We start from the raw sequence: 56,092 nt of genomic DNA, 5'->3' as shown, positions 1-56,092 counted from the left end.
TAATAAGTCAAATGTGTAAGCATCGCTTCCTGAAATACGGGGCAAGACTTTTTGTAAAATCTGAAAATCAAACGCCTGATCAAATGTAAACACCCCGCTTTTTACTGCGTAAATTAAATAAAAGCATATTTCGTCGCGTACGCGGTAACCTATTTGCAAATCTACTTCTGTAAGCATCTCGTTGATGGTTAGCAGTTCGTTTGTTACTTCATGAATGAGCTCAGCGTGTTCAACATACGCATCTTTTAAGTGAACATATTGACTTTGAATTTGTACATTCCGAATGCTGTTCCGCGATGGATTTCTATCATTTAAAAAATCAAAAGAATCTAGTTGAATCTTATTTAACTCAATGGTGTTGGTACGATCTAATAACTTTTGGCTAAACCCGTGAGTTGTTTCATCCATATTAATGGTACCGATAATGAGAAGGTTGGATGGCAAATAAATATCTCGGAACATCTTATGTCCAGGAAATAACGGAGCCGTTTTGATTTTCTCTTTTGACCAGTTCCTGCTTTCCATCACGCTTAAGATATCGCTAAAGTAATGTTCAACTCGAGCTAAGTTCATTTCATCCAATATGGCAACATATGTGTAAGCTGGATGCTGAATGGCTTGCTGCATAATCGCCAGAAACGAGCCTCTGCGAAAATCTCCTCTTAAATCAATATATCCTAATAAATCTGAACTATCGTGCCAATCGGGTCGAACTGGGATGAGCACTTGCCTTCCATTTTCAACCGTGGCACCAATACTGTCTGCTAAGAGCTGGGCAAGCTTTGTTTTTCCAGTCCCACTCATTCCTGATAAAACAATAAAAGGCTTGGTCTTTAAAGCAAAGTAGGCGTTAGCTATATCTTGTCGTTCATATGTAAATCCAGATTTCCTAATATATTCATGAATATGAACAATGGCGTCTTTGTCTCCGACCATCTCTTTGCTCATTCCGTATGTTTTTATATACTGTTCATGCATACTCAGCAGTAAATGCAAGTCGTCTTGAAGCTGACCATTGCTAGGTAAATCTGCTATATTGTAAGGAAGGTAAAGAGCTACTCTATCCTCAAAGCTTTTCGCTTCCCTGCTTGTACCAATGACAATATGATTATCTTTAAATACGCGAGCATGCTCAGGAGTAAAGAAGCGAATGTCTTTCAGATCAGGTCCTGCTTCTGAATCTCCTTTCATCATGACTAAGTAAATGCGCTGACCGTCTTCGCTGAATACATACGCCACCACCACATCACTCTCTATATTTTTATTGGCAAGGGTCACGTAAGGAAATGTTTCACCGTGGTGTCCCGATATACGCATTTCTTCTCGATTTATATGCTCCAACCGATAAAGAGAAATCGGAAGCCTGCGTGTAAGCATATTTTCGATTTCGTGTTTTACAAGTACATCTCCACCGACTTGTTTATAATATTCCGCTACATACAGCAGCCGTTCGCGCAAACTCATCGAATTCTCTCCTTTCTGCCGTCACTGCAGTTTGTAAAAATAAAAAGCATCGTCAGTTGACCACGCAAAATTTTCATTTCTTTTATTATAGACGCTTTCTTCGTATAGTAAGCTTTTTATAACATTCGAAACTGCTAGATTATTCTTTTCTCTACATATATGTTTATGTTCATTCTAATAAAACATGACAGAAAAGAAAAGCGTCAGGGATTTAATGAATGAAGAGGTAATGATACGAGCAGAAAAATAGGCATTTTCTGTGCACAGTGATAAAACACCATTATGCTCTATGATTTTTAACGTCTGCTGCTTTTGGCTGAGTAAAGAAAAAAATAAAAATAATAAGTGGCAGCGCGATAAGAAAAACACTCGTCTCTGAAGGTCTTACTGTAGGTATATCCGTTAATGACATTTTAATCAGTCCTTTGTAAATTTTTCAACTAAGTCAGGGTTTACATGAAAATGTTTTGATACCGTACGATGAAAAAACTGAGAGGATTGATTTAGTTCACTTAATGCAGGTTCTGTTTTAGGGACACCAAAAATAGGCCCGCTTACGTTAATGGTAAACCTCCCAGAAGAAATAAAGGCGCCCGACACATTAATCTGGTTATTAAGCAGCAAAGCCGCAAGAAACACATCAATCATATCAATAATGATACTAATTCCCACATCTCCGTCTTTTCCTTCTATGCGACTAGTTCCTGTAATAGGTCCGCCTACTGAAATACGAAAAGCTCCGGGTGTCACAAATACTCCTATAATTGTTATTTGGCCAGTTAATAATAATATGGCTGTTACTACATCCAGATTTCGTTGAATGGCAAAGATAAGTTCTCTTTCTTTATCAAAGCCGCTTTTCCATTCCACATTCTCCACACCCTTAGCACATACTATTCTAAACACGTGTAAATGTTATTCTATTTCTTCTTTTTCCTTTCTCACTCGCGCTCCGAAGAGTCCAAAACAGATTTCACCGCGTCTTCAATTTCTTTATACCCTGTACATCTGCATATATTGGAGGCTAACCACTCCTTTATAATATCGTCACTGCCCGAAGGATAGTGTTTGGAAAGCAAATGAGCATTCATGATAAAACCCGACGTACAATAACCGCACTGAAAAGCAAAGTGTTCGATAAAAGCTTTTTGCATAGGTGAACTCTTGAGTCCTTCTATAGTCATTATTTCTTTCTCTTCTGCTTCCGCTGCTAACATGAGGCAAGATTTCATTGGCCGCTGATCTATTCCTACTGTACAAGCTCCGCAGTCTCCGTTTAAACAGCCTGGTTTCGCTCCGGTAAGGCCCAGCTTTTCTCTTAATACGTAAAGAAGTGTATCTGCCGTTCGAATATTAATCATTTTTTCTTCCCCATTAACCTTTAGCATAAGGTTTAGTCTATACCGTTCATCTCTTAGCACATTACGTTCCTCCCAGCTCTGTAAAGATATCAAACAATAAATTTTCAATCACAAATTTGCGATATCGAGCCGATCCCTCTCCATCGTTTAAAATCGGAGCGGGTATATATTTAAGAGCAGTTTGAATTCGTTCTTCTAATGAAGTTTCTTTATGATTTAGCGCTTCTTCTATTTCAGTTGAGCGAAAAGGAAACGAACACACTCCGCTGAAAGCTACTCGAATGGTTCCTTCTGTTTTTAGAGCTGCTATCGTAACCAATGGATATCCTGTATCCCACTGCTGGCGCTCTTTTATGCTCATATACGGGATGTCAGCATACTTTGTTTCCACAAATATCTGAACAAGCAGCTCTCCTTTTTTCACCTGCAGACGCCGGTGAAAAAGATCATGAATTGAATAGACGTTCACCCCATTGGGACCTGCCACTGCGAGTTGACTATCCGCTAAAAGCAGCGGCAATACGGCCTCTCGATAAAAGATATGTCCGCAAATATTTCCTCCTAGCGTTATTTTATTTCGAGCCGTGTGGTCAGCCACTTCGCTTGCAGACTTACTTAATAAAGGAAACAAGTTTTTCTCTTCCAGTTCAGTTAACGTTACCCCTGCACCAAAAATCATCCAATCTTCATTAGCTTCTGCTTTTTGAAATTCCGGTATGTTTTTTATATCAATGACAGCATGGGTAACAAACAAGCCCAATCTGCCCAATGTCAGAATTTCGGTACCTCCAGCATAGTAGCGCGGCTGTTTGCCTTGATTCTCTAACTCTTGAAACAAGGCAACGGCCTCTGAAACGGTTTCAGGTTTATAATATTCAAAGTCAAACGAAAGCATCTGCATTCCCTTCTTTCATTCTCCAAATCAATTCTGGAATAAGAGGAAGTTGATTTAATTCTATTTCTGCTGCCACCGTTAAGCTGTTTCCTAAAGAAGCCGGCATACCAAGCAGCCCGTGTTCTCCGACTCCTCTAGCTCCGTACGCCGCATCTAATTGAGGCGTATGAACAAAGTCTACTACGTACTCCGGGTGCTCTCCGTAGCGAAGAGGACGATATTTCCGAAGCTGGGGGTTTAAAATACGGCCGTTTGAATCAAACCAAAATGTTTCTCTACCTGCAAACGATAGTCCCATACTCATTGCACCCATGACTTGCCCTCTTGCCATTTTCTCGTTTAACACGGTTCCTATATCAATAACAGAGATAGCTTTTACAATACGATATCTATACGTTCTAGGGTTATATTCAACTTCCACCCCTTCAGCGGCAACCGTCCATTCTGGTCCCGGACGCCCCGCTCCTGTTTCTTTATCCAAGTAAGTCATACCTCTTAAAATATAATTTCCCCTCCCTATGATTTGCCCTCCAATTGCATTTCCATTCGGATATTTATAGCCATACACAATTTCTTTAAAATCCAAAGAGGTCTCAGGCTCATCCCGTAAAAAAACTTTTTCGTGTCTTATTTCGATATCTTCCTCAGAAGCTCGAAATATACGAGAAGCTATCTTTTTTAATTGGTTAATCACATCTTCAGCAGCTTCTAAAACCGCTCTTCCTGCCATAAAAGTTCCTCTGCTAGCCACCGTTTTCCAATGTTCAGGAGTCGTTTGAGTATCTACTTCCATTCGTACATGAATACGTTCCACGCGCATCCGCAATTTTTCAGCCAGTATTTGCGCCAGCACTGTTTTCGTTCCCGTGCCTAGTTCAATAACGCCAGACATTAAATTCACGCTTCCATCCGGATTGAATGTTAAAATAACACCTGAACCAGCGTTCGTTTCAATAGTCGAGGTTTTCCAAACGCAGCTAATACCTTTGGCAGAAATAAGGCCGTTTTCATGAACTATTCTCTGCCCTTCCTCCCATTTCATCAGCTGCTTCAACCGACGAATACATTCCGGTAAGTTACCAACGCTGCTAGAAGTTAAACGGACTTGTGTAGGCGTAGTATCACCGGGTAAAATAGCGTTTTTTTCTCTAAACTCCAAAGGATCTATACCTGCTTTTTTAGCAAGGATGTCCATCGTGCGCTCAAATGCAAATAATAGTTCAGAGTGGCTAAATCCTCGAAAAGGGGACGCGTAAGGATGATTTGTATACACACATAATGAATCACAGAAAATATGTTCAAGACGATAAGGTCCCGTACAGTCAGCTGCTGCTGCTTTACTTAAGTCCGTTCCTTTATCCGCATAAGCACCGCTGTCAAATAAATAAAGAATTTCAGCAGCCTGCAAGATTCCCTCTTTAGAACACCCTAGTTTGATTTTGGCATCTAGACCTACGTGAGCAGGCGAAGTAAGCATATCCTCTTCTCTTGTGTTCAATATTTTAACCGGTCTTCCACCAACAGCTTTTGAAGCTAGGTAAGCAAGCAGCTCCAGCTGGACAGCCGCTTTTCCTCCATACCCTCCTCCTACTAGTGGTGTTTCAACAATCACCTTTCCCGCTTCAATTTCAAAGTACTCACTGATTAATTTTTTCACCATAAAAGGAGCTTGAGAAGAAGTAATAATTTTAACTAATCCATTCGGAAGGATTTCAGCAGCGGCACTTCTTGTTTCCATCGCCGCGTGATCTGAAGGAGACAAAGAAAACGTTTCTTCAACTATTAACTCACTTTTTTGCCAACCTTCTTCCATATTGCCTTTTCGTATTTTGACTCTGTTAGCTACGTTGGTCCCTGGCTCTGGATACACCGTCTTATCATGCTTGTAGTTGTGCATATTTTCATGCACTAAAGGAGAATCAGGCTCAACTGCCGCGCTAGGAGAATGAACGACAGGTAACGGCTCATATTGAATATGAACAGAACTCGCCGCACGCTCAGCGAGTGCGGGACTTTCTGCTACTACAAGGACTACGGCTTCTCCATGATACCGCACTTTTTCAAACGCAAGCGGTCGCCGGTCACGAACTCCTTCTCCAGTTAACGGCAAATGCTCGCCCGTCACAATAGCGTGAACACCGGGAGTAGCAATCGCCGCTTGAATGTCTATAGCTTGAATCCTTGCATGAGCGTAAGGACTGATTACTATTTTGGCATGTAGGGAACCTTTAAAATTGTAATCATTTGTATATCGAGCTGTACCCGTTACTTTTTCTAACGCATCTTTTCGAATCACGCTTTTCCCAATGACCTCCACTTTTTTCACCTCCATCAATCAAACAGCTGACGTTTCGCTTTGTATATCTTTTTAATGCGTTCATATGCTTGTTTTGTATCAACATCAATAAAAAGGGAAGCGTCGGTACATTCATAAAACATTCCATTTCCACTTCCGTTTTGCCTTATAATTTTTCTTGCCCCTTGATCTCCTTGCAGCTTATCCAAGCTTGAAAACATTTGTTTTGAAAATAAAACCGGCGCTCTGGCAATTCCTTGATAAAAAGATGAAATAAACGGAACGGAGGAATGGTTCTCAAACACAGAAACAAATGTATTAATCAGCATGATACTTACAAGAGGCTGGTCTGCTAGCAGCACAATAATAGCATCAGCACTTAATTCTTTGGCTTTTTTTAAACCGCATTTCAAAGACGCAGACTGACTTTTTAAGGCGCTACTACAAGAAGTATGACTCCACTTCTGCTGATATGCTTCTGAAAAAAGAATAGGGTCAATCCACTTAAGATAATCCCCTTCCTTTGTTACTACTATCGTATGATTTACTTTGGAACAAACCGCTGTTCGTAAAGCTTTACTACCTAAATATCCACTCCCTAAAGGAAGCAGCAGCTTATTGCTGCCCATCCTTTTACTAGCCCCCGCGGCAAGATAAACAGCAACAATATTTAAACCGGACATTTTTATCCCTTTTGTTCATTATACATTCGGAGGGTTTGAATTAATTCAGCAAGAATACTAACGGCAATTTCCTGCGGTCCTACCGCTCCTATAGAAAGCCCTACCGGGGAATGAATGCGTGAAGAAATATCATTATTCAATAATCGAAATGTTCGCTTTTTAGGTCCTAACACTCCTATATATTTCAAAGGTTTTGATTTTAATAGGGCCAAAATTTCTTGATCCCGATAAAAATTATGCGTCATGATCACAACAAAATCATCGCTCTGAACGCACAATTGTCTATCTATTTCCTCTGGAAATCCAATATGTATTTCCTCTGCTAGCGGAAAATGCTCCTTATTACATAAAGCCGGCCTCCAATCGCATAAAGTAACAAAAAACCCCGTATTGGCAGCAAGTTCTACTAAGTATTTTGCATCAGTACCTGCTCCCCAGATAACTAAACGAGGCTTTGGTTTATATAGATGAGCGTAGGTGAGTAGAGAGCGGTCCGAAAGTTGAATACCGCTCTTTACCCTATTCCAATCACCTGTTACAGAAGATGCTTCTTCGCTATTTGCACCAAATATTTCACCTGTCTTTTCTACGTAAAAAGAGGTTGTTTGAATAAAGTTTTTTTCTAATTTTTTAATATGTAAAACAGGATGTCGGTTATCTAAATGACGTTTTACCCGCAAGAGATTTCGCTTCATCCTCGCATTTACGGGCTCTAGGAGAATATAGAGGATTCCATTGCAGCCTGCCCCTTGTCCCCACCCTGCATCACCTTCTTCTTTTAAATTATACGTAACGGTTAATGCGTGCTCTGTGTAGAACAACTCTTTTATGCGCTCAGCAAGATCTGCTTCTACACATCCAGCGCTTAACATCCCGATATTCTCCCCGTTTTCTTGAAACAGCATGGACGTTCCCTCTTTTAAGTAAGAAGATCCTTCTACGTGAATAATCGTTGCCAGCACGCTTTTTACTGTTGATGTTTCTACAGCATGTAAAATATCGTACATTTTTATTATTCCCTCCTTTTCCTGCCAAGGTTTTAAAATCTTTTCACGTTTTATACCAAACTACAATACGCTACAGTAGACCGCTTCTACTCTTTGGATAAACCATTGTATTATTCATATTTTCAAAGAAGCTACAATAAGCTTTTAAAGACTTAGAAGAACTGTCGCTTTTTAGAAAGGAGAATAGTATGCTATTTGACTCAACAAAAATCAACCTAGGAAAATTGAACGTTCGCAGCGCTGAGCAAGCAAGTAATATTTCTATTGGAAATACGTTAAAAGTGACAAGATATGTCACAGCAAAAAAAAATCAGGCCTTCGGACAGCAGTACGCTGATCAATGTTTTTCAGCAGGATCTGCTCAAAAAACTACAGATAATGATTATGTGGATGCATTTGCAACAAAAGATGATAAATAAGGAGGAAACCATATGATTTTTTCGCCTATGGTCATTAACTTACAAGCTTTCAAAGTGAACGTTTTGGATAATTCATCCGTTTTAAGCATAGGGCCCAATCAGCAGCTTGATGTATTTGTATCTTATAAACGTAATCAAGGACTCGGAGAATCAAACGGAGATTTTTCTCCGAACGTAACTCCGTTCTCATGGATTATAGACTCGGATGTAAACGATTCAAATTCAGTTAAAAACAGCGTAATTTAAATTTTTTCATCTCCTCTACCTCTATCGCACATGATTAGCAGCATATCTTCATCTATTCGTCTATCAGTATTCAACCGGAAGCCTAATAAATATAACCTTCATCCAAACTGGCTATATTTATTAGGCTCTTTCTATGAAATGGGCACTTTTTGAAAAGATGATGGGCTATCAATTTGGTCCCGATCATCGACACAGCTTCTCGTTCCTATAAAGCCGCTATCATCACCAAAATTTTGCCCAAACCCCTGTGTTTTTTTATCTGAATTATTCCAGTCTGCTAGTAAATTCTGTCCGATATTTACTGCAGACGCATTTTCAAAGGAATTTATCTTTAGCATTAAAATATTAATATTTATAGATGCACCTGCCATTTAAACCACCCCCTTTTCAAACTATATTCAAATTCCATCTTTTTATGATGTGTGGTAAGGAGGAAACCATATGGACTTTGATAAACTTATGCAGTGGATGGAATTTGCTAAAAAATATCAAACAAATGACTTTTGGAACGGTGTCTTTGATCAGACTGCTTTTAACGACTTTATGAAAGAAAATATGGATATGAATGCTCCGGATTCGTATCAGGCTCCTCAAGCTCCTAAAAGTAATTTTCCGCTTGTCGATATTTATGTTACTCCTCACGAAATCATTGTTATTGCTGACTTGCCTGGTTACCTAAAAGAAAACTTGCACGTTTCTGTTTCAGGCAGCCGACTTCTATTAAAAGGCTCACCCCACCCTCTCATCACAGGGCAGCCGGTTGTACAAGAACGACCTTCTGGAGACTTTAACCGAATTGTTGAATTACCAGAGCCCACGGATGCGCAGCATCTTCGTGCAAAATTTGAAAATGGACTGCTTATTCTTTCTTATCACAGGCAGTTTTTTCAAGAAGAACGTATTCATATTGAATAAGGCTTAGTAGTTTTACGAATGAATTTTAATGCTTCACATAAGCATTTATAAACGCGAAAAATTTAATGTTAATTTCCAAACTGGAACACTATGTATTTATCTAACTGTGAGTACGACGGAAATAAGTCCAAGATGAGGAGAAGCGAAATGTCTATGAAAGGATTTTTCACACCCAAGCAGACTAACCAACATCTTCACACTGAGCTAGCGGACTTCAAACATCAAATCAAGCGCATTAACACGCTTGAAGTTCACATGAACCGTTTTTTAAAACTAGAACCGCAAGTTGGTTCTCTCATAATGCTCAAAAAAAAGCTAGAGGCTCAGCCGGCGCTTTCCAACAATTCTTCATCTTCACAAAGAAGTGCTCAAAAAAATACAGACCAAACATATCTAAAAGACATACAAGAGACTGCTGATCAGCTTCATTTCTTAAAAGAAAAAGTAGCGCAATTGGAACAAGTTATCTCCACACAAAACCCTCGCGATAAACAGAAAGAAGCTGTGCCTTATACGGATATAGCTCACTTAGTAGAACAATCGGTAGAGAAACAACTGGCCCCTTACATCGAAAGGATGACCGAACTAGATAAAAGAGTTTCAGCATTGGAGCGCAGCATGTCGCTTTTAACTGAAGTCCAGGTGGACATGCTAAAACGAACAGCTTCCCTTCAAGAAGAAGTAAAAGCGATTCGTCAAAGAACCGCACTCTTAGAAGATGCTCCTCCTACTATTCATATTGATAAATTTTTTCTTGATAAATATGAACAAAACAATAATATTGGTCAAGTTGGCATTAAGGAGCTCAGCGGCGCTTTAAATATCGGGGCTACATACGGAAGTGGAGTTATACCAAAAGATTTCACGGACCAAATCCAAAAAGATATGGAAGAGTTAAAAAACGCCAAATCAGATATTTCTTCTGGTAAGACGAAGTCAGCACAAGAGGATAAAGAACAGTGTTCTTCCGCCTTCGAAAAGGAAGAACCGTATACAGAAGTTCCTATTTTTGACGAAGATGATTCAAAGGAAGAGTCAATCTAAAAAAGACTTAAAATTATGTCTAGTTATGACTAGAATTTTTGCAAACTATTCTTTACACTATAGGTAATAACTTCAAAAAAGGAGATATGCTGATGCCAAAGCTTTTATGGAGAATAGGTGCTGTCATGTTGCTAATGTGTGGAGGCTTTATCTTTTTATTTATTGCTGCTTCGCAAACGATGGTTCAGCAATACAAACCTTTTTTTAGACGCGAGAGTGCATAGCTCTCGCGTTTTTCTCATTGAGTAGTATCCTATTTATGGTAATATATATATATCAAAAAGATATAGGCGGGAAAATAAATGAAGGAAAACCAAACAAGATATGCAATTTTAGGACTGCTTACTACTGAATGCAGAACTGGTTATGAAATTAAGCAGTTAATGGATCGAAGTTTGAATCATTTTTGGAAAATTAGCTATGGTCAAATTTATCCCGCTTTACAAAAGCTTGTGAATGAAGAACTAGCAACGGTCAATTTCATTTCTCAAACGGACAAACCAGATAAAAAAGAGTATGTAATAACGAATAAAGGAAAAGAAGCCCTGCAAGATTGGCTACGTGAACCTATTCAGCAGCTGCCCTCAGAAAGAAATGAACTTCTGCTAAAACTATTTTTTAGTGGTCGACAAGAAAAACAGCTCACAATTTTGCAGTTAAAAAACGCTGAGCAGAAATTAACTGAACGCTATCACATGTATTGCGGGATCGAAGACAGCATTTCCAACAGCCCTTCTCCCGACCGAACTTATTGGCTTATTACCCTAGACTACGGTAAACGCACAACGTGTGCTTCGATAGAATGGTGCAGAGATACGATTAATAAATTATACGGTGAGGAGGGGCATCAGCTATGATTCATTCCACTCGTGTAATGGCTAAGCCCGGTCAGGATTTGGTCGTCTTTGTTATAGGAATGCGCATTAATAAATGGACAGCCGTACACAAATGGTTTCCTGTATTTAAAGCAATGCCTCCAATGATTCGCGAATTGTATACAAATAAAAATCTTGGCTTTTTATCGTTGCAAGGATCCTTTAACTTAAAAACCATCACGCTGATTCAATATTGGGAATCAGTCGATCAATTGACCTCCTATGCCAAAGGTCCTCAGCACTTAAAAGCTTGGCACTCTTTTTATAAACAGGCTTCAAAAACAAATGCAGTTGGCATTTATCATGAAACGTACGTCATACCTGCAGGAAATTATGAATCAGTGTATGTAAACATGCCTTCGTTCGGCTTAGCCAAAGCGCTTGGATCTGAAACAATAACAAAGAATACTCAAACTGCTAAAAAACGTTTGACCGTTAAAAAGCCGCTTTAAATAAAAGCGGCTTTTGCTACATTTGTTATACATATATCTTCAGCATTTGATTGGCGCCTTTTTGAAATTCATACGAAACGTCTGCTATTTCTGTCCCTTTCACTAGAGGCGCAATCTCTTCTAATAGCTGGGGCAAATATTTAGAAAGCTTGCCGCTTAGATCCGTTAAAGGAAACAAGCGCACTTCTTCTTTTGTAACGCGTATCAGTTCTTTTAAAGCGCCTAAATGAAACGCATAATCTAATCGGTCGCTGTACAATAAATAAAAAGTTTGCACAAAGCGTGAAATCAAATTCATTCTTTGGAAACGGCAGATTAGGAAGCGCTCCGTACTGATAGGCTTCGGGATTCTTTTTCATATGAGCAATACAATCTTTTAATGCTCTTTTTCGATGTTCAGTTAAGTGATCAATAGACGAAAAATACTTCCACACATACTGCTCCTGTACGTGCTGCATTTGATTCATCGTATGAATTAAATCCAGGCTCCCTTTATTTTCAAGCTCTTCTGCCGTAAATTTATAGGCAATATCACAGCTAGTAGCTGCCGTACCTTGTTGCAAGGCATGAGCAGTAAAAGAACAGGCACCGCTAGCACAATCTAACACTTTTTTTCCTTTTAAATTCTTCTCATTCAAATTAAACATAGCTCTATACTCTTCAAACGTTCTGCCAATAAAAACAACTCGGTCAATTCCTAACTTTTTCTCAGCTAAACTCAACTCTACTCAGCTCCTATTTTTTACTTAGATTTTCATTTTATATAAAATTCAGTTAAATCCCAATAACTTATGTAGTAATTTTATATACATATGCTTTCTCGATACTTCTCTTTACATGTTCAGATCCCATATTATGTGAAATAATTAAATAATCCGCGCATCTCACATAATAATACAATTTAACAGTTACACTAATCGTACACACTGTGAAAGGCGGTTGTATGACATTGATTCTTCGACTGTTAAAATGGGTTCCGAATCTCTTTACGATTGGAAATTTGCTAAGCGGCGTATTTTCCATAGCCTTTAATATGAACAGCTACGAACGCTTAGCTGCTCTTTTTATTTTTTTAGCCGCTTTTTTCGATTTATTTGATGGCAAAATTGCAAGAAAGCTAAAAGTTAACAGTGAATTTGGTGTAGAGCTAGATTCTTTAGCTGATATCATAAGCTTTGGTGTGGCGCCTGCAATCCTATTTCATACTCTTTCTCCCCACTCTTGGCTAACCGTGTTAGCCTTTATGATTTATCCAAGCATGGGTGCATTAAGATTAGCAAAATTTAGTGCAAATCCAACCGTAGGTTATTTTATCGGCCTGCCTATTCCTTTTCCAGCTCTAATTATCGCACTGCTTGGCATGTTTTATTACGTAAACCCTTACCTTATGATTATTTTAGCTATTTTGATGGTTAGCCCTATTCGGGTAATGAAAATTTAAATGCAATAAAAGACAGACAAAATGCCTGTCTTTTATAGTGCTGTCCATTCTTCAAACAGCATTTTATGCTTGAATTTCAGCTCATGTTCTCTTTTTTCAAGCTGAGCCTGTAAAGAAAGCCATTCGCTATTATCAGGTGCTGAGTATAATTTTTCTTCAAGGGAAAGTAAGGAATCCAGCACGTCTTCAAGCTGAGCAGCAACTTCTCTTTGCTGTTTTATATTCATTTTTTTCAACAGTAATCTTTCATTTTTCTTCATGTTTTTCACCTCTTTCTTTTCTTTACCCACTGATGAGTGTTTTAGTACTATAGAAAAGACCTCTTAATAGCTTATTTTATTTCTTGATAATTATTTAGAACATAGTTTAATAAGATATAATTATAATTATAATTAGTAATACTTTTATAAACCGTGATATACTTGAAAAAAGAAAGGATGATGAATAGAGAATTATGCTGCAAAAATTTGGTTTTTCTCAGTATGAAAGTCAAGTATATGAAGCGCTGCTTGCGAATGATGGTCCACTGGATGCTAGTTCGATTGTCACGTATTCACATGTTCCAAAAGCAAAGATTTATGAAGTACTTAATCGTTTAATTGATAAAGGTATTGCAGTGAATACATTGTCCGGGAAAAAGAAACTTTATTCAGCGGTTGCTCTTCAAACCGTCATTCAAAAGCTTACTGCTGATTTTGAAAATGACATCGATGAATTAAAAGCATATAAAATTAAAAAAACGTTTACGGATGACCATATTTGGAGTTTAAAAGATAAATCTTCTATTTCTGCTCACATTGAACAATTGATTCATGAAGCGGAATCTTCTATTATTTTATCGGCATGGAATAACGAGTTGGAACATTACCGTTCATTGCTAGAAGAGAAAGAGAAAAAAGGCGTGAACGTCGAGGTCCTAACCATAGGAAACTTACAGACTTCCCTCAAACATTTACATACACTAAACCCAATAGATGATCATAAAAAGCTTGAGCCGTCACAGTTGATTATTGTTGACGATGCTTACCTTTTATTTGCGGGCATTGAACACGACACATGGAAAGCAATTAAAACTATGTCGCAGCCGCTTGTAAAAGTTTTCGCTGATTTCTTTTATCATGACGTCGCACTTACCCATATTACAAAGAAATATCAAGAGCAGCTTCTTCAGGATGCTGAGATCATGGAGCTGCTTACTCGATTGCGCTATTAAAAAGGTTACTAATGAATTAGTAACCTTTTTAAAATTACCTATTGAAATCCCGTCTAAAAAAGGTTACTATTCTAGTTGTAACTTTTTGAAGAGGGGGTTTTTTGATGAATAAAAAAGTTTACATACTTGCGATTGCTTCCTTTGTTGTTGGAACGGTCGAATTAATTCTGGGAGGTATCTTGGACTTAATTGCCGATGCATTTCAAGTATCATTAGCAAAAGCAGGTTATTTAATCTCTATTTATTCATTTGTTTATGCTTTGTCTGCGCCAATTTTACTAAATGTGACGGCCAAGATAGAGCGTAAAAAAGTATATATGTGGACATTATTTATTTTCTTATTGAGCAATGTATTTTCAGCCTACAGTTCGGGCTATTATATGTTACTGATTGGACGTATTCTTGCTGCTGCGAGCGGTTCTTTTATCATTGTGTTATCTACCACAATGGCTTCTAGAATGGTAAAGCCTGAATATCAAGGCAGAGCAATTGGTATCGTATTTATGGGAATCAGCGGCTCACTTGTTTTAGGCATTCCTCTTGGTATTTTGATTGGAAATGCGCTTGGCTGGCGTCAAGTATTTGTCATGATTGCGATTTTGACTGCCATTATTATGATTACCGTTTGGTTTACAATGGAACGTCTAGCTCCCGCTCCAATTGTACCGTTAAAGACTCAGATAAAGGCTTTACGCAATAAAAAAATGCTAGCTATTCACCTAGCAACATTATTTGTACTTGCGGGCCACTTAACGCTTTATGCGTACTTCACGCCATTTTTACAAGAAACGCTAGGACTAAATACAACGATGGTGACCATTATTTATGGAATTTTTGGCCTTGCTGCAGTAGCAGGAGGAGGGCTTGGAGGAGCTGTTTCTGATAGATGGAACCCTTCTTCGTCTGTTATCACCATGATCGCTCTCTTTTTTGTTAGCATGATTGCTATGCCTTTTGGCGTTCATTTGCCATTTGTTGTATTCTTGCTTCTTATGATTATCTGGAGTGCACTCAGCTGGGCAGTCTCACCGGCTCAAAGCAATTTAATTATTCACAGTGCACGCGACACCTCGGACATTTTAATCAGCACCAATGCGGCGATTTCACACGTAGGAATTGCGATTGGCTCTTATGTTGGAGGAATTGTAGTTAATCAATACTCTGTTATTTATAACGGCTGGGTCGGCTCTATTTTTGTATTACTTGGTCTTTTATGCTCTCTTTATGCCGTGACACGAACAGAAAGCGCAGCAGATACGCTTCATAGTAAATAAGCTTTTACAAAAAAGCGTACACACACAGTGTACGCTTTTTTGTAATTATGGTTGGTCCCAATACAGTTTAGTTTCAAATTGCGCTTCGGACATGACAACAAAACCATGCTTTCTTAACAAAGCAGTCGTTACCCCTTCACCAGCAATTCTAGCACCTGAAAATGCTCCGTTATATATATGTTCACTTCCACATGAAGGACTGTTTTCTTTTAGCACAATAACTGTAGCTTTTATCTCTTTTGCGATGCTCAGTGCTTTATACGCTCCGTCTATGTATAAATCTGTTACGTCTTTTCCAGATAGTTCAACAACCCGTGCGCTTCCATTTATTACGTCCATTCCTGTTCCTTTTATGATTTCTGCCGGTTCTCTAGGCGTATGAAACCCACCTAACAATTCCGGACATACCATCATCGCTTCTTTATTTTCAATGAGCGCTTCAACTTCCTTAACTAAGGCACTGCTTCCATTATATCTGCACGCTTGACCTGCCAAACAGGAACTAACCAAAATCATAGAATTCTCCCTCCCCAAAAAAACACTTCTCATTCATCATACAAAGAATGTATGATGAATGGAAGTGTTTACCTTCTATATTCTATTCGAGATCGCTCTTTGACTCTCACTATTTATTTCCTTCATTCCTTACGTTTGAATTTGTTTTTCGGTAGGTTTTGATGAACTTATTACCGTTTATCAAACCACCAATTAGTAAAATAGCGGCCGTTAAATAAAACCACACCATTAGAATAATAATACTTCCAAGCTGACCATAGATTTGCGAATAGCTTCCAAACTGGACATAGTACCCAAATCCGGTAGACGCAACTTGCCACCCCAATGTGGAGAAGACAGCCCCTGGCAGCACATCTTTCCACGTTACTTTTGCACTTGGCATCAGTTTATAAAAAAGAATAAAAAAGCCCAATAAAAACAATGTCCCGATTCCCCATCTAATTGTCGTCCAGCTTTGAAACCAAATATCAGGAACATGGACTTTTGTTAATACTAAATGTCGAATGACTTCTTCAATAATTGGTACAAACAATGAGATAGCCACCACAACCATAAAACCAAAAGTCAAAATTAAATCATTGATTAAACCGCGCAAAAACGTTTGTTTTCTTTGTATATGATACGCATCATTTAAGGATCGAACCAAAGATTGTATAGCCATAGATGCGAGCCAAAAAGTAGCCAATAAACTAAATGATAAAACTTTTTTCCCGCTATTGTTAACTGTTTCAATTGACCGCTCAATTACATCGTATGCGCTTTTAGGCGTAAATGGTTCAATAAATACCAGCAAATTGTTTGTATCAATTGGAAAGAAACTCAGCAGAGAAAAAAGAAAGATAATAAACGGTACAAAAGACAACAAAAAATAGTAGGCTGTTTGAGCAGCCTGATCAAAGAAACGCTCCGTAAAAAAACGAGCGGCAACGGTCTTAGAGGTTTGAATCATAACAGCGTTCTCCTTTACTTTCGCTTCACTATGTAGTAAAATTCATATTCATTTTTTATGTTCAACATGTATTGGATAAGTTTAGGCTTATAAAGCTTTCCTATTCCATTATCCGCCGATAACAAAGAATTTAACCTGTAAAACCATATAGTCGGTTCATAAAAGAAGATATTATTACAATTACATCTGCCATTACCACCAGACTAATAGATCTTCTTTTTCTTTCACAAAACCGTAAATTCTTTGGGACTGTTTTCCCTTTTTTCTTACTTCTTAAACTTTTTTTACGCTATGTTAAAAAAGTAAAAAATAAGAGCGCCAATCAGCATCAGCATGATCATTGAAACAAAAATAACCAAAGCGTGAGAAGATTGATACGTTTGGCTGTTAATTTTTTTGCGGGTTGAAAAATAATGATAGGTTGAGAAAAGAAGTAAACCTGCACTTGCAGCTAAAGAAAAAATGATAACAGCAATAATAAGTGTATCGGCTGCTTCACTTAATTTTTTTTCGGAATTGAAATGCAGACCACCCGCCACAAATCCAATGCCAAGCGTAGCAATAGACGTTCGGATCCAGGCTAAATACGTTCGTTCATTTGCTAGATGCTGTTGAATATAAATGGATTCATTTTCTTTTTTAGTCATGTACATACCACCGTCCTTTTATATGTCTTATACTATGAATAAATGCTCAAAACGAAAATAAATTGAGGACGCTTCACGCTACATTATACCTGAAAAGAACGACTCATTACCATTTTCAAGTGGCCAAAAAATCCTAACGTAAAACTGTCCCCCTTTCTATTTTTATTTTGTGTTAATAGTTCACTAAGTGAATCATTTTATTTTTAAATATTTCTGATATATGGTATAATTTAAACTGATAAAAAGATGCTGGATGTATACTAGAAGAGCAGGCCGGATGGTTTCGCTCTTTTGTTGTTTTCACCCCATGCGGCACAACGAAAGAAGGAAATAGAATGGAATTATGGAAACGAAACTTGTACATTTGCTGGTTCGGTTCTTTTTGCACCACAGCCGGGATGAGTTTAGTTATTCCGTTTTTACCGCTTTATATTGAAAAGCTGGGAGTTCACGATACAAGCTCCATCAGCAGATGGGCCGGTATTGCGTTTGGAGCTACTTTTTTAATGGCTGCTATCGTTTCTCCTTTATGGGGGAGTTTGGCTGATAAATATGGGCGAAAGCTTATGCTCCTTCGCGCAAGCTTGGGTATGGCAATTGTTATGACCTCCATTGGTTTTGTTCAAAATGTCTATCAGCTTGTCGGACTGCGTTTCTTAATGGGTGCCGTTTCCGGCTTCATCTCTGCAGCTATTACGTTAGTAGCGACTCAAACACCTAAAGAGCACAGCGGTAAAGCATTAGGTACGTTGTCTACAGGAGCTGTATCAGGATCTTTATTAGGACCGTTAGTAGGTGGCTACTTAGGAGATACAATTGGGTTACGCCACGTCTTTTTCGTGACGGGTGCATTTATGTTTTTGTCTTTTTTAATTGTAAACTTAATTCAAGAAGACAAAAAAGAGACGGCAAAAACGACTAAAGAATCTAACATTGGGTTACTGTCTCTCAAAAATTCTAAGGCTGTCATGGGCGTATTTGTTACAACTTTTCTACTGCAGCTTGCGGTTATGGCTATTCAGCCAATCGTTACACTGTATGTAAAACAACTGTCTAACCATACCGATCACCTTGCTCTTATTTCAGGCTTTGTCGTGGCAGCAACAGGAATTTCAAATATTTTAGCTGCATCAAGGCTTGGGAAAGTCAGCGATCGCGTCGGTCCTCAAAATGTACTTCAAATATGCTTGCTTATCGTAGCAGTTATTTGCGGCTTGCAGGCCTTTGTGTATAGTACTTGGCAGCTATTCTTACTGCGTTTTTTACTCGGTTTTGCAATGGGAGGATTATTACCTTCAATTAATTCTTATTTAAAGAAAATTGTGCCCGACTCGATTACAGGTAAAATGTTTGGCTATAATCAAACCGCGCAATACTTCGGGAATTTAGCCGGTCCAGTCATTGGAGGACAAATTGCCGGAGCAAAAGGAATTCCTTATGTATTCTTAACAACCAGTGTTCTTCTACTATTGAATGCTGGGTGGGTGTATTATCAGCGTCATCACAGACAACAGCTAGACGGTAAAACTGCATAAAAAAAACCTTCCGTTGAAACGGAAGGTTTTTTTATTACCATAAGGGTTCTTCTTCGCTGCTTACTTCATAAGAAAGTGGCATCATAATAATCGCTGCTATCAAGAAAATAAGCTCCGCGACAACAATGGATGGAAAGGAAAAGTCTAATAGTGAGAGAATAAGCCATATAATAAGGGGTGCAAATGAGTAGATTGATAATCGCTTTTGGGATTTTGCAGAGATATACTGTTGTTTGTCACAGTGTGGGCATTCTAAAACGTTTCTAAATGTTAACAGTTGTTTAAAGGTTGTCCTCCAGTTCCATTTATGATTACAATTTTGACAGGTGGCCATGGGCATCACGCTCCTAAAAAGATTTATGTACATATAAAGTATACGTACAAGTTGGTAAAAAGTTTCATTTTTATGATTAAAAACGTTTTTACTATTATAACATAAAACAAAATAAAAGGCTTTTTGCAGGAAAAAGCCTTTTATTTCAACGTTTATTTAGATACAGCTTCATCCGTTTGAGAAGTTGTTTTTACTTTTACAACCATGATAACAAAAGCTAGCAATCCAAGAATCGCTGCTACAAGAAAAGGCGCTTGAGGCGCTACGGTATTGCCGATAACCCCTGATAATAAAGGAGCAAACGCTGCACCTAACCACCTTAAGAAATTATATCCCCCAGATGTGATTCCTCGTTCATAAGGAGATACTTCCATTACATGACTTGTAAATAATGCATTATTAAGTCCTGATACAAGGCCTGCTGCCATAATTAAAACAATACGCAACCATGTTGCATCAAATACAAATAAACAAATTAATATAAGTGAAAAAACAATTAAGCTAACATGTAACACTTGTTTTGGCTGATGTCTTTTTTCTAACTGATGAGCTAAAACCGCTGAGCCATAAGCCAAACATAATCCCCATCCAAAGAAAACAAAACCAATTTGAAGAGCTCCGATAGATAGGATAAGCGGCGTATAAGCTAACACTGTAAAAAATCCATAGTAATAAAGCATGCCTGAGACAGCGCCTTGAGTAAATTGTTTTAATTTATAGAGCTTCACCATATCTTTAAAGCCTGCTGCTTTACGAGGCTTTGTGCTTGTAGGCTGTTTAACAATCGTTAACACTAAAATGAAGGCAATAAAGATTAAAGCACTTGTACCGAAAAACGGCCATCTCCAAGAAGCATTTCCTAATACCCCTCCTACAAGCGGTCCCCCAGCCATTCCTAAACCAATCGCGGCTTCATATAATCCTACTGCTTTTTTCACTTCACCTGATAATGCAATAAGCAGCGTCATAGCTGTTGCAAAGAAAAAAGAATTACCAAGTCCCCAACCTGCTCGGAAAATAGAAAGCTGAGGAATATTATTAGAAAATCCGCATAGCGCTGCAAAAATCGTTACAATGATAAGTCCTGTTACCATCGAGCGCTTGTCCCCTACACGTGATGCCAAGATACCTGCTGGAATCATCATGATAGCCATCATTAATAAATAGGAAGTAAATAACATTTCCACTTGCCAATGAGAAGCTCCAATTTGCTTAGCAATCTCCGGTAAAATTGGATCTACTACCCCAATTCCCATAAATGCTAAAAAAGTAGCTATTACCGTAATAATTTGACCTAATCGGTTATTTGAATGCTGTCCTTCCACTCTTTCATCTCTCCTTTTGTTTTTTCATGTATTGCTATAGCAGATTCTCGCATTTCCTTTAGCTCGGTTTTAAATGCCTGCATTTTAACGACTTTAAATTCAATCATCTTGATTTGGTTTTCCAGCAGATCTTCTATTTGAGTTATCTCTTTCGCTAATAACCCTTGCTGCTCGCTTCTTTCTTCAATCATTCTTTTCAACCACATAAACTGCTGCAGTTCCTGCAAAGAAAAACCGAGAACTTCTTTTGCTTTTGCTACTTTTCTTAGTTCTTTTACCTCTTCTTCCGAATAAATTCGGTCATTTCCTTTTGTACGCTGTGGGGGCAAAATGAGTCCAATCTCTTCATAATACCGAAGAGCACGCTTAGTTAAACCGGTCATTTTCGTTACGTCATCGATTAGATACATGTTTTTCTCTTCACCTCTCTCATTAACGTTAACGTTAATGTCAATATAATCAATACATTTTATGTAAATTTTAAAAATGCGTGCAAAAAAAACCTATTGAAAAATCAATAGGTTACATCAATATTTCATACAGCTGCTGTGCTGTTTCTCCCGTTACTTTACCATATACCCCTCTTTTTTTAGAAGTAAGTTCCGCACTGTCAGAAGTGAATCTTACATTGTATACCGCGCCTTCATAAGTCAGCTGTACATCCGGGTCAAGAGCTAAGCTATAATCAGCTTTTTTCCATTGAATTTGTTGCATAATTGATTCCATAGCTAAAGCATCTTCTGAACTTAATGTTTTATCGCCTACTTTTATAAGTTTTCCCTCCCTTTTCTTATTAAATTTTAATTCAGAATGAGAAAACGAAAATTCAAGTTGATTTTTATCATGTTTGATGAGATCTCCCGGTAGTTCTACATACCGGACAACTTCCTCTTTGTGTAAAAACACAAGCACTTGATCAGTAGCAGATATTTTTTTTATCACCTCTTCACTGACTGGTGCGTTTACAAGCTTTTCTACATCGGCTTTATTTATCTTATTTGTAAATACATATCCCTTTTCCCATTTAAAATCACTTAACTTTGATACATCCACTGAGCTTACACCTTTTTTTGCAAATGACTCCTGAATATTCTCCGCCATTTCTCTGTCGTTGATGACTTGAGTATTAGAACTACATCCTACCAAACAACAGAAAATAATGCCTATTGCTATAAGAGACTTCACTTTTCCCTTCCTCCTCTCTACCATTTTTAAATAATTCCAACTTTTCACTATTTTAACATATAATTTTCATTTCGTAGAAAAACAAAAAAGAATACGCTTACATAACTTCACGCATATAAATTAGATTTATTTATAAGTTTTTTCTGAATATTTTAAGAAAGTTTTAATATTTTATTTAGTTCGTTTTTAAATTTTATCTTTAGACTAAAAAATAAGTTAAAAATAAAGGATGCAGGAGGAAAACAATGACTTGTCTATCTGAAGTTTTAAAGTTTAATGAAAAATTTGTAACAAACAATCAATTTGAGGCTTTTCAAACATCCAAATTTCCTAACAAAAAGATAGTGATCTTAACTTGCATGGATACACGCTTGTTAGAATTACTTCCTAAAGCCATGGGGCTACGAAATGGAGATGCAAAAATTGTAAAAAATGCCGGAGCTGTTATCTCTCATCCTTTTGGCAGCATCATGAGAAGTATCTTAGTTGCGGTCTATGCGCTTCAAGCTGATGAAGTATGTGTCATCGGTCATCATGAATGTGGAATGACGGGCATGAAAGCTGAAGCTATTTTAGCCTCTGCTGAGCAAAGAGGGATTAGCTCAGAACAGATTCGAAACCTTAAATATGCGGGTATTGATTTAGAAGGATGGCTAACTGGGTTTGAGTGTGTAGAAGATAGTGTAGAAAACAGTGTAGATATGATTCGAAATCATCCTTTACTACCGAAAGACGTACTTGTTTCTGGAATGGTTATTCATCCTTCAACAGGAAAGCTTGACGTTGTTGTAAACGGCTATTCCCAAGACCAAACTGAAACCGTAAGCTCATGAAGGAGGTTTTTATTGAATGCTAAAAGATAACCGCTTTCAAGGCTATTCAGCACGGCATCTGCAAAAAGATATTATCGCTGGTTTAGTTGTTGGGGTCGTTGCTATTCCTTTAGCAATGGCCTTTGCTATTGCTTCTGGCGTAAGACCTGAATACGGTATTTATACAACAATTATCGCAGGAATTATGGTTTCGATATTAGGCGGATCGAAATTTCAAATTGCAGGTCCCACAGGCGCATTTGTTCCGGTGCTACTTGGAGTTGTTGTGCAGTTTGGTTATGAGAACCTTATTATTGCGGGCTTTATGGCTGGAATTATGATTACACTTCTCGGAATATTTAAGTTAGGAAAATTTATAAAGTTTATTCCGCGACCTGTGACAATTGGGTTTACAGCAGGAATTGCGATTATTATTTTCTCAGGGCAGATCGCTAACTTTTTAGGGTTAAAAGAGATTGCAAAGCATGAAGAATTTCATTTAAACATGGTTGAAATCCTACGAAAGGTTGAAACAATTAACATTTACAGCATCATCATAGCCGCTATTTGTTTGGCTATTGTGATTACAACACCAAAGTTTTTACCTAAAATTCCAGGTGCTTTGCTGGGGCTTCTCGTCTCTACACTTGTAGCCGTTACACTGTTCCCAGGCAAAGTTGCAACAATTGGCTCTACTTACGGTGCTATTCCAAGTAAACTGCCATCTTTTAGCTTCCCTGATCTAACATGGGATAACATTGTGATGCTATTTCCGGCTGCCTGTGTAATTACCATGCTTGGAGGTATTGAATCCCTATTATCGGCTGTTGTTGCTGATAATATGGCCAAAACCAAGCATAATAGCAATAAGGAACTTGTGGGTCAAGGAATTGCTAATATTGCTACGTCGCTGTTTGGCGGAATCCCAGCGACTGGTGCTATCGCCAGAACGGCTACCAATATCAAAAACGGGGCAGCATCTCCGCTATCAGGAGTCATACACGGGTTAGTTGTTTTACTAGTTCTGGTGATGCTCGCTCCTTATGCATCAAACATTCCGCTTGCAAGTATGGCACCTATTTTAATGTTTGTCGCTTGGAATATGAGTGAGCGTAAAGAATTTATTCATATTTTAAAAACAAAGTCAGCTGATTCGTTTGTACTTGTGGCTACGTTTTTATTAACGGTTTCAATCGATTTAACAACAGGTGTAGGCGTGGGTCTATTTTTAGCTATTATCATGTTCGTAAAACGAATGAGCGGATCGCTGAAGATTTCAAAGGTTTTAGCGGACACGTCTGAAAACGCTAACAACTCTGAATTGATGGAATATACGCTGCAAGGATCACTATTTTTTGGTTCTGCTGAAGTATTGGAAGATTCCTTTGATAACATTGCTGAAGCGAAACCGAAAATTTTATTGCTTCGAATGAGCCAAGTGTCCTTTATCGATACATCCGGAGAAGCTTTACTATCAAAGGTGGTCGAACGTTTGAAAGATTCGCATAGCCAAGTCGTTATTTCTGGTTTACAGCAGCAGCCGAAAGAACTGTTAAAATCAACCGGTCTATATGATAAGATCGGTGAAAAAAATATATTTTCTTCCGAACCTCCTGTAAGTAAAATTAAAGCTCGTCATAGAATCGTTACTACGTAATAAAAAGAGGCTGAGATAAAAGAATGTTAGTTAAAGAACGAGGCTGTGACAAAAGTATTTTAGACGAAATGAAAAACGAACCATTGATCAATATGTTTGATTAGTGGTTCGTTTTTTTGTTAGGGTGAACGTAGGTTTCATTTGTTTAGATCTTTCTAGCAGTTGATTGGGGGGCAAGGCGAAGACTCCTGCGGGAAAAGCGGAACAGATGAGACCCCGCAGGAGCGTAAGCGACGAGGAGGCTCATCGGCCGCCCGCGGAAAGCGAAGTCTTGCACAGAACTCAACTGCGGTGTCACAAGCGGTTCAGCTAATGTATCCCATTTGTTCGTCTTTAGATTGGATTAATTTCGTTATGTCTCCACCTCTTTCTATTTAAATATTGAACCGATACCCTGCTCCCCATACCGTTTCTAGGTATTGAGGATCTGCTGGGTTTTCTTCTAATTTTTCTCTTAGTTTTCGAATATGAACCGTTACGGTTGAAATATCTCCTGAAGAATCAAAGCCCCAAATTTTTTCGAATAAATGTTCTTTACTTAATACTTGATTTGGATGAGAAACGATAAATTTCAGCAAATCGAATTCCTTCGCTGTAAAAAATACTTCTGTATCATTGACAAACACTCTTCTAGCAAGGGTATCAATCGCTAAGCCATGAATACGAATCATGCGTTTTTCTTGCTTGTCAGAGAGTCTTTCATATCTCGCTAAATGCGCTTTGACTCTTGCAACTAGCTCCCCTGGACTGAATGGCTTGGTAATATAATCATCTGCACCTAGCCCAAGCCCTCTAATTTTATCAATTTCTTCCTTTTTAGCTGATACTAAAATAATTGGAATATCTTTTGCAGCTCGAATTTGCTTACACACTTCAAACCCACTCACTTTAGGGAGCATAATATCCAAAATAATCAGATCAAAATGTTCATTTAACGCTTTTTCTAACCCTTTATCACCACTATATTGAACGTCTATTTCAAAATCATTAATTTCCAGGTAATCTCTTTGCAATTCAGCAATACTTACTTCATCTTCAATTAATAATATCTTCTTCATGTGTATCACCATTTTCATTCATTTTTTGCAAAGAAAAGAAAATACTTGTTCCTTCGCCAAGTTTACTTAGTGCCCAGATGTCTCCCCCGTGGCGTTCCACAATTTGTTTTGCAATTGCCAGCCCAAGTCCGCTTCCTCCGGTGTTGCTATTACGGGACTGTTCAGCTCGATAAAACCGGTCAAAAATATGTGCTAGTGCTTCCGGTGAAATCCCTGCGCCATTATCTTTCACTTCAATAATAAGTTCGCTCTCGGTAGCGGAAAGAACGATATCAATTCTTTTTCTTTCTTTATCCATAAATTTAATACTGTTGGTTGTTAAGTTTATTAGAACTCTTCGCAGCTGCTCAGCATCTGCCTTTGCATACAGTGTGATTAGAGAATCATTGGAAAATAAGACATCAATATCATGTTCGCTCATTTCAAACTGAAGCTCTTGCACATAACTTTCCATAAAAGCAGAAATGTTAAGTTTTTTAAACACAAATGGAATTTCGTGCAAATCCAATTTAGAAAACAAAAACAGCTCGTCGATTAAGGCGTTCATGTCTTTTGCTTTCGTTGAAATCGTTAACAAATATTTGGAAAGCTTATCGGGCGTGTTAGCTACTCCATCTTGAATTCCTTCTACATATCCTACAATGGAAGTAATAGGAGTTCGTAAATCGTGTGAAATACTTGAAAGCAGCTGCTTGCGATTATCTTCATATTGAATCTGCAGCTCAACAGAAGACTTCAGTTTTTGCCTCATTTCTTCAAAAGCTTGCGTTAATTCACCTATTTCATCTTTTGAATTAGCAGAGATCTCAAAGTGAAGATCACCTTGTTTTATTTTTTCAGCTGCTTCTTTTAATTCACGAATGGGTTTAATAATACTTCTTGAAACAAGATAGTTTAAAAATCCAATAATAACGATTACTAAGATTAATAGTAGAAAGATTAAAAAGGGAAAAATCCGATTAATAATGCCTACATAAGGGCTGATTTTCCGCAAAACATAAATGCTTCCTTTTTCTTGATTTGAAAAAGGGAAATCAAGGTTGATATATGTAAAGTACTGCTTGCCTATCCGCAGCATATCCTGCTGATATGAATGATTTCCTTTACTTTTTTGATGCTTTGGCAAGTATTTACGAAGGTTTTCTCCTTTAATAGATTCTGAAGCGTATACCACCTCTGTATTCATTTGAATTACAATATCAATATTTTCGAATTCATATTTTTTAACCGTCTCCGGCCGCAGCAGCTGCTCCGGTTTTTTTTCACTCAATAACTTTAAATCTAAGAACGCATTTTCTTCTTCTGGCGTTAACAATTTATACTCATAGGAATGACTGTAGAGCTTTCTTACAAAATCGGCATCGCCTGTAATGGAGAAGAAAATAAGAAAGCCTGATAAAAAAAGCAAAATAATAAACACAAACACAATGCTGATATACGTTAAAATAAAACGCAGCTTAATTGACATCACTTACCCCATGCCCCTTTGGCTTTAACAGAACTATTTGATAGACTAGTAAAGGTGAATAACAAATAGATCGTTAGACATTATACATCTAGCAAAAAATAAAACAACAAAACAAATGTATATACTCACTTTACCGTGATAGAGTGAGAATGAACACCACCTTTTTTACCATTTTATGAATTAATGGAAAATTATGATCTATTTTTCATAATATTCTTAGGTTGAAAGTCATGCTATATGTCTTAATTTTTTAAAAAAGGAGACTTTTTAATGAAAGTGATTAAAGCTACTTCCTCTCACATTCCTTCTATTGCCCGCTTATACGTAGACAGCTGGCGCATTACATATGAAGGGCTAGTACCCGCTGCTTATTTAAAAGACTTGTCTTATGAACAAAGTACAGAAAAATGGTCCCTTTTTCTTAGTGAGCCTTCTCATTTCATCTTGCTCGCTATCGATGAACGAGGAGAAATTGCCGGTTTTTCAGCAGGTAAGCCTTATTTATCAAGTGCTGAAATATACGCGCTGTATGTTTGCAAGAAAGCCCAAAACCAAGGAATTGGTCATCTTCTTTTCTCTCACTCAGTAAAAGAATTTGCTAATCAGCAATATACGTCTATGATTATTTGGGCTATGAAGAAAAATGAGCGAGCCGTTCAGTTTTATAAAAAATTAGGCGGCCAAAAAATCTTGAATCGCACAAGTCAATTTGGAGAAACTAAAGTTGAAGACGAAGCTTACGGTTGGGAACGTCTTCCTTCTATATAAATAAACGAGCACGCTAATGTGCTCGTTTATTTGATAGGAACTCCTGCCACAGGAGATAACAGTCCATTAATTTATACTTATCAACAATTCAGACATTAGACAATTGCTATACAATCATACTCATAACCTTTTAGAGTGGATACGCTGTCCTAGCTTATGATGGTTACAAAAAGCAGAACGATTAACACGCTCTGCTTTTAAGTTCGAGAAGATAATTTTATTGTGCCGTTGTCTTTTTATCCGTTGAATGAGCTTTGCTGCAAAGCTCATTCCAATGCCAAAAACAATTCCCTTGACTCACTATAAAACAATCCAGCCATTTCTCAAAATTCATATGTAATAAATGTGCATCTTGAAAAGATGCGTTCCGCTTTTTTACTAGTATATATGCAGGATGTGCTGATTTTTTGGAGTCAATGATAATCTCTTCCTCTCCGACAAACCCAATTGTCATATAGAGACCCTGACTTTTATAAGCTGTTTCTCTTACATCTTCCAATCGATAAAAATTCCCTCTTATTTTTTTGTCAGCATCAATGAACAAGTTACATCCATTTGTTAGCTGTAAAAACTGCTTGTAATCTTCAGGAAGTACTACGTGCATTTCTTCTTCGAACAAATTTAGCTGTTTTTTACTTACTCCATCAAAGAAAGTACAAGTTGTTCTGTATACTTCTCCTTCATTTTTACACACTTCTATAACATTATTGTTTTCCCACAGCCGCTTCCGAAGTGAATTTATTATTTTTTCAATCATACTCTTCCTCCAAGCGTTGGATTTAAAACGGTTACACTACACTAATTAAACAATAATGTGCTAATTCCTTCTTTCCTACTAAATTATACGATAAACTTTAGAAATTCATGTTCAAATAACATAGAAAAAGCAGCGAATATCGCTGCTTTACAAGTTATACAGGTGCTTTTTCTTCCTGTTCAGGATGGTGATCGTAATCAATAAGTGCTTTTGGAAGGCCCGTATATTTAGCCCAATAATAAATCACAATGGATACGACCGCTATAATGATTAAGTCTACAGGCGTATCAATCAAACCCTTTCCTCCACCGAACGAGCCAATATAAGAAATAAAGAGCATAATAATATAATAAGCGACTAACCACCAAGTAGATTTAATCTGCTGACGAAGACTTACTTCTTTTTTAGGTACATATTTAGCAAAGATTAAATAAATAACAAACATGACCAACTGAGAAGTTAACAGCCATGAAATAGTCTTCCAGCCTGACCAGTATACAATAAAAGAAGCAAAAATGAAGGATAATGGACCAATTATACCCATTCCTCTCAATTTAAAAGGCTTTTCCAAATCTTTTGCGTTTACCATAAATGCGGCTGATGAAATGGGTGCAATCGCATAAGAAAGAATAAGCGCAACAGAACATACGTTTACGAGTGCATTCCACGAAGGAAACGGCAGTGTCCAGAAAATTGAAAGTCCTAATGAAAGCCATAGAGATGATCGCGGAATACCTGTTTTTTTATCCACATGAGCAAACGTTTTAAATAACGTACCGTTACGAGACCAAGCATAGATAAGTCTAGATGTCGTATTCATAAAAATATTACCGTTACCACCTGGTGATAAAATCGCATCTAAAATAACAAGTGTTGCTAGCCATCCAAGACCAAGAACAACAGCTATGTCTTTAAATGGCAGTGAGAATTTATCTTGAATGCCAGACCAACCGCCTTTAATCATGTCAGACGGAATAGCTCCGATAAATAATACTTGTAGAGCAGTATAAATAAGAGCTGCTAGAATAATACAAATCACAAGAGCAATTGGAATATTACGCTGTGGATTTTTCACTTCTCCAGCTACCGATACAATCGGATGAAGACCTAGGTAAGCAAACATAACCCCGCCTGTGGCAATGGCGGCCTGGATCCCATCAAATCCCCCTGGAGCAAACTCTCCCATCGTAAAATTTCCTGACTTAAAATAAAATGCCAGCGTTACAATTACTGTAAGCGGTACAAAATATTTAAAAATAGAAATGATAATATTGGATTTCGCAAATGCTTTTACACTCCAGTAATTGAGTAAAAAGAATAAGCAAAGTAAAACGAATTGTAAAATCCATCCAGATACAGTTGGTGAATCAGATCCAGCTTTCGTTAAACCTGGAAACCAGTAGGCCACGTATTGTCTCACCGCCGTTACTTCAATAGCGATTAAACTAGTGTAAGCTACAATGGTGATAAACGAAATCATATAGCCTACAAGGTGACCGTGTGAGTAGACAGGATATCGAATAATTCCTCCTGTACGAGGCAAGGCAGCCCCTAACTCAGCGTATACAAGGCCTATTAATAAAATAATAACTCCACCAATAATCCAAGAAAAACTTCCTGCAGGACCTGCTTGTGTAGCGACGTTACTAACGGCAAACAGCCAAGCGGATCCAAAAATAGCCCCTAACCCAATCAATGTTAAATCTAATAGGGATATCGTCTTTTTAAACGGACCTTTATTTCCCATATTTTTCCTCCTTTAGGCGAATCATTACTTTTGTTGTTTTTTTTGACAAAATTCATATATATTCGATAATATGCGTCAAAATTTTTATTACTATACCCATTCATAATTACTTTGAACCGCTTTTCTTTATTTCCGAAGAGTAATTATCTGAATTTTTTTAAAATTACCCTTATGTTCAAGACACATTAAAACTTTTTCTTCTCTTCTTTAATAGGTAAAATACTCAATAAATGAAAGGAGTTAGATGAATGACTTTACCAGAGAATTTGCCTGTTGATTTTACAGGTTACAACCATTTAACTTTCCTTCCGCTTGGGCGTAAGAATAAATCGATTCGATCCGTGGGAAGCAAATATACGAAAGGGTCGCTTGGACGGTTAAACGACTACTTTGAGCGAGCAATGAATGAGTTATCTAAAGAGGATATAACCCTTTTTCAAACGTTCTTATATGAAAGTCGTAGAGGCGGTTTTCCCGTCGCAATTGATAAAAATGAAGACGTTTATCCCCACTTTTGGAAACCAACTTCATTTCTATGGAAAGAATATAATAAGAATAGCGGCATTCCTATTCATCATGATGAGTTTTTATTCTCAAGATTTTACGGTTTTGACTAAAATTGAGTTAGAAAATTATCTCGGAAGCATCATGAAAGATTACATGTTTTGCGCTAAAATACATGATTCTTCAAGAGAAGAATGGATTCAGCATGTTAATAAGTGTTTCTTCAAACGTCCGCTCATCTCCCTTTATCATCGAAATGCAGGTGTCATTGAAGCGATTGAACAATCAAAAAAATCACCTTTGCTTTTTATTATGAAAAACCCTGAGCAAATTGCTTTTTGGCGCAACCGGATTGAAATTATTATGAGACCTTTTCGTTCTCTTTCTTTCATCGCCTTTGAAAGAGGATTTTCAGATACGGAAGATGCGGTAGTAAATGTTCACGGAGAAAACGAGATCATGCACGTAACCTCAGAAAACAGAGGTCTCGCCGTAACCTATGACGTCGCAAACGATGCCGTTTCGCTCGATAATGAGTATAATGTAGTGCTAGCAGCCAAACGCTTAGCCACAACTCAGCGGCAATTTGAAGAAATTATAGATGAAAATGAAGAAGTGATTCAAAAACTACTTGTCTTTTTAAAATGGAAAAGTCTTTTAGAGCATCATGAAGTACACATTAAAGAAATCCAAGGTAAATTGTGCAAACTAACCAATTATCAGCTTAATCAAAGACCAGTTTTAGAGGAAAAGAATCCCTTTCTTTCAATCATTCAAAACGTATTGCAAGTAAGAATACCGAATGCAAATCTCGAAGTTGGTTCCATTCAATGATTTTCGCAATGGGATTTTCCAGACGTCACTCTGCTGCAGGAAACAGATGAATTTACATGTTATATGTGTCCAAGTAAAATAGAAACGAAGCTGACAGAAATAAGCGCTAAGATAGGAAATGAACTTCATAAACAGCGTCAGAACCTGCTTTCGACTCCGCTAAAAATTGGTCAAATAACTTTTGATTCAAACCAAATGTTACGGTTATTAACGCTTATAGATACCTTAAAAGACAGAGAAACTCAGCAAAGTTACGTACAAATTTTAGAAGGCGTTTCGACTAACAGTATTCGCCAAAAAGAGCTCGATAAAGTATCTGCATTTGGATTATTAAATTCCATAAAGCGCAAGCGCATCGTAACCTATTTACAAGAATTGCAAAACTATCAGCTGTTAAAAAAAGAGAAAAAAGGATTCAGCCTCACCCCAAAAGGTGAAGCCATCCGGCATCTATTTGAAGAAGAATCACGGAGAATATGAGATTATATCTCGCGTGATTCTTCTTTTTTGATTTTTGAAGACTACTTTCTCTATTAAATGCTTATCATAATTGAAAATCTCAAATCATATAATCATTACTAGATTAGCAAAGTCCTTTATACCTATTATATGCAATAGCTTGATGCTGACATAGAGAGGAGATTTCGCCATTGAGATCTAGTAATCGCGCCAATTTTGTAGTGTTAACATATAAGATGGTTATTGTTATTTTATTAATTGTTTTAATGACATCATCCATCATTGTTCTAGTAAGTTACTCAGCAATCAAAGAACAGTTCAATTCTTCCATTATCTATCAAACGTTATCGAAGCATAAAGCAGAAAGCCTTTATTATTTGATGAGCCAAGAAAACCACCATTTTTCAACAGCTTTTGATAAAAATTACTCGCCTCCAGGTCTTTCTTCTACACTGCTCGAGTTATCAACAAGTATTCGAGCAGAAGATGCCAGAAGCTTGTTTGGTTCCGAACTTCCTGGATTCAGTATTTACGACTCCAATATCATTATTGCCGGTGAAGGCACAAATTTCACAAACTTCCCACGAGAATCTGCGCCACCGTTAGATGAAACACTAAAAGAAAGAAATTCTACTGCAAAAGTTCAGCAGCCTAAAGAAAAAAATAATACAACGACTCCCAATAATACAACCGGCGGGAAAAAGGTATTTTATATTTATCATACGCACAGCTGGGAATCTTACTTGCCTTTGTTAGGACTTGAAGGCGATCCAGATGCTAATAAAGCAGTGGATAGCAAAACGAATATTAATATTGTCGCAAATATGCTAGGAAAAGATTTAGAGGCCCAAGGAATTGGAACAGAAGTAGATCAAACGAATATTGGACAAAAATTAAAAGAAAAAGGTTGGAACACCAATCAATCGTATGCCATGTCTCGCACAGTAATTGAAACGGCAATGACTGAGAATAGAGATTTAACTTACTTTATCGATTTGCACCGAGATTCGCTTCGAAAAGATAATACAACCATTAAGATTAACAATAAATCGTACGCAAAAGTTGTGTTTGTTTTAGGGAAAGCAAATCAAAACTTTGAACAAAACTTAAAAATGGCAAAAGCGCTTCATGAAGGACTTGAAAAGAAATATCCTGGCTTAAGCCGCGGAGTTATTGGCAAGAACAAATCCTCCGGTAACGGTGTATATAATCAAGATGTTTCGAAAAATGCTATTTTAATCGAAGTGGGCGGAGTTGATAATAACCTTGATGAACTAACCAACACAACAAAAGCACTGTCTGATGTCATTAGCCAATTTTACTGGCAAGCTGAAAAAGTAGATGTCCCTGCTCAATAAAAGAAGCCCTCTTCATTGAGGGCTTTTTAAAATTCAATTCCTTTTACAGCAGGAATTCCTTCATCGTAATAATGTTTATGAGGCTTCATTTCCGTCACAAGATCTGCTGCTTCCATCACTTCTTTTTTTGCAGAACGTCCGGTAATGACCAAGTGCATATGCACAGGGCGCTTTTGAATAAGATCAATCACTTCATGTAGCGGTAGCACATCATCAATAGGAAATTTTTCTATAGCCAGCGCGTTATTTAACTCATCTAAAATAACTACGTCATATTCGTTCGAGAAGACTTTTTCCTTCGTTAGCGCCCAGGCTTTTTGCAAAGCATCACGATGTTCAGGCGGTGTTTTTGTCCACGTAAAGCCGACTCCTGTTTGAATCATTTCAATTCCCATTTTATCAAACATCAGCTTTTCGCCATATGTACGTTGAGGAGATTTAATAAATTGAATCATTAATACTTTTTGTCCGCGTCCCGTAGCGCGCAGAGCAAGACCTAAAGCAGCGGTTGTTTTTCCTTTTCCGTCTCCGGTATAAATTAACGTAAGACCACGTTTGTCTTTCAATCTAAAAACCTCTTTTTCTTCGAATTTCAGTTTACAGCCATGTTGTTTTTTCTGTAAACGGTGTTCTAGCCGGCTCTTTCATTTTTGTAAGAGACTCTTCATTTGGATAGCCTAGAAATACATTTCCTACCACGACTTTACCCGCCGGCTTGCCGATAAACTCATACAGTCGCTCGTCTCGAACAAGACCAACGCCTCTTGTTCTCCAAACGAATCCAAGTCCTAATTCTTTAGCTGCTAGCCACATGGAATGAATTGCGCATGAAACCGCATATTTGTTATCTTCCGTGGCTTCTTCGTCTCCTTCCACTGTGTCAGCTGTTACGACAATATATACAGGCGTATTTTTCACTGCTTTTAACGAACTTTCTACTAAATGAGGCTTTGTAGGAAAGCGCTCCTTTAAATAAGATTCAGCCAGTTCTTCATACTTCTTTTTTGCTTCTCCTTGAATCACATAGAAGCTCCAAGGCTCTCTCATTCGGTCATTTGGAGCCCACGTGGCTGCTTCAAGGAGCTGTTCAATCTTTTCTTGTTCCACTTCACGTGCTTCATGATCTCGTACCGCTCTTCGTTCTTTTAACTGTGAGATAATTGTCATGTTGTCTCCTCCTTTTAACATTAAAGCAGAATATTTTCCGCTCTTTCTTCGAACCATTTTATTTTTTCCCTAATTGTTACGACATCACCTACAAGCACGATAGCTGGATGAGCAATCTCTGCTTTTTGTGCTATTTCTTCAATTGTTGCAAGAGTCCCAGTTACGGTGCGCTGATATTTTGTCGTTCCCCATTGAACAAGTGCCACTGGCGTATGTTTATCTCTTCCATGGTCCATCAATTGCTTGCATATGTGAGGGAGATTTCCAACGCCCATATAAAAAGCAATTGTATCTATTCCTTGAGCGAGCGCTGACCAGTTTAAATAATCTTTTCCTTTTTCTTCTCTTCCATGACCCGTTACAATCGCAAAAGAAGTGGCATGGTCTCTGTGGGTAACAGGAATTCCTGCATAGGCCGGAGCTGCAATTCCTGACGTGATACCAGGCACTACTTCATAAGGAATTCCTTGATTAGCAAGTACTTCAGCTTCCTCTGCTCCGCGGCCAAATACAAAAGGATCGCCTCCTTTTAAGCGCGTCACTACTTTTCCTTGAAGTGCTTTTTCAACAAGCAGCTCGTGAATACGATCTTGGATGACTCCGTGCTTGCCTGGTAATTTCCCGCAAAAAATAAGCTCTGCGTCTTTTTTAGCATAATTTAACAACTGTTCGTTGGCCAAGCGGTCATATAAAATGACATCCGCTTCTTGAATACACTCCATTCCATATACGGTTATTAGCTTAGGATCTCCTGGTCCAGCTCCTACTAAATATACTTTTCCAACTGTCACACTGCATCTCTTCTTTCTTTTTTTACCGCTTTACACTGTTCCACCCAGTTTTCTACCATTTTTGTAGAGGAGCCGAAATGAAAGTGCGTATAGCCGGCAATTAAATTATGATTCATATAACCTTCTTCTTTCATTCCTCGCATCCCTTTTGTATCATAAGCAGGCGGATACTCTTTGTCTGAATGAAAAGTTGAATAATGAAACTCATGGCCTTTAGCTTGTATATCACCTTTAAATAAAAAATTCCCTGGCTTTCCCGTCACTTCTCGGTATCCTAAAGCAGCTAATTTTGCCTGCATCCTTACTTGTCCGGGAATAAGTCCTACCATTTCGTAACATTTATCGTCTGTTGTGACAATACCATCTGTTAAAAACATAAAGCCTCCGCACTCAGCGAGCGTAGGCAACCCTTTTTGGATAGCTGCTCGAACAGAGTTTTTAACGTCGATTTGCTGAGCCAGCGTTTCAGCAAATTCTTCTGGAAATCCGCCTCCTATATAAAGACCATCGGCATCTTGTGGAACCCTTTCTCCTTTTAAAGGTGAAAATTCTACAAGCTCCGCTCCATAAGCTTTTAACAATTCGAAATTTTCTTCATAATAAAAGTTAAAAGCTGCATCTCTCGCCACAGCAATTTTCACTTGAGGTACGGACGTTTTTGTAAAGATAGGATCATTAATTTCTATTTTAGGAGCTAAAGCTAGTTCATATACTTTTTCGATATCAATTGTATCACGAACTAGCTGCCCTAACTGTTCAAAAAACGGTGTTAATTCTCCTCGTTCAATCGATGGAATGAGCCCGAGATGACGTTCAGGAATGGTGAGCTCATCGTTTCTTTTCAAGTAGCCTACTACCGGGATGTGACATTCCTGCTCAATTGCTGCCTTAACAAGTTTATAGTGCCCTTCACTTCCAACTCGATTAGCAATCACACCGACGATATTCGCTTCGGGTAAAAATTGCTGAAACCCTTTTACAATCGCTGCTGCACTTCTAGCCATACTAGCACAGTTGACAACTAAAAGGACAGGGCTATTTGTGATTAAGCTAATTTCAGCCGTTGATCCTTCGTTCGTTAATGGATTTTTCCCATCGAAAAATCCCATAACTCCTTCCATGATTGAAATATCAGCATCTTGACTAGCACGAGCGACAATTTCTCTAACCATGTCGTGTTCAAGTATCCAACTGTCGATATTTCGGGACGTTCGTTCTGTAACAGCCGTATGATACGTTGGATCAATATAATCGGGTCCGCATTTAAACCCTTGAACTCTATAACCGGCTTGTCTTAATGCTGACATCAGTCCGATTGTAAGCGTTGTTTTTCCTACGCCACTTCCGGTACCGGCAATGACGAGTCTTCTGTTTGACATGTTGTTCTCTCCTTTAGTCATATGGAATAATGGCCACTGAAATGGTTACATTCCCCGACTTTTTCTTCACAAGCTCAAGCGCAGCAGCACCGCTGTATAACAAAGCAGCAGGTTCACTAACACCATATGCACCTGTATATTTAAAAACAGTATCCGAAGGCTGTTGAATGCTTATGCTATTTAGCTCTTGCGGTGAATAATAGACAAACTCCCAGCCATACTTAGACGCCACTTCTAACAGTCCTTCTTCATCTTTCTTTAACTCTATTGTACATAATGCTTTTACACTTTTCATTGAAAACTGAAGTTCAGCAAGCGTTTTTTCAATAACACTTTCAATTTCGGCTGCGCTTGTCCCGCGGTTACATCCCATCCCAATCGCCAATACTTTTGGCCGGTAAAGAACACCGTTTTCTAAGATCGCTTCTTCCTCTTTTTTTAAATCGCGATGCGTTACGACCAAAGCTGCATTTGGCGATGCTTCAAGAGCTGTGTGAATCGATGAGTACGTTTTAATGTTAGCTGGAACAGGGTGTTCATAATGCCACCAGCTCTTTTCACCTGATTCTTGAACCACTGCTATTTCCTCTTCATTCACCACGGAAGCGCTGACAGGCGTTAGCTTTTCTGCTGATTCCCATACCCAACCAAAACGCTTCCCAAATAAATCAACTGGAATCGTTTTTTGAACATCGGATGCTGTTGTAATAACAGGGTGAGCCCCGAGAGCTGCCGCAACTTCACGCGTAAGCTCATTTGCTCCCCCAATATGACCTGAAAGCACACTGATGACATTTTCGCCTTTATCATCAATGACAACAACCGCTGGGTCTGTTTTCTTATCTTTTAAAATAGGTGCAATCATACGCACAACTGCTCCCAGTGAGATAATAATAATAAGTCCTTTATACGATTCAAAAAGAGAAGGCAAAAGCATCCGTACACTTCCTGAAAATAGCTGAATGTTCTGCTCTTGTTCATCTCCTTTTTCAAACTTGCTCATGTAATACACATCAGACTGCTGAAAGATGCGGCTAAGATTTCTTGCAATTTCTACCCCGTGCTTAGTAATTGCAACGACGGCATAATCCCCGCGCTGTGTAATTAGGGCCTTTTTTCCTTCTTCAAGTTGAATCATTCTGATTTCACTCCCCTGCGAAAGCCATGGGTAAATGTTTTATCATAAAGTTTTGAACGATAATCTTTGTCATGAATGTGGGGGTCAAGGGCCCAGCCTGCCAAAATCATAGCCTGCTTACGAATGCCGTTTGTTCGCATAGCGTCATCTAGGTCTTTTACCGTCGTGCGAACAATTTTTTCATCTGGCCACGTTGCTTTATACACTACTACGATCGGCGTATCCTCACTCCAACCTGCGTTTATAAATTCTTTCATTACTTTTTTTGTTAGCGTCGCGCTTAAAAATAACGCAATTGTACATTTATGTTTTGCTAAATCAGTTAATTTTTCAAACTCAGGTACCGGCGTTCTTCCTTCAGCCCGAGTTAAAATAACCGTTTGAGTCAAATCTGGAATGGTTAATTCTGCTTCAGCTGCCGCAGCTGAAGCAAATACGGAGCTGACGCCCGGAACGATTTCAATATCAACACCTTCTCTTTTTAAAAGCACCATTTGTTCCATAATGGCTCCGTACATGGACGGATCACCGGTATGTACCCTTACGACCATTTTCCCTTCACGCATGCGCTCAAGCATAGTACCGACCATTTCTTCTAAATGCATACCCGCTGTTTTTAACACTTCAGCTCCTGGTTTAGACCTAGCAACTAACTCTTGACTTACTAGTGAGTCAGCGTATAAGACAACATCTGCCTGCTGAAGTAATTTTAAGCCTTTTACTGTAATTAAATCTGGATCTCCTGGTCCAGCTCCTATTATGTATAACTTCATTTTCGCACCACCATTAGCGTTAAGTATTGTAAATCGGCTCCTTCTAGTTCTGAAGCTTTCCAAATAATTTCTTCATCTGACGTTACTTTTGTCACCACCGAAGCTTTTTCAAGCAGGTCAAGTTCTTTTAACAGACCGACCATAAAATCGATGACTTTGGCTACTTTAATAAAAATGACGCAGTCGTTTTCCACTAATACTTTTTTCATTGTTTCATAATCTTCACGGGCAGGAACAATCGCTACGTGTTCATCACCGTCTGCTAAAGGAATACCTAAGCGAGATGCCGCTCCATTAATAGATGAAATACCAGGAATCACTTGAATCGGAGCTTCCGGATGTCGTTCTTGCATCAGACGCATCATGTGAATAAACGTGCTGTAAAGCATAGGGTCGCCCTCTGTCACAAATGCTACATCTTTTCCTTCCTCAAGCTTTTCCCATACTCGCTCCACCGTTTCGGTCCATTTTTTCTCTAAGATAGCAAGATCTTTTGTCATGGGAAACACAAGGCCGAGCATGTCTTTTTCATTTGCACTGAAATAGACGTCAATAATTTTTTGGGCATAGCTTTTGCTTCCTTTTTGCTTTTTCGGATACGCAATAACGGGTGATTCTTTTAATTTACGAAATGCTTTTACCGTGATTAGTTCTGGATCTCCTGGTCCAACTCCAAGTCCGTACAATGTTCCAATCATGTTCATTCTCCTTTTTGGGCTGTAATAATATAAATAGGGTTTAAAGCGTCAAAGCGTGTTAGATGTAAAATTGGCTTGCTTCTTGAAATTTGCGCAAGGGTAACAGCAGTCTCAAATCCTCTCTCTTTAAAAGCTTTCATCGCTTCTGCTAAATTTTCAATTGTCACGGCGTTTAATACGATGCGTCCTCCTGAATTTAAGCGGCTGCAGCACACGTCCAAAATGGTTTCCATACCTCCTGCTGTACCTCCGATAAACACTGCATCAGGATCAGCAAACTCATTTAGTCCTTCTGGTGCTTTTCCGTGCACAGTATGGGCATCAACTCGAAATTTCGCTAGATTTTCCCTGCAATTTTCCAAGTCTGCTTCATTTTTTTCCACGGCAAAAATTTGGCCTTCACGCGCAATTTTAGCAGCTTCAATCGCGACTGAACCCGTGCATGTTCCGATATCCCATACGACACTGTCTCTTTTTAGCTGCAGGGCGCTAATGCTAAGTGTACGAACTTCTTTTTTGGTGATAAGTCCCTTATCCGGCTTGCGTTGAATAAATTTATCGTCCTCTATTCCAAGAGGCCAGACTGGACTTTTTTCTACCTGCTTTAATATTACGACATTAAGAGGAGAGAAGAGTTGGTTTGCCGCCTCTTCCAATGAAAGCAGCTGACAGCGCTCCATTTCTCCTCCTAAATTCTCTGCTACAAACATCTTGTATTCTGTCATGCCAAATGACAATAAGTAGTTTGCCAGAGCACTAGGGGAATTTTGCTCATCGGTTAAAATCGCGACTGTTTTATAACCGTCAATGCGCTGGGCCAGTCCCTTTATGCTTCTGCCATGAACACTTGTAAAATAAGCGTCTTGCCATCGCTCTTTTAAACGTGCAAATGCAAGCTGAATAGAACTTAAATAAGGGTATATTTCAACGTCTAGCTTCGTAGAAAGGTAGCTTCCAATTCCATAAAATAACGGGTCGCCTGATGCTAACACAACCGCATTTCTTTCTTCGTTTTTTAAACGTTCAACAAGGGAAGAAAGACCTCCTTCAATAGCTACTTTTTCTCCTTCAAAATCTTGAAAAAAGTCCAGGTGACGCTTCCCTCCAATTAACACATCGCTTTCGTAAATCCACTGCTCATACATAGGAAGCAAACTTAATTTTCCATCGTCACCAATTCCAATAATCTTAATTGCCATGTTGCACCGCCTGTCCTAAAAAATCTCCTTTTAATGTGTAAAGAGACGTATCGACATCGATTCCGTCCCCTACTTCCTTTAATGCTGATAAACAGCAGTACTCGCACAATTTCTCAAAAAACTGATGATGACCGCTTTGCATCATTAAATCCCCCACTTGAGAAGCTGTGTTTGCGCCTTTTATTTCTTCTACCAGTTCAGCAGAAGCGCCTGACTCAGAAGCTGCTTTTGCTAAAAAATTAAAATCAATAGGTGCACTTTTGGAATGAACCATCATAACGCCTTGAGCAACTTTTGAAAACTTCCCCATCATGCCTACAAGCGACACTTTTTTCATTCCTTGCTTTTTACATTGTTTTAAAGTGAACCCAACAAAATCTCCCATCTCTATAAATGCTTCTTCTGGAAGTTCAGGGAACTGTTTCATTCCATACTTTTCGCTTCGGCCCCCTGTAGTAATGACAACGTGCTCACAGTTGCTGGCTTTAGCAACGCTAATCGCCTGCACGATACTTGCTTTATAAGCAGCTGTTGAGAACGGAACGACAATACCTCTTGTCCCCAGTATCGAAATGCCGCCTAAAATACCTAGACGCGAATTTAATGTCTTTTTCGCCATTTCCTCTCCCTGAGGAACAGAAATGACAATCTTAACACCCTTTTGGATGTTATATTCAGCTAGAAGCTGTTCAGCCGTTTCTTTCAGCATCTTTCGTGGAACAGGGTTAATGGCTGCTTCACCCACAGGAACGGGCAGGCCGGGCTTTGTCACACGCCCTACCCCCACTCCTCCATCAATGATAATGTTTACACCATTACACCAGGAAACTTCAGAAATAATCAGCGCTCCGTGCGTGGCATCGGGATCATCTCCAGCATCTTTAATGATGCTTGCTACGGCACTGCTTGTGCGATACTCGCATTCTTCAAGATGAAAAGTAGCAAACCGACCGACAGGTAAATAAATTGTTGACTCATCTTGCACTTCTCCTGAAATTAGCGTAAGCAGCGCTGCTCTCGTAGCTGCCGTTGCACAAGCACCCGTCGTATAGCCTTCTCTGAGTTTCTTAGGTTCTTTTGGTACTTCCTTCATGTGTTACACCTGATCTGCAAGAATTGAAATTGCATTTAATGCAGCAACCGTTACCGTACTACCGCCTTTTCGGCCGATGTTTGTAATAAACGGTATGTCAAGTTTGGCAAGCTCTTCTTTAGATTCAGCTGCTGAAACAAATCCTACCGGCAGACCGATAACAAGTCCGGGCTTCGCTTCTCCTTCTTTAACCAAGCGAATTAATTCAAGTAAAGCTGTCGGTGCGTTTCCAATTGCAAAAATTCCACCGTCTGCTTCTTTAATTGCTTTTCGCATAGAGATGATCGCACGCGTTGTATTTAAGCGCTTTGCTTCTTCCATTACATCCGGATCTGAGATATAAACTTTGATTTCACCGCCGTGTTTTTCAATTCGCTGCTTGTTTGTTCCTACTTGCACCATTTGTACATCTGCTACCACTTGCTTGCCGCTGCGAATTGCTTTAATTCCTGCTTGAATCGCATCCGGGTGAAACAGCATGCTGCGTCCAAGCTCAAAGTCTGCAGACGCATGAATAACACGCTGAACAATTGGGTACTGTTCATCTGTGAACGGATGAGGTCCAAGCTCTTCCGTAATCATTTCAAAACTTTTCCCTTCAATTTGCTGAGGCTGAACAGTTAACGGTTTAAATTCTGTACGAAAATCCATCTCAATCAACTCCTAGTTTGGTTTACTAAAGCATGAACCACTTCTTCAAACGTAGAATACACGGTCCCATACTCAATTTTTGGGCGCCCAATCATAATAATATCTAAGCCTAACTCTTTGGCTGCTTCTACTTTTTCATCCACAGATCCAACTTTTCCGCTTTCTTTTGTGACCATGACCGTCACTCCGTATTGCTTATACAGCGCTCTGTCAAACTCTTTTGTAAACGGCCCTTGAATGGCAATAATATTTTTTTGCGGCAGTCCTAATTGCTGGCACTTTTCCATATTATCCAGCCTTGGAAGCATACGAGCAACGAGCCGTACATCTGAAAGAGGAAGCAGCTTTTCTGTAAAAACCTGAAGCGTCTTGCTGCCTGTGGTCAGCAAAATAACTCCTTTTTTCTCAGCTGCTACTTCAGCTGCTTCTTCATACGTAGAAACCATCGTCATATTGTCATAGGTAAAAGCCTGCGAAGCCCGTTCATAGCGTATGTAAGGAATCGCTGTTTCAGCAGCTGCCCCGATAGCATTTTTAGACGCTTCTTCGGCAAAAGGATGACTTGCATCAACAATAGCTTTTATACCGTGTTCGTTTATAAAAGCGGTCATATCTTCTTTTGTGAGGCGCCCAATCTTCACTTTCACTTCTGCCCGCTGTAATTCAATTGCTGCATTGTCAGTTACAACTGTTGCCGTAACATCGTAACCTGCTTTTTTCACTTGAACGGCTAATGCACGTGCATCGCTAGTTCCAGCTAACAATAAAATCATTTTAGCTCGCCGACCTTATCTTCGTGGTGGTGGTCATGATGGTGTCCGTGATCATGGTCATGGTCGTGATGATGATGGTGATCAATATGTTCCATAATGCCAAGGCGATATTGACATGTATCGCAGTTCATTTTCACTTCACCTTCTAACCCTTCTTCAGCGCGTTCTTTTAAAATTGTCTGCAGTTTTGGATGAAAACCAAAATAGCCGGCTAGCTTGAACTCAATGTCTTCATGCTGCAATTTATACTGCTTAACCATTTCTTCCAAACGTTTAATTAAGACGCCTGTAAATAAGAAATATGGAAGAATAACCACTTTTTTAGCGCCCAATTTCAAGCATCGCTCCACCCCTTCGTCAATCAATGGAGCGGTCACACCCATAAAAGAAGTTTCGACGATTTTGTAGTTGGTTTTTTCCCAGAGAAGGCGCGTAATTTTATATAAATCACTGTTTGCATCAGGATCGCTTCCCCCTCGCCCTAAGACAATAACAGCCGTGTCTTCAGCTGGTGTTTCTAAGTTTTCTCCTGATTCTTGTAATCTCGTTTTTAAAATTTCAAGGGTTTCTTCATGAACGCCAATAGGACGTCCGTACACGAAGTTTACGTGTGGATATTTTTCCTTGGCTTCATCTATAGCCGCCGGAATATGTATTTTTGAGTGGCCAGCTGGCAAAAGCATAATTGGAATTACAACTACATCTTTTGCTCCTTTTGCCACACACGTGTCAATGCCTTGACTTACATTCGGACGTTCAAATTCTAGAAAACACGTTTCTACTAAAATAGATGCATCCCAATCATGCTTCATAGTAGAGATAAACTCGCGAATTTGATCGTTCCCTTCAGGATCTCTGCTTCCATGACCTACAAATAAAACTGATTTCATATAATGCCCTCCCATTTCTTAATCTCCACACGGAGCTGGTTCTACTTTTATTTTTGGTGTTATATCTTGATAGTCGAATCCATAAACGTTCTTCACGCGCTTAAAGAATTTATGAAATCGCTCATTAGGATGACCTTTTTCTTTATATTCATGGATAATGTTTTCTACTGTCTCAACAATTTCATCAGGCGCTATTCCTTCCGCTACAATTTGACCTGAATGCGCGTTGCGTCCAACCGTTTTAGCTCCTAAAAATAAGTCAAACGCACCCTTTCTGTAGACAATGCCGATATCTTCTTGAACAGCACCATAACAAGCCATACCGCACCCATTGATACCAAGCTTCAGCTCTTTTGGCATATCCATTCCGCCGAGGCGTTTTTGCAATTCTTCCGTATGTGGAATGGCGTCGCTTTTTTCTCCATCGCAAAAATCACACGCTTTAATTGTGAGCACGTCTCCGACCGGAGATAATAAAAAGGAAGCTGCTTGGAGTTTTTCAATGATCATATCCGGCTGGACTGTTGGAATTTGCAGTTTGATCTGATGGTCAGGTGTATACTCCATCGTACCTTTTTTACCAACAACTTCTGCTAGTGTTGTCATTTGAACAGGCGTGAACTTCTTATTTGCAAGTCCTGGACTAACTGCCACTTCAAAAATAGACTCGATTGGCTGGTGTACGACCGCAGAAGTAGATTCACCTAAAATTGCCTGAAGCGCTTCTTCTGCAAGGGCGCGTGAAGTTGCTGTTTCTTCTCTTTTGTTCTGAACAGCTTCAATAGCTGAAGCTGTTTGCTTTACAGTCTCCTCTTGGTCAAGAGCCCATGGCTCCGCTTCTTTTCGAAGTCTCTGATGCGGTCTTAGCGGCTGCTCTGTTTGGTTGAGGGTATATTTCCGCTGATACCCGCGCGGTGTAATCATTAAATCGTCGTAAAAAAACGTAGACGAATTTCCGACAACAACGGTAGTCAACATTCCAATTTCATGATTTAACATGTCTTTTAAATTGGTCATTACGACTTCTTCACGATCGCGATAAGCACTTTTCACAAGGCCAACAGGCGTATCAGGAGAACGGTATTTTAATAGAATTCTCTGCGCTTCAACAATTTGTCTTGTTCGCCTTCCGCTTTTCGGATTATAAAAAGCGACTACAAAATCTGCTTGCGCAGCTGCTTCAACTCGTTTTTCAATTAATTCCCAAGGCGTAAGGTGATCACTTAAACTAATCGTACAGGCATCGTGCATCACGGGCGCGCCAAGGAGAGATGCGCATGAGTTAATCGCCGAAATGCCAGGAATTACTTCCAGCTCTACGCCCGTTTCTTTTTTCCAGCCCTTTTCAATCAACACCTCATACACAAGGCCGGCCATTCCATATACTCCTGCATCTCCGCTTGAAATGACCGCTACTGTTTTCCCAGCTTCAGCTTGCTTTACAGCTTCTTGTGCACGGCTTACTTCTTCGGTCATTCCTGTACTAATAATTTGCTGATTCGTTAACAGTCCTTGAATTAATTCCACGTAGGTTTTATAACCGATGATCATATCACTTTCTTGAATGGCTTCTCTTGCTCTCTGTGTAATATGTTCAAAGCTTCCTGGGCCAAATCCAATAACTAACAGTTTACCTTTCATGCTAACTCCTCCTTTATGCGTTACTTTTTACTTTGTCAATTCCTTCTATGGAGTCACTGGTTTCTGGAGAAATGAAACCATTTTGATCGTATTCATAAATAAGCGATTCCTTTATGCTGCAGCCACCTGCTAAATGCTCTTCAACAATCCGGTGAGCCACGTTTTCCGTGACCTGCTTGTACCAATCTCCCGAAGGATACACAATAGCTACAGGAGCATCTTTGCATCTTCCGTTACAGCGCGTACGCGTTGTATGAACCGCTTCATCTAAGTTCAGTTCCGTCACTTTACTTCGAATAGCTTGCGTGGCTTCTTCTCCACCTTTTCTCATACAGCTGCTTCCATTACAAATCAACACGTGATGCTTTGTTCCATTTAAGTTCCACGTCGTCACACTCATTCGCTCCTTTACTAAAAAAGCGCCTCTATCAATGATAGAGGCGCAGAAAAATTCAAACTAAGTTTTTGCACTTCCACCTATATCCCATAGGGTAAGCTTCGCATTAGAAAAAGGCTGGTTTCCTGACTTCGATTCATCACTTGATTGCGCCTTCCCAAATACAGTGGCAAATGCAATCAGCTCCACTTTACAGTGGCGGGTACCGCGCTGGCTTCACACCAGACTTCCCATTTAACGCAACGCGAACATTACGCACCTTTTTTTGCATGATATGTAGTTTTATACTACGAGAAAAACCCGCTTCGCTAATATGCGAGCGGGCAAAACGTCAGAATGAAAGTGTACACGAATGCAACTTTAAGCCAACGTTTCCCTTCCCGCTCCCCGGAGAAATAGAAACTTCACAATAAAGACAGGTCTCCTGACTTGTGTATCATTCTACTTGAGAACCTTCCCGTGGTTTATTCACAGTGGTTATACTCGTTCGTCCACACTTACAGTTGCGGGGACAGTACTGGTCTTACACCAGTTTCCCTATTAAGCCTTCTTGGCATCTTTACTGTTGCTGTTTGATATATATGAACCTTTTAAACTATCAGAATAATAGAAGTAACTACCATATCATAGCGTACATTTTTTTTTATTTCAACTCTATTCTTTTTGTAAAACATAAGTGCCTATAAAAAAACAAGAGCCTAAAATCAGCTCTTGTCTTTCTACTATATAGCTACCAATGTTAAGTGAGGATCATTATAATATACGACTTCTGAAAGAACTTTACAGCCATTTGTTTTAGCAAAAGCTTCCCTCGCCTGCTTTTCAGTTTCAAATTCAAACATTTTCATTTCTTTTCCCGCATACACCGTCAGTACCCACATGAAAAGATTCGCCTCCGATTATTGTAGTGATCGCTATATCCACATTATGACGAAACCATTTCCTTTTGAAAACCCATTCTACAAAACTTGTCACAAGAAACTTTTAAAAATTTAAAAACATTTTAACTCCTCAGAATGAACAAAATGTACAAAAGGTATAAGCATTACCATACCTTTTTGAAAAGGCTTTCTTACACATCCGATGCAGCATCAGTAAAAATACGGATAACATCTCCTAAAAAAGAAGCCGGCTGTCCGGCTTCTTTTTCAGGAAAGAACAAATATAACAATTCCGCCCTGAACTCTTTTGCATAAAAATGCATTAGCTAACTATTCATTTCTTAAAGCAGAACCATGTTTGACTGTACATAGTTATAAAGAAGCTTATACGTATGATTCAATGAATCTTGATGCGTTCTCTCAAACGCATGAGAAGAATCAATTCCTGGACCAATTAAGCCGTGTACGATGTCGTGTCCGGCGCGAATAGCAGCAGAAGCATCTGATCCGTAAAACGGATAAATATCTAATTTGTACTCAATATCATGCTGATTGGCTAGCTCCACCAAATGCTTTCTCAAACCGTAATGATAAGGGCCGCTTGAATCTTTTACACAAATAGACACGGTGTATTCATCGGTAGATTGCCCATCTCCCATAGCACCCATATCAACCGCTAAGTATTCTACCGTTTGAGGCGTAATGTTGGAGTTTCCTCCATACCCAATTTCTTCATTATTTGAAATGAGAAAGTGCGTGGTATATGGCAGTTCTATTTGTTCTTCTTGAATCGTTTTAATAAGCTGAAGCAATAAAGCTACGCTTGCTTTATCATCAAGATGACGAGATTTAATAAAACCGCTTTTTGTTATTTCTACACGAGGATCAAAGGAAACAAAATCGCCGACTTCAATTCCGAGGCTGCGAATATCCTCTGCGCTATGTACTTTTTCATCCAGTCGAATTTCTATATTTTCTTGATTTCGCTCCGCTTTTCCTGCATCTTTATACACATGAACAGATGTTTGATGCATAAGGATGGTTCCTGTAAATACTTCTCCTGCTGACGTTTCGATTTCACAATATTCCCCTTCAATGGAATTGTAGCGAAACCCTCCAATCAAATCGATTTTCAGACGCCCACTCGGTTTAATTTCTTTTACCATGGCACCTAGTGTATCGACGTGAGCCGTCAGCATGCGGTGATGATTAGTATCTTTACCGGGAATAGTAGCGACTAAGCCTCCTTTTCGATTGCGATACGTTTGAACATTTAACTCTTTTACATAGTCTTCGACAAACGAAATAACCTTTTCCGTATTTCCAGAAGGACTGGGAATCGAAACAAGCTTTTTAATTAACTGAACAGTTTCCGTCATTATGACACTTCCTTTGTCTCTCATTTCTTTTATTTTACCATATGTTTCAAAAAAGATAACAAGCGGCTCCAAACAAAAAAAGCCGGGCAGATTCCCGGCTTTTTTTGCATTAAGCTATATTTGATTTCTTTAATTCATTTGTGTAATTTAATGATTTTTGCTTATCAAATTCGCCTTCAGACTTCGACATTACAATCGCGGCTAAAGCATTTCCTACTACGTTAACTGTTGTACGCATCATATCAAGAATGCGGTCGATTCCTGCAATAAATGCCATGCCTTCGAGTGGAAAGCCCATGGATTCAAGTGTAGCAAGTACAACTACAAATGATGCCCCCGGCACGCCAGCCATTCCTTTTGACGTTAACATCAGGACAAGAAGGAGCTGAATTTGATCCATAATGGAAAGGTCGATGCCGTACATTTGAGCAATAAACAGCGATGCCAGCGCCTGATAAATGGTTGAACCATCTAAGTTAAACGTGTAGCCTGTTGGAATTACAAATGATGTAACCGATTTAGAACAACCGAAGTCCTCCATCTTTTTGATAAGAGATGGTAAAACGGCTTCTGAACTTGCCGTTGTAAAAGCAAGAAGCAACTCGTCTTTTAACACTTTTATCAGTGTAAACATACTTGTTCCAGCCATTTTAGCGATGATTCCAAGAACTACAAGCACAAAGAAAATCATGGTGAAGTAAACGGCGAACACTAATTTCCCTAATGGAATTAGTGATCCGACACCAAACTTTATAATATTAACGCCAATAAGCGCAAATACACCTACTGGAGCAAATTTCATCACCAAATTAGTTACCCAAAACATCGCATCCAAGACGCCTTCAAAAAAGGCTAAAACAGGTTTTCCCCTCTCTCCAATCGAAGCTACGCCTACACCAAACAATACGGAAAATAAAATAATTGGTAAAAGATCGCCTTCTGCTACCGATTGAAAGACATTTGTCGGAACAATATGAAGAAGCTCCTGAGCAATTCCTGTACTTTCAGACGTTTTTGCCGTTGCCTCATATTGAGAAATATCGCTTTTTTCAATATGTCCCATATCAACCCCTGCACCAGGGTGAAATAAGTTAGCGGCAATAATCCCCACTACAATAGCAATGGTTGTAACAATCTCAAAATAAAGAATTGTTTTTCCGCCAAGCTTACCTAATTTTTTGATATCGCCTACTCCTGCGACCGCTACGATTAATGCTGAGATCACAATTGGTACGACAATCATCTTAATTAAATGAATAAATATGTCTCCAACTGGCTGTAAAATAGAAATGGCCGTATTGCTTCCGTAAAAGATAGCACCTACAGCTACGCCTAAAATCAGTCCAATTAGAATCTGAGTTGCTAGACCTAACCTTTTCACTTTCTTGCTCCTTTCGCACAGTTGACTTCATCCATTGAGCATATGCAGTTCAACGAACCGTGTATAAATATACACCCTTACAGCATCTTATGTAAACAGCTCTTTACTAAAAGAATGTAAGACCGCACATGCGAATTTTTAAAAGTCACGGTTCTGTTTTATCATATCAAATAATTGTTGTATATTGAGATTTTTTTGCTAAGTATTTTTCTATTTTTACTATTTCAGCGAATAAATTAAAAAAATCAAATTTTATATTGAAATATGCATTTTAGGTTAGTATAATACGATACATGTTTATTTTTATTATTCGAATATAAAATTCTGAAAATTTTAATTATTCAACGCGATAATAAAAAGCATTTATAATTTTGGAGGTTTTAATGTGTCAAACAAAGTTCCTTTTTCATTTATAGTGGTTATTGGCTTTATGCTTTTCGCCCTATTCTTCGGCGCAGGTAATTTAATTTTCCCTGCAATGTTAGGTCAGTCTGCCGGAAGCAATATTTGGTCAGCAAATGCTGGATTTTTAGTAACAGGTGTAGGTCTGCCTCTTCTAGGCGTTCTCGCATTTGGTTTTTCCGGAAAAGAGGATCTACAGTCTTTAGCTAGTCGTGTACATCCAGCTTTTGGTATTATCTTTACTACGATTTTATACTTGGCAATCGGGCCACTTTTTGCAATGCCAAGAACGGGAAGTGTTTCGTTTGAAATTGGCGTTAAGCCTTTTTTATCAGAAAATTCAGGTCATCTTCCCCTTATCATTTTCACCGTAATTTTCTTTACAATTACGTGCTTTTTTTCGCTAAATCCTGCGAAAATTGTCGACTTAGTAGGTAAAGTTTTAACACCTATTAAATTAACATTTATCGGAATATTAGTAATTGTAGCCGTTGTGAATCCGATTGGAAAATTTGAAGCACCAAGCGAAGCTTATACAACTCACGCATTCTTTAAAGGCTTCCAAGAAGGTTATTTAACAATGGATACACTAGCATCATTTGTTTTTGGAATTATTATTATTAATGCAATTAAAGAAAAAGGAGCAAAAACAAACCGACAAATTATCACAATTTGTGCAAAAGCTACGGCTATCGCTGCCGTTATTTTAGCTCTTATTTATAGCGCATTGTCCTACATGGGTGCTTCAAGCGTATCAGAACTTGGCCGTCTTGATAACGGCGGTACGGTTTTGGCTAAAGTATCAGATTACTACTTTGGCTCTTACGGAGGAATCCTTTTGGGTCTGATGATTACGGTTGCTTGTTTAACAACAAGTGTAGGCCTTGTAACATCTTGTTCTTCCTTTTTCCATAAGCTGTTTCCAAAGGTTTCTTATAAGTTGATTGCTGTCATTTTATCAGTATTCAGCGCCGTTGTAGCAAACTTTGGTTTAACGGAATTAATTGCTATTTCGGTTCCGGTCTTAACAGCTATTTATCCATTAGCTATTGTGTTAATTGCTTTAACATTTTTACACCCTTTATTCAAAGGGCGTTCTGAAGTATATCAAGGAAGCCTTCTTTTAACGTTTATCGTTAGTTTATTTGATGGCTTAAATGCTGCTGGATTCAAAATTGCGGCAGTAAACGATCTGTTTACATCGATTTTACCTATGTATGGAGTGGGTCTCGGCTGGATTGTTCCTGCTATTATAGGAGGATTAATTGGTCTTGGTATTACCTTCCTTCGTACAAATGATAGTACAAACAGAAACGCTTCAAGAAAATTGATTAAATAAAAAGAGGATGCGCATGCATCCTCTTTTTATTATGGCGTTTTATAAATAAGGCGTTTTTTTCTCCGTTAACTTCACTTCTTTTGTTAACACATGTTTTTCATATAGATATTTATCCGTTCGTTGAAAATCGTATCTATCAGCTTTTTCTTTTTCAGATGTGGTTAAAAGCACCCGACCATCAGAAGAACCTGACACCCCAAACGTTTCATTTTGATAAGTAGCATACGGAGCTACAAAAAATACTTCTTCAACAGCCTCTCTAGGAATTTCTTTTGTGAATGTCGTGTCATTGTATGAAATGAATCCATTTGCTACGTCATCTTTATCATAACTAATCAGCTTTATACAGCCGTTTTCCATTTCATAACATTCGTAATCTCGTTCATAATATGTTGCATACAAACCTTTTCGAATCATAAAAAACAGTCCTTTATAGTAGTTTAGCAATGGCTGGCACAAATCGTTTTTCTTCCGCCACATAGGTAGCTAAAAGCACTTCTTCTCCATTTACCACTTGGTATAGTTCTGCATCGTTTGCTGGTGGATAATAGTTATCAAACTTGAACTCTGGAACAGTTTCCCCGTTTCGAGACCCTGAAACCCATTAAGCGTGCATGGAGGTCCATCTGTTGTTTTTCCTCCAAACACAGTTCCGTATGGAATATCAACGTGGCTTACGGCTTGTGATTTAAATTTAATTACACCATACACTGATCCTTCTTCAGGAAACTGCCTTTTACCCGAGCCATCTGTATAATCTAAACGTAAGCTTTCAACAAAATCTTTGTAAGAAGTAATATCATGGACATCTTCGGCTTTAGCTACGTACCCTCCTACTGCTGTATAAGATCCATCTACATACTTTTCAATATCTTTAGCAGGAATCATCTTTTGCAGCAGCGTATCTTTTGTAATGGGCGAAACAGAATCCCGTATAGCTTTCATCACCTCTACTTCATGAGATGTTAATGTTTTAACATCTTTTAATTTTAATTCATTGAACTCTTTTTTTGTAAGACCGACGCGCTTCAGCACCTCATCAATTTTTCGATCAAAATCTTGTAAGTTTTCTAAATCTAAAGCCGTATAATGAGCATCAACTGTTCTTACATCTTTATGTATTTTTTTCACTTCATTTAATTCATACTGCTCTACTTCATCAGCCGTTTTAAATGTTTCAACATTTGAAATGGTTTTGCCGTTCGTATCAGCTACAACGTAACCATCTTCAGCTTTTATCACATATCCGACTTCTTCGTTACCTAGCGCAATTAAGTCTGACTGTTGAAAAGCCGCTTTCTCTTTTTCTTTTTGAAATTCTTTATCTGTCATTCCTTTAGTAACGAGAGCTGTAAGTTCTGACGTGTCTTTACTGCCTTTTTGGTTTGCTTCTACTTTCTCGGCTGTAATTGACGAAGTTTTTGTATTAGATGAAGAATGACTAACTGTCCCAATTACAAAAACAAGTCCAAATACAATTCCTATTCCATACAACAATTTGCTTGTTTTGTGAGCTCTAAATAAAATCCCGAGCACAATACAAACAATACCTACAATCAAGCTATCTACCAATAATAAATGTCCCAACTGAATCCCTCCTCTTTAATTCTTATTTATGTTAAAAAAATCCACAAATGAATCCAATACAATTAAAGTAAATAAAGTATTAAATAGGAATGTAATCGTATTTATTACTAATTAATTCCTTTTACTAGTTCTCAAAAATAAAACACACCATCTAAAATAGATGGTGTGTGAAGTATAGTAAGTAATTAGGAAATTTGTTTAAGTTCTGATGAGAGCTTTAAAAACTCTTCTTTATTTTTCATTAATAGCGTGCGGTCGATTTCTTCTTTTAGCTGTGCTTTACGAAATTCTGCAATCGCTTTGTCTAAAATCATCTCAGCGAATAATGCATCAAGCACCTTTCCGTTGGATTTTTGCGGTGAATTAAGTAAATTCTTTTTCATAAGAAATCAACTCCTTGGCTTTTTTATAATATAACACAAATATTCTGACTTTTCAATCATTTAAACCGAGTTTTTTAAACCTATTTTTTCCCACATAAAAAAGCTGCCCTTTGGTTATAAAGAGCAGCCTTCCCTTAAGAATCCGCGGTTTTTTCTTTCACTTCCGCATAGTAGTTTTCATATTCAATAAATTCAGGAGCTTGATGAGCTGCCATGATACCATGATAGCTGATATCTAAGCCCACTTCTTCTTCTTCTTCTGTAGATCGAAGCGGAACCACCAAGGAAATAACCTTTAACCCTATCCACGTTGTAACAAAGCCCCAAATGCATAGAGCGATTAATCCAAGAAGTTGAACACCGAGTAGCGTCCACCCTCCTCCTGTAAACACTCCACCATCTGTAGAAAACAAGCCCACAGCCAACGTTCCCCATATTCCCGAAGCAGCGTGTACAGGAAAAGCTCCTACAGGATCGTCAATTTGACGTGCTTCAAGCCAGTTTGTAGCTGCCATCATTAATAAGCCAGATACAGCTCCAATAAAAATTGCAGATGGTGTATTAACAAAAGCACAGCCCGCTGTGATGCCAACCAGTCCGGCAAGCGAACCATTTATCACAGAAGGTGCATCTGAACGGTTGTAGCGAAATAAGGTATAAAATAAAGTAGCTGCTCCGCCTGATGCTGCTGATAACATTGTGACAATAGCAATGTGACCAATTCTAACGTCAGTGGCACTTAGCGTACTTCCTGCGTTAAACCCAAACCAGCCAAACCATAATAAAAAAGCACCCACTGATGCAAGCGGCAGATTGCTTGGAAGAGAAACAGAACTAATTCCATTTTTCGTGAATTTTCCTTTTCTTGGTCCAATCATTATTGCAGCTGCTAAAGCTGAAAAACCACCTAGTGCATGAATAACTGCTGAACCAGCAAAATCCAGCATTCCTAACTTACTAATCCATCCGCCTCCCCAAATCCAGTGACCGGCTATAGGATAAATAAATGTAGTCATTAAAATTGCATATAGAAGGTATGCACGGAAATTAATTCGTTCTGCTACTGCTCCAGAAACGATCGAGATGACAGCAATAACAAAAGCACATTGAAACAGCCAAAACGTTTCAAGCCCAATCGGAATGTCGAGATGCGATAAATTCCCTGATAGCGCAAAGCCGCTTTTACCGACAATCCCACCTAAATCGTCTCCGTACATCAATCCAAAACCAATTAAATAGAAACAAAGCGTTCCTATTGTAATATCAGCGAATACTTTCATAATAATATTTACGCTATTTTTATAGCGGACAAACCCTGCCTCTAGTAAGGCAAAGCCGCCTTCCATTAACAAAATCATCGCGGCTGTTAACACAACCCACGTCGTATTTATACCTAAACTTAGTTCATTAACGCTCATATAGCCACGTCTCCACAGTTTTTTAGTCGTTTTATTTCTTGTACAATAGCAGGCGAAAGCGTAATTTCACTTGTTTCTTCATTTTCTGCTTTTATTAGTTCGAGTACGTCATGAAGTTCTCTCATTTGCGCTTTAAGGTTATCAATTTTTTTAAAGCGTTCCTTTACGTATACCATATATTCGACCGCTTGATGCTGACTTAAAGGACGCCCGGTAAAAAATTTACGAAACGGCGATAGTGATTGATACCAAGCTTCTTCAGCACGTTTCTTCTCTTCATATTTACTAATTTTCGTCTTTATCTCTTCTATCTCTTGTGCTTTAGCTTCTTTTAACTTCATTATAAATTCAATTAATTTTAATTGAGGCAATGTAATGACCACATTATGATAAAGTTCATCCACTATAACCATGTTATATCTCCTTACATAAGATGTTATATTTAGATTATATGTAGAACACTACAGTAAGTCAATGTAATTTTTTGAAAACTCTTTAAATAGTAAATGTGCCCTATCTTTTTAATACTTGTAGAATATTAAGTTCGTATGTATTGAAATATGACGTTATTTGTTTTATCGTAGGAAGAGGAATTATGTTAGTTCCCTATTTTAATTTTATTTACCTAGGCAATTATTCACGTTATTTTTATGAACTTTTATTAAACAAAGGGTTACGAGGTTTTTCACTCTATTTTTTCAACGAAATGAGTTGATTTTATCTCGTATTAAAATTGTAGATAATTTACCAAAATTATCTGAAATGGTAACGGTGCTTACAAAAACTTACGACGTTGCGCAATCATTATTAACTGACGACGTATTAAAAGAAGATCTACTTGGTGGAGTAAAAGAATTTATCGAGCCAGTAGAAGGAACAGTAAAAGGTCTTGCAGCTACTGCAATCGAACAAACGATCGTGCAGAAGCAAATGCTTCTAATTCAATCGGTTTATTCGGTTTATTACGCATGCTTAAAGATCCACAAGCTCAAAAACTATTCCGCTTTGCACAAGCGTATTTAGACATTACAAACGAAAGAAAATAATTTTCATTAAAAAGTGTGGACGGAGGATCGACTATGTCAAAACATATTTTAATTTTAGGCGGCGGTTACGGTGGTTTGTTAACTGCAATGACAGCTCGCCAACACTTAAGTGCGGATGAAGCAAAAATTACAGTAGTGAACCGTTTTGCTACTCACCAAATCATTACAGAATTACACCGTCTAGCTGT

At 38.4% G+C, this 56,092-nt stretch carries 63 protein-coding genes, 3 pseudogenes and 2 riboswitches (1 of these 68 cut by a window edge); of the genes and pseudogenes, 22 read left to right on the top strand and 44 right to left on the bottom strand.

From position 1 onward, the window contains the following. The 8 genes from ACLHDF_RS21920 to ACLHDF_RS21885 form a co-directional block, all read right to left on the bottom strand. Window positions 1-1,464, bottom strand: the 5' portion of a protein-coding gene (locus tag ACLHDF_RS21920; protein ID WP_413920730.1) for an MrcB family domain-containing protein. The gene continues 171 nt to the left of window position 1, outside the view; 1,464 of the gene's 1,635 nt are visible here — the first part of the coding sequence; the start codon lies at window positions 1,462-1,464; its stop codon lies off the left edge, out of view. A 280-nt stretch (window positions 1,465-1,744) separates the two neighbouring features. Next, a complete protein-coding gene (locus ACLHDF_RS21915; RefSeq protein ID WP_413920729.1) occupies window positions 1,745-1,876 on the bottom strand; it encodes a hypothetical protein in 132 nt (43 codons plus the stop codon). 5 nt (window positions 1,877-1,881) lie between these two features. After that, the gene (locus tag ACLHDF_RS21910; RefSeq protein ID WP_413920728.1) at window positions 1,882-2,370 is read right to left on the bottom strand and encodes a hypothetical protein; all 489 of its coding nucleotides are present in this window, start codon (window positions 2,368-2,370) and stop codon (window positions 1,882-1,884) included. 35 nt (window positions 2,371-2,405) lie between these two features. Continuing rightward, window positions 2,406-2,852, bottom strand: a complete 447-nt coding sequence (locus ACLHDF_RS21905; protein ID WP_413920860.1) for a (2Fe-2S)-binding protein — start codon at window positions 2,850-2,852, stop codon at window positions 2,406-2,408. 34 nt (window positions 2,853-2,886) lie between these two features. Next, complete coding sequence (locus ACLHDF_RS21900) at window positions 2,887-3,720, bottom strand: FAD binding domain-containing protein (RefSeq protein ID WP_413920727.1); 834 nt, start codon at window positions 3,718-3,720, stop codon at window positions 2,887-2,889. Continuing rightward, complete coding sequence (locus tag ACLHDF_RS21895) at window positions 3,707-6,037, bottom strand: xanthine dehydrogenase family protein molybdopterin-binding subunit (RefSeq protein ID WP_413920726.1); 2,331 nt, start codon at window positions 6,035-6,037, stop codon at window positions 3,707-3,709. The genes ACLHDF_RS21900 and ACLHDF_RS21895 overlap by 14 nt, the downstream gene beginning before the upstream one ends. A gap of 14 nt (window positions 6,038-6,051) precedes the next feature. Continuing rightward, on the bottom strand, window positions 6,052-6,699 hold the full coding sequence (locus ACLHDF_RS21890; RefSeq protein ID WP_413920725.1) for an NTP transferase domain-containing protein: 648 nt from the start codon (window positions 6,697-6,699) through the stop codon (window positions 6,052-6,054). A gap of 2 nt (window positions 6,700-6,701) precedes the next feature. Then, window positions 6,702-7,706, bottom strand: coding sequence for an XdhC family protein (locus ACLHDF_RS21885; RefSeq protein ID WP_413920724.1), 1,005 nt, complete (start codon window positions 7,704-7,706; stop codon window positions 6,702-6,704). Window positions 7,707-7,894: 188 nt separating this feature from the next. Between ACLHDF_RS21885 and ACLHDF_RS21880 the strand changes: the two genes are divergently transcribed. Next, window positions 7,895-8,125, top strand: coding sequence for a hypothetical protein (locus tag ACLHDF_RS21880; RefSeq protein ID WP_413920723.1), 231 nt, complete (start codon window positions 7,895-7,897; stop codon window positions 8,123-8,125). Between the two features lie 12 nt (window positions 8,126-8,137). Next, window positions 8,138-8,371, top strand: coding sequence for a hypothetical protein (locus tag ACLHDF_RS21875; protein ID WP_013057270.1), 234 nt, complete (start codon window positions 8,138-8,140; stop codon window positions 8,369-8,371). A 131-nt stretch (window positions 8,372-8,502) separates the two neighbouring features. On the opposite strand, the gene ACLHDF_RS21870 is transcribed toward ACLHDF_RS21875, so the two are convergent. After that, the gene (locus ACLHDF_RS21870) at window positions 8,503-8,742 is read right to left on the bottom strand and encodes a hypothetical protein (RefSeq protein WP_013057271.1); all 240 of its coding nucleotides are present in this window, start codon (window positions 8,740-8,742) and stop codon (window positions 8,503-8,505) included. Window positions 8,743-8,812: 70 nt separating this feature from the next. Here ACLHDF_RS21870 and ACLHDF_RS21865 point away from each other — a divergent pair, with 70 nt between their 5' ends. From ACLHDF_RS21865 to ACLHDF_RS21845, 5 genes are all read left to right on the top strand, one after another. Then, window positions 8,813-9,286 carry an Hsp20/alpha crystallin family protein gene (locus ACLHDF_RS21865; RefSeq protein WP_413920722.1) on the top strand — a complete coding sequence of 158 codons (474 nt, stop codon included), beginning with the start codon at window positions 8,813-8,815 and terminating at the stop codon, window positions 9,284-9,286. A 147-nt stretch (window positions 9,287-9,433) separates the two neighbouring features. Further along, window positions 9,434-10,330, top strand: coding sequence for a hypothetical protein (locus ACLHDF_RS21860; protein ID WP_413920721.1), 897 nt, complete (start codon window positions 9,434-9,436; stop codon window positions 10,328-10,330). 92 nt (window positions 10,331-10,422) lie between these two features. Continuing rightward, window positions 10,423-10,554, top strand: a complete 132-nt coding sequence (locus tag ACLHDF_RS21855; protein WP_413920720.1) for a hypothetical protein — start codon at window positions 10,423-10,425, stop codon at window positions 10,552-10,554. A gap of 78 nt (window positions 10,555-10,632) precedes the next feature. Then, on the top strand, window positions 10,633-11,187 hold the full coding sequence (locus tag ACLHDF_RS21850; RefSeq protein ID WP_413920719.1) for a PadR family transcriptional regulator: 555 nt from the start codon (window positions 10,633-10,635) through the stop codon (window positions 11,185-11,187). Continuing rightward, on the top strand, window positions 11,184-11,657 hold the full coding sequence (locus ACLHDF_RS21845; protein WP_413920718.1) for a DUF4188 domain-containing protein: 474 nt from the start codon (window positions 11,184-11,186) through the stop codon (window positions 11,655-11,657). Before ACLHDF_RS21850 ends, ACLHDF_RS21845 begins: the two co-directional genes overlap by 4 nt. Before the next feature lie 25 nt (window positions 11,658-11,682). Here the strand turns inward: ACLHDF_RS21845 and ACLHDF_RS21840 are convergent. Beyond that, window positions 11,683-12,379 (bottom strand): annotated as a pseudogene (locus ACLHDF_RS21840) (SAM-dependent methyltransferase). Window positions 12,380-12,606: 227 nt separating this feature from the next. Between ACLHDF_RS21840 and pssA the strand changes: the two are divergent. Further along, window positions 12,607-13,098, top strand: coding sequence for a CDP-diacylglycerol--serine O-phosphatidyltransferase (pssA, locus tag ACLHDF_RS21835; protein ID WP_413920859.1), 492 nt, complete (start codon window positions 12,607-12,609; stop codon window positions 13,096-13,098). Between the two features lie 32 nt (window positions 13,099-13,130). Here pssA and ACLHDF_RS21830 read toward each other — a convergent pair whose 3' ends face one another. Further along, on the bottom strand, window positions 13,131-13,358 hold the full coding sequence (locus ACLHDF_RS21830; protein WP_413920717.1) for a hypothetical protein: 228 nt from the start codon (window positions 13,356-13,358) through the stop codon (window positions 13,131-13,133). Window positions 13,359-13,552: 194 nt separating this feature from the next. Here ACLHDF_RS21830 and ACLHDF_RS21825 point away from each other — a divergent pair, with 194 nt between their 5' ends. Together ACLHDF_RS21825 and ACLHDF_RS21820 are read left to right on the top strand one after the other, a co-directional pair. Beyond that, complete coding sequence (locus ACLHDF_RS21825; protein ID WP_413920716.1) at window positions 13,553-14,311, top strand: TrmB family transcriptional regulator; 759 nt, start codon at window positions 13,553-13,555, stop codon at window positions 14,309-14,311. A 104-nt stretch (window positions 14,312-14,415) separates the two neighbouring features. Beyond that, the gene (locus tag ACLHDF_RS21820; protein ID WP_413920715.1) at window positions 14,416-15,585 is read left to right on the top strand and encodes an MFS transporter; all 1,170 of its coding nucleotides are present in this window, start codon (window positions 14,416-14,418) and stop codon (window positions 15,583-15,585) included. Between the two features lie 45 nt (window positions 15,586-15,630). Here the strand turns inward: ACLHDF_RS21820 and ACLHDF_RS21815 are convergent, their stop codons facing one another. The 3 genes from ACLHDF_RS21815 to ACLHDF_RS21805 form a co-directional block, all read right to left on the bottom strand. After that, complete coding sequence (locus ACLHDF_RS21815) at window positions 15,631-16,101, bottom strand: DUF523 domain-containing protein (protein ID WP_413920714.1); 471 nt, start codon at window positions 16,099-16,101, stop codon at window positions 15,631-15,633. Between the two features lie 109 nt (window positions 16,102-16,210). Next, window positions 16,211-17,050 (bottom strand): YihY/virulence factor BrkB family protein, encoded by an 840-nt coding sequence (locus ACLHDF_RS21810; RefSeq protein ID WP_413920713.1) that lies wholly within the window; start codon window positions 17,048-17,050, stop codon window positions 16,211-16,213. Window positions 17,051-17,334: 284 nt separating this feature from the next. Next, a complete protein-coding gene (locus tag ACLHDF_RS21805) occupies window positions 17,335-17,697 on the bottom strand; it encodes a YidH family protein (protein WP_413920712.1) in 363 nt (120 codons plus the stop codon). Between the two features lie 335 nt (window positions 17,698-18,032). On the opposite strand from ACLHDF_RS21805, the gene ACLHDF_RS21800 reads away from it, so the two are divergent. Then, window positions 18,033-19,232: a multidrug efflux MFS transporter gene (locus ACLHDF_RS21800; RefSeq protein ID WP_413920711.1), complete on the top strand. Its 1,200-nt coding sequence runs from the start codon at window positions 18,033-18,035 to the stop codon at window positions 19,230-19,232. 34 nt (window positions 19,233-19,266) lie between these two features. Here ACLHDF_RS21800 and ACLHDF_RS21795 read toward each other — a convergent pair whose 3' ends face one another. The 4 genes from ACLHDF_RS21795 to ACLHDF_RS21780 all read right to left on the bottom strand — a co-directional run bounded on the left by ACLHDF_RS21795 (window position 19,267) and on the right by ACLHDF_RS21780 (window position 22,076). Beyond that, the gene (locus ACLHDF_RS21795) at window positions 19,267-19,566 is read right to left on the bottom strand and encodes a TIGR04104 family putative zinc finger protein (RefSeq protein WP_413920710.1); all 300 of its coding nucleotides are present in this window, start codon (window positions 19,564-19,566) and stop codon (window positions 19,267-19,269) included. A gap of 152 nt (window positions 19,567-19,718) precedes the next feature. Beyond that, window positions 19,719-20,891, bottom strand: coding sequence for an MFS transporter (locus ACLHDF_RS21790; protein ID WP_413920709.1), 1,173 nt, complete (start codon window positions 20,889-20,891; stop codon window positions 19,719-19,721). After that, on the bottom strand, window positions 20,861-21,301 hold the full coding sequence (locus tag ACLHDF_RS21785; protein ID WP_413920708.1) for a MerR family transcriptional regulator: 441 nt from the start codon (window positions 21,299-21,301) through the stop codon (window positions 20,861-20,863). The genes ACLHDF_RS21790 and ACLHDF_RS21785 overlap by 31 nt, the downstream gene beginning before the upstream one ends. A 112-nt stretch (window positions 21,302-21,413) precedes the next feature. Continuing rightward, on the bottom strand, window positions 21,414-22,076 hold the full coding sequence (locus ACLHDF_RS21780) for a hypothetical protein (RefSeq protein WP_413920707.1): 663 nt from the start codon (window positions 22,074-22,076) through the stop codon (window positions 21,414-21,416). Between the two features lie 245 nt (window positions 22,077-22,321). Between ACLHDF_RS21780 and ACLHDF_RS21775 the strand changes: the two genes are divergently transcribed. From ACLHDF_RS21775 to ACLHDF_RS21765, 3 genes are all read left to right on the top strand, one after another. Then, window positions 22,322-22,909, top strand: a complete 588-nt coding sequence (locus ACLHDF_RS21775) for a beta-class carbonic anhydrase (RefSeq protein ID WP_413920706.1) — start codon at window positions 22,322-22,324, stop codon at window positions 22,907-22,909. 16 nt (window positions 22,910-22,925) lie between these two features. After that, window positions 22,926-24,545 carry a SulP family inorganic anion transporter gene (locus tag ACLHDF_RS21770; RefSeq protein ID WP_413920705.1) on the top strand — a complete coding sequence of 540 codons (1,620 nt, stop codon included), beginning with the start codon at window positions 22,926-22,928 and terminating at the stop codon, window positions 24,543-24,545. A 162-nt stretch (window positions 24,546-24,707) separates the two neighbouring features. Then, window positions 24,708-24,923 carry a hypothetical protein gene (locus tag ACLHDF_RS21765; RefSeq protein ID WP_413920704.1) on the top strand — a complete coding sequence of 72 codons (216 nt, stop codon included), beginning with the start codon at window positions 24,708-24,710 and terminating at the stop codon, window positions 24,921-24,923. Here the strand turns inward: ACLHDF_RS21765 and ACLHDF_RS21760 are convergent. Both ACLHDF_RS21760 and ACLHDF_RS21755 read right to left on the bottom strand, forming a co-directional pair. Continuing rightward, complete coding sequence (locus ACLHDF_RS21760; RefSeq protein WP_413920703.1) at window positions 24,920-25,603, bottom strand: response regulator transcription factor; 684 nt, start codon at window positions 25,601-25,603, stop codon at window positions 24,920-24,922. The two genes, ACLHDF_RS21765 and ACLHDF_RS21760, sit on opposite strands and share 4 nt — an antisense overlap. Continuing rightward, a complete protein-coding gene (locus ACLHDF_RS21755) occupies window positions 25,581-27,071 on the bottom strand; it encodes a sensor histidine kinase (RefSeq protein WP_413920702.1) in 1,491 nt (496 codons plus the stop codon). Before ACLHDF_RS21755 ends, ACLHDF_RS21760 begins: the two co-directional genes overlap by 23 nt. Before the next feature lie 270 nt (window positions 27,072-27,341). Here ACLHDF_RS21755 and ACLHDF_RS21750 point away from each other — a divergent pair, with 270 nt between their 5' ends. After that, window positions 27,342-27,839, top strand: coding sequence for an N-acetyltransferase family protein (locus ACLHDF_RS21750; RefSeq protein WP_413920701.1), 498 nt, complete (start codon window positions 27,342-27,344; stop codon window positions 27,837-27,839). Window positions 27,840-28,056: 217 nt separating this feature from the next. Here ACLHDF_RS21750 and ACLHDF_RS21745 read toward each other — a convergent pair whose 3' ends face one another. Together ACLHDF_RS21745 and ACLHDF_RS21740 are read right to left on the bottom strand one after the other, a co-directional pair. Further along, window positions 28,057-28,596 carry an SMI1/KNR4 family protein gene (locus ACLHDF_RS21745; protein WP_413920700.1) on the bottom strand — a complete coding sequence of 180 codons (540 nt, stop codon included), beginning with the start codon at window positions 28,594-28,596 and terminating at the stop codon, window positions 28,057-28,059. 154 nt (window positions 28,597-28,750) lie between these two features. Further along, a complete protein-coding gene (locus ACLHDF_RS21740) occupies window positions 28,751-30,343 on the bottom strand; it encodes an APC family permease (protein WP_413920699.1) in 1,593 nt (530 codons plus the stop codon). Window positions 30,344-30,591: 248 nt separating this feature from the next. Here ACLHDF_RS21740 and ACLHDF_RS21735 point away from each other — a divergent pair, with 248 nt between their 5' ends. The 4 genes from ACLHDF_RS21735 to spoIIP all read left to right on the top strand — a co-directional run bounded on the left by ACLHDF_RS21735 (window position 30,592) and on the right by spoIIP (window position 33,498). Beyond that, window positions 30,592-30,960: a hypothetical protein gene (locus tag ACLHDF_RS21735; RefSeq protein WP_413920698.1), complete on the top strand. Its 369-nt coding sequence runs from the start codon at window positions 30,592-30,594 to the stop codon at window positions 30,958-30,960. 31 nt (window positions 30,961-30,991) lie between these two features. Further along, window positions 30,992-31,681, top strand: coding sequence for a hypothetical protein (locus tag ACLHDF_RS21730; protein ID WP_413920697.1), 690 nt, complete (start codon window positions 30,992-30,994; stop codon window positions 31,679-31,681). A 63-nt stretch (window positions 31,682-31,744) separates the two neighbouring features. Beyond that, on the top strand, window positions 31,745-32,161 hold the full coding sequence (locus tag ACLHDF_RS21725; RefSeq protein WP_413920696.1) for an RQC domain-containing protein: 417 nt from the start codon (window positions 31,745-31,747) through the stop codon (window positions 32,159-32,161). Between the two features lie 170 nt (window positions 32,162-32,331). After that, window positions 32,332-33,498 (top strand): stage II sporulation protein P, encoded by a 1,167-nt coding sequence (gene spoIIP / locus ACLHDF_RS21720; RefSeq protein WP_413920695.1) that lies wholly within the window; start codon window positions 32,332-32,334, stop codon window positions 33,496-33,498. A gap of 26 nt (window positions 33,499-33,524) precedes the next feature. Here the strand turns inward: spoIIP and cobO are convergent, their stop codons facing one another. The 17 genes from cobO to ACLHDF_RS21635 all read right to left on the bottom strand — a co-directional run bounded on the left by cobO (window position 33,525) and on the right by ACLHDF_RS21635 (window position 49,729). Then, window positions 33,525-34,064, bottom strand: a complete 540-nt coding sequence (gene cobO / locus ACLHDF_RS21715) for a cob(I)yrinic acid a,c-diamide adenosyltransferase (RefSeq protein ID WP_413920694.1) — start codon at window positions 34,062-34,064, stop codon at window positions 33,525-33,527. A gap of 31 nt (window positions 34,065-34,095) precedes the next feature. Then, window positions 34,096-34,665, bottom strand: coding sequence for a nitroreductase (locus tag ACLHDF_RS21710; protein WP_413920693.1), 570 nt, complete (start codon window positions 34,663-34,665; stop codon window positions 34,096-34,098). A gap of 20 nt (window positions 34,666-34,685) precedes the next feature. Continuing rightward, on the bottom strand, window positions 34,686-35,456 hold the full coding sequence (gene cobA / locus ACLHDF_RS21705) for a uroporphyrinogen-III C-methyltransferase (RefSeq protein WP_413920692.1): 771 nt from the start codon (window positions 35,454-35,456) through the stop codon (window positions 34,686-34,688). Beyond that, on the bottom strand, window positions 35,453-36,835 hold the full coding sequence (locus ACLHDF_RS21700) for a cobyrinate a,c-diamide synthase (RefSeq protein WP_413920691.1): 1,383 nt from the start codon (window positions 36,833-36,835) through the stop codon (window positions 35,453-35,455). Before ACLHDF_RS21700 ends, cobA begins: the two co-directional genes overlap by 4 nt. Window positions 36,836-36,848: 13 nt before the next feature. Then, entirely contained in the window at window positions 36,849-37,973 is a 1,125-nt protein-coding gene (locus ACLHDF_RS21695) for a cobalt-precorrin 5A hydrolase (protein ID WP_413920690.1), read from the bottom strand. After that, window positions 37,970-38,746 (bottom strand): precorrin-4 C(11)-methyltransferase, encoded by a 777-nt coding sequence (gene cobM / locus ACLHDF_RS21690; RefSeq protein WP_413920689.1) that lies wholly within the window; start codon window positions 38,744-38,746, stop codon window positions 37,970-37,972. The genes ACLHDF_RS21695 and cobM overlap by 4 nt, the downstream gene beginning before the upstream one ends. Continuing rightward, entirely contained in the window at window positions 38,743-39,444 is a 702-nt protein-coding gene (gene cobI / locus ACLHDF_RS21685; RefSeq protein WP_413920688.1) for a precorrin-2 C(20)-methyltransferase, read from the bottom strand. The genes cobM and cobI overlap by 4 nt, the downstream gene beginning before the upstream one ends. Window positions 39,445-39,446: 2 nt before the next feature. After that, window positions 39,447-40,643 (bottom strand): precorrin-6y C5,15-methyltransferase (decarboxylating) subunit CbiE, encoded by a 1,197-nt coding sequence (gene cbiE, locus ACLHDF_RS21680; protein WP_413920687.1) that lies wholly within the window; start codon window positions 40,641-40,643, stop codon window positions 39,447-39,449. Continuing rightward, window positions 40,633-41,736 (bottom strand): cobalt-precorrin-5B (C(1))-methyltransferase, encoded by a 1,104-nt coding sequence (locus tag ACLHDF_RS21675; protein ID WP_413920686.1) that lies wholly within the window; start codon window positions 41,734-41,736, stop codon window positions 40,633-40,635. The genes cbiE and ACLHDF_RS21675 overlap by 11 nt, the downstream gene beginning before the upstream one ends. A gap of 3 nt (window positions 41,737-41,739) precedes the next feature. Beyond that, entirely contained in the window at window positions 41,740-42,387 is a 648-nt protein-coding gene (locus ACLHDF_RS21670) for a precorrin-8X methylmutase (RefSeq protein WP_413920685.1), read from the bottom strand. Between the two features lie 5 nt (window positions 42,388-42,392). After that, window positions 42,393-43,160 (bottom strand): precorrin-6A reductase, encoded by a 768-nt coding sequence (cobK, locus tag ACLHDF_RS21665; protein WP_413920684.1) that lies wholly within the window; start codon window positions 43,158-43,160, stop codon window positions 42,393-42,395. Next, window positions 43,157-44,050, bottom strand: a complete 894-nt coding sequence (locus tag ACLHDF_RS21660; protein ID WP_413920683.1) for a sirohydrochlorin chelatase — start codon at window positions 44,048-44,050, stop codon at window positions 43,157-43,159. The genes cobK and ACLHDF_RS21660 overlap by 4 nt, the downstream gene beginning before the upstream one ends. A gap of 18 nt (window positions 44,051-44,068) precedes the next feature. After that, a complete protein-coding gene (gene cobJ / locus ACLHDF_RS21655; RefSeq protein WP_413920682.1) occupies window positions 44,069-45,691 on the bottom strand; it encodes a precorrin-3B C(17)-methyltransferase in 1,623 nt (540 codons plus the stop codon). Window positions 45,692-45,704: 13 nt separating this feature from the next. Beyond that, entirely contained in the window at window positions 45,705-46,085 is a 381-nt protein-coding gene (locus ACLHDF_RS21650) for a (2Fe-2S) ferredoxin domain-containing protein (RefSeq protein WP_413920681.1), read from the bottom strand. A 100-nt stretch (window positions 46,086-46,185) separates the two neighbouring features. Next, window positions 46,186-46,366, bottom strand: a riboswitch (cobalamin riboswitch). A 118-nt stretch (window positions 46,367-46,484) separates the two neighbouring features. Then, a riboswitch (cobalamin riboswitch) is annotated at window positions 46,485-46,664 on the bottom strand. A gap of 146 nt (window positions 46,665-46,810) precedes the next feature. Beyond that, window positions 46,811-46,969, bottom strand: a complete 159-nt coding sequence (locus tag ACLHDF_RS21645) for a hypothetical protein (RefSeq protein WP_013057318.1) — start codon at window positions 46,967-46,969, stop codon at window positions 46,811-46,813. 341 nt (window positions 46,970-47,310) lie between these two features. Then, window positions 47,311-48,348 (bottom strand): M42 family metallopeptidase, encoded by a 1,038-nt coding sequence (locus ACLHDF_RS21640; RefSeq protein ID WP_413920492.1) that lies wholly within the window; start codon window positions 48,346-48,348, stop codon window positions 47,311-47,313. A 109-nt stretch (window positions 48,349-48,457) separates the two neighbouring features. Further along, window positions 48,458-49,729 carry a cation:dicarboxylate symporter family transporter gene (locus tag ACLHDF_RS21635; protein WP_413920493.1) on the bottom strand — a complete coding sequence of 424 codons (1,272 nt, stop codon included), beginning with the start codon at window positions 49,727-49,729 and terminating at the stop codon, window positions 48,458-48,460. Window positions 49,730-50,114: 385 nt separating this feature from the next. On the opposite strand from ACLHDF_RS21635, the gene brnQ reads away from it, so the two are divergent. Then, window positions 50,115-51,470 (top strand): branched-chain amino acid transport system II carrier protein, encoded by a 1,356-nt coding sequence (gene brnQ, locus ACLHDF_RS21630; protein ID WP_413920494.1) that lies wholly within the window; start codon window positions 50,115-50,117, stop codon window positions 51,468-51,470. Between the two features lie 39 nt (window positions 51,471-51,509). Here the strand turns inward: brnQ and ACLHDF_RS21625 are convergent, their stop codons facing one another. The 5 genes from ACLHDF_RS21625 to ACLHDF_RS21605 form a co-directional block, all read right to left on the bottom strand. Beyond that, entirely contained in the window at window positions 51,510-51,887 is a 378-nt protein-coding gene (locus tag ACLHDF_RS21625; protein ID WP_413920495.1) for a hypothetical protein, read from the bottom strand. 90 nt (window positions 51,888-51,977) lie between these two features. Next, window positions 51,978-53,057: a hypothetical protein gene (locus ACLHDF_RS21620; protein ID WP_413920496.1), complete on the bottom strand. Its 1,080-nt coding sequence runs from the start codon at window positions 53,055-53,057 to the stop codon at window positions 51,978-51,980. Window positions 53,058-53,242: 185 nt separating this feature from the next. Beyond that, complete coding sequence (locus tag ACLHDF_RS21615) at window positions 53,243-53,440, bottom strand: IDEAL domain-containing protein (RefSeq protein WP_013057324.1); 198 nt, start codon at window positions 53,438-53,440, stop codon at window positions 53,243-53,245. A 134-nt stretch (window positions 53,441-53,574) separates the two neighbouring features. Next, window positions 53,575-54,858, bottom strand: a complete 1,284-nt coding sequence (locus tag ACLHDF_RS21610) for an ammonium transporter (protein ID WP_413920497.1) — start codon at window positions 54,856-54,858, stop codon at window positions 53,575-53,577. Continuing rightward, entirely contained in the window at window positions 54,855-55,271 is a 417-nt protein-coding gene (locus tag ACLHDF_RS21605; protein ID WP_413920498.1) for a hypothetical protein, read from the bottom strand. The genes ACLHDF_RS21610 and ACLHDF_RS21605 overlap by 4 nt, the downstream gene beginning before the upstream one ends. Window positions 55,272-55,590: 319 nt before the next feature. On the opposite strand from ACLHDF_RS21605, the pseudogene ACLHDF_RS21600 reads away from it, so the two are divergent. Next, window positions 55,591-55,904: pseudogene (locus ACLHDF_RS21600) on the top strand (DUF1641 domain-containing protein); the annotation flags it as partial. Between the two features lie 33 nt (window positions 55,905-55,937). Then, window positions 55,938-56,092 (top strand): annotated as a pseudogene (locus ACLHDF_RS21595) (pyridine nucleotide-disulfide oxidoreductase); the annotation flags it as partial.

Origin of the sequence: Priestia megaterium (genome assembly GCF_046599315.1) — a bacterium.
Classification (GTDB): Bacteria; Bacillota; Bacilli; order Bacillales; family Bacillaceae_H; genus Priestia; species Priestia megaterium_F.
This window is presented reverse-complemented; position numbering and strand designations above follow the sequence as displayed.

Bases quoted from the DNA above. Each gene is read 5' to 3' on its own strand.
- ACLHDF_RS21875 (WP_013057270.1), top strand. From the start codon at position 8,138: ATGATTTTTTCGCCTATGGTCATTAACTTACAAGCTTTCAAAGTGAAC.
- ACLHDF_RS21855 (WP_413920720.1), top strand. From the start codon at position 10,423: ATGCCAAAGCTTTTATGGAGAATAGGTGCTGTCATGTTGCTAATGTGT.
- ACLHDF_RS21800 (WP_413920711.1), top strand. From the start codon at position 18,033: ATGGAATTATGGAAACGAAACTTGTACATTTGCTGGTTCGGTTCTTTT.
- ACLHDF_RS21830 (WP_413920717.1), bottom strand. From the start codon at position 13,358: ATGAAGAAAAATGAAAGATTACTGTTGAAAAAAATGAATATAAAACAG.
- cobK (WP_413920684.1), bottom strand. From the start codon at position 43,160: ATGATTTTATTGTTAGCTGGAACTAGCGATGCACGTGCATTAGCCGTT.
- ACLHDF_RS21785 (WP_413920708.1), bottom strand. From the start codon at position 21,301: ATGTATCTAATCGATGACGTAACGAAAATGACCGGTTTAACTAAGCGT.
- ACLHDF_RS21700 (WP_413920691.1), bottom strand. From the start codon at position 36,835: ATGTCAAACAGAAGACTCGTCATTGCCGGTACCGGAAGTGGCGTAGGA.
- ACLHDF_RS21815 (WP_413920714.1), bottom strand. From the start codon at position 16,101: ATGATTTTGGTTAGTTCCTGTTTGGCAGGTCAAGCGTGCAGATATAAT.
- ACLHDF_RS21640 (WP_413920492.1), bottom strand. From the start codon at position 48,348: ATGACGGAAACTGTTCAGTTAATTAAAAAGCTTGTTTCGATTCCCAGT.
- ACLHDF_RS21900 (WP_413920727.1), bottom strand. From the start codon at position 3,720: ATGCTTTCGTTTGACTTTGAATATTATAAACCTGAAACCGTTTCAGAG.
- ACLHDF_RS21775 (WP_413920706.1), top strand. From the start codon at position 22,322: ATGACTTGTCTATCTGAAGTTTTAAAGTTTAATGAAAAATTTGTAACA.
- ACLHDF_RS21745 (WP_413920700.1), bottom strand. From the start codon at position 28,596: ATGATTGAAAAAATAATAAATTCACTTCGGAAGCGGCTGTGGGAAAAC.
- ACLHDF_RS21905 (WP_413920860.1), bottom strand. From the start codon at position 2,852: ATGCTAAAGGTTAATGGGGAAGAAAAAATGATTAATATTCGAACGGCA.
- ACLHDF_RS21820 (WP_413920715.1), top strand. From the start codon at position 14,416: ATGAATAAAAAAGTTTACATACTTGCGATTGCTTCCTTTGTTGTTGGA.
- ACLHDF_RS21805 (WP_413920712.1), bottom strand. From the start codon at position 17,697: ATGACTAAAAAAGAAAATGAATCCATTTATATTCAACAGCATCTAGCA.
- ACLHDF_RS21885 (WP_413920724.1), bottom strand. From the start codon at position 7,706: ATGTACGATATTTTACATGCTGTAGAAACATCAACAGTAAAAAGCGTG.
- ACLHDF_RS21710 (WP_413920693.1), bottom strand. From the start codon at position 34,665: ATGACAATTATCTCACAGTTAAAAGAACGAAGAGCGGTACGAGATCAT.
- ACLHDF_RS21860 (WP_413920721.1), top strand. From the start codon at position 9,434: ATGTCTATGAAAGGATTTTTCACACCCAAGCAGACTAACCAACATCTT.
- ACLHDF_RS21845 (WP_413920718.1), top strand. From the start codon at position 11,184: ATGATTCATTCCACTCGTGTAATGGCTAAGCCCGGTCAGGATTTGGTC.
- ACLHDF_RS21670 (WP_413920685.1), bottom strand. From the start codon at position 42,387: ATGGATTTTCGTACAGAATTTAAACCGTTAACTGTTCAGCCTCAGCAA.
- ACLHDF_RS21740 (WP_413920699.1), bottom strand. From the start codon at position 30,343: ATGGGAAATAAAGGTCCGTTTAAAAAGACGATATCCCTATTAGATTTA.
- ACLHDF_RS21810 (WP_413920713.1), bottom strand. From the start codon at position 17,050: ATGATTCAAACCTCTAAGACCGTTGCCGCTCGTTTTTTTACGGAGCGT.
- ACLHDF_RS21660 (WP_413920683.1), bottom strand. From the start codon at position 44,050: ATGAAATCAGTTTTATTTGTAGGTCATGGAAGCAGAGATCCTGAAGGG.
- ACLHDF_RS21645 (WP_013057318.1), bottom strand. From the start codon at position 46,969: ATGTGGGTACTGACGGTGTATGCGGGAAAAGAAATGAAAATGTTTGAA.
- ACLHDF_RS21675 (WP_413920686.1), bottom strand. From the start codon at position 41,736: ATGAAGGAAGTACCAAAAGAACCTAAGAAACTCAGAGAAGGCTATACG.
- ACLHDF_RS21890 (WP_413920725.1), bottom strand. From the start codon at position 6,699: ATGTCCGGTTTAAATATTGTTGCTGTTTATCTTGCCGCGGGGGCTAGT.
- ACLHDF_RS21825 (WP_413920716.1), top strand. From the start codon at position 13,553: ATGCTGCAAAAATTTGGTTTTTCTCAGTATGAAAGTCAAGTATATGAA.
- ACLHDF_RS21730 (WP_413920697.1), top strand. From the start codon at position 30,992: ATGAAAGATTACATGTTTTGCGCTAAAATACATGATTCTTCAAGAGAA.
- ACLHDF_RS21795 (WP_413920710.1), bottom strand. From the start codon at position 19,566: ATGGCCACCTGTCAAAATTGTAATCATAAATGGAACTGGAGGACAACC.
- ACLHDF_RS21865 (WP_413920722.1), top strand. From the start codon at position 8,813: ATGGACTTTGATAAACTTATGCAGTGGATGGAATTTGCTAAAAAATAT.
- ACLHDF_RS21760 (WP_413920703.1), bottom strand. From the start codon at position 25,603: ATGAAGAAGATATTATTAATTGAAGATGAAGTAAGTATTGCTGAATTG.
- ACLHDF_RS21770 (WP_413920705.1), top strand. From the start codon at position 22,926: ATGCTAAAAGATAACCGCTTTCAAGGCTATTCAGCACGGCATCTGCAA.
- ACLHDF_RS21880 (WP_413920723.1), top strand. From the start codon at position 7,895: ATGCTATTTGACTCAACAAAAATCAACCTAGGAAAATTGAACGTTCGC.
- ACLHDF_RS21915 (WP_413920729.1), bottom strand. From the start codon at position 1,876: ATGTCATTAACGGATATACCTACAGTAAGACCTTCAGAGACGAGTGTT.
- ACLHDF_RS21610 (WP_413920497.1), bottom strand. From the start codon at position 54,858: ATGAGCGTTAATGAACTAAGTTTAGGTATAAATACGACGTGGGTTGTG.
- ACLHDF_RS21750 (WP_413920701.1), top strand. From the start codon at position 27,342: ATGAAAGTGATTAAAGCTACTTCCTCTCACATTCCTTCTATTGCCCGC.
- ACLHDF_RS21695 (WP_413920690.1), bottom strand. From the start codon at position 37,973: ATGATTCAACTTGAAGAAGGAAAAAAGGCCCTAATTACACAGCGCGGG.
- cbiE (WP_413920687.1), bottom strand. From the start codon at position 40,643: ATGGCAATTAAGATTATTGGAATTGGTGACGATGGAAAATTAAGTTTG.
- cobI (WP_413920688.1), bottom strand. From the start codon at position 39,444: ATGATTGGAACATTGTACGGACTTGGAGTTGGACCAGGAGATCCAGAA.
- ACLHDF_RS21870 (WP_013057271.1), bottom strand. From the start codon at position 8,742: ATGGCAGGTGCATCTATAAATATTAATATTTTAATGCTAAAGATAAAT.
- ACLHDF_RS21625 (WP_413920495.1), bottom strand. From the start codon at position 51,887: ATGATTCGAAAAGGTTTGTATGCAACATATTATGAACGAGATTACGAA.
- cobM (WP_413920689.1), bottom strand. From the start codon at position 38,746: ATGAAGTTATACATAATAGGAGCTGGACCAGGAGATCCAGATTTAATT.
- ACLHDF_RS21755 (WP_413920702.1), bottom strand. From the start codon at position 27,071: ATGTCAATTAAGCTGCGTTTTATTTTAACGTATATCAGCATTGTGTTT.
- cobJ (WP_413920682.1), bottom strand. From the start codon at position 45,691: ATGAAAGGTAAACTGTTAGTTATTGGATTTGGCCCAGGAAGCTTTGAA.
- ACLHDF_RS21725 (WP_413920696.1), top strand. From the start codon at position 31,745: ATGTGTCCAAGTAAAATAGAAACGAAGCTGACAGAAATAAGCGCTAAG.
- ACLHDF_RS21615 (WP_013057324.1), bottom strand. From the start codon at position 53,440: ATGAAAAAGAATTTACTTAATTCACCGCAAAAATCCAACGGAAAGGTG.
- ACLHDF_RS21605 (WP_413920498.1), bottom strand. From the start codon at position 55,271: ATGGTTATAGTGGATGAACTTTATCATAATGTGGTCATTACATTGCCT.
- ACLHDF_RS21850 (WP_413920719.1), top strand. From the start codon at position 10,633: ATGAAGGAAAACCAAACAAGATATGCAATTTTAGGACTGCTTACTACT.
- ACLHDF_RS21735 (WP_413920698.1), top strand. From the start codon at position 30,592: ATGACTTTACCAGAGAATTTGCCTGTTGATTTTACAGGTTACAACCAT.